Genomic DNA, 57,671 nt, shown 5'->3' on the forward strand with positions numbered 1-57,671 from the left:
GTCCAGACCGGACCGCCGGACCGTTAAAATCTGGACGAGTACCCGCAGTATCCGAAAAGAACCCGCGAATCGCCAGCAGTGACATTGGAAAACAGCCCAGCAAAACCACCACAAAATGATAATAAAATGGTTGCTGGTGGCCGGCGTCGGGCGTGGAGAACAACCGGATCTGGTAGCGGAAAAATTCTTCAAAAAACCAGAAACCGTTCTTGGCCAGCTCCAGACCAAACCAGACCGAGGCCACGGCCAGCCCGCAACCAAAGAACAACAAACCGTTCAGAAAGCTGAGAATCGGACGAAACCGCTGAATGGCCCAGTAAACCAGAAAGGTCAGGCCGACCAGCAAACCGCCCACGGGTCCTTTGGTCAATACCGCCAACCCGACGAACAGCCCCGAAAAAGCTGCCAGCCGGGTGGCTTTGGGCGTGCCGTATGCCGAAACCGCCTGGGCGATGAACCAGACGCTCAGGAAGATGAAAAGGTTGAAGGTCGGATCGATAATACCGGATTTGAAATACAGATGGGGCGTTAAGGAACCGAAATAGGCCAGCGCCCACAGCAGACCAAACCGCTCATCGACACTCTTTTTCCCCACGAAATAGAGAACCAGCAGCGTGACAATGCCAGCCACCGCATTGGGAAACCGGGCGGCAAACTCGTTGATGCCGAATGCCTTCATGGCCAGCACCTGCAGCCAGAAAAACAGGGGCGGTTTTTCCCAAAACGGCTGAAAGTTGATCTGAACCCGGGTATAGTTGCCCGTCACGATCATTTCCCGCGCCGACTCGGCAAAATTGATCTCATCCCAGTCGAAGAGGTGAACGCGGCCCAGAAACGGGAAATAGAACAACGCTCCGGCCAGAACCAGCAATACGGGAATAAAACGGGACGGAATTCGGGGCATAGCGTTGGGATTGATTTCGCAAAAGTACAGAAACTAGCCGTTCCGTCGCGTGCTTGCGTGTATCTTTGCGCCATCATTCTAAAAGGCTTTCCATGGCAACTCCAATTCGTATCGGTGTAATCAATGTGTCTGACCGGGCTAGTGCGGGCATTTACGAAGACATTCCCGGCAAAGCCGTAGTAAGTTTGTTGACAAAATACCTGAGTTGTGACTGGGAGCCGGTGTATCGGGTCATTCCCGACGAACAACCCCAACTGGAAGCCACGATGATCGAACTCGCCGATGTGGAAGGCTGCTGTCTGGTGGTGACCACGGGCGGCACCGGCCCGGCCTTGCGTGATGTGACACCGGAAGCAACCGAAGCGGTTTGTCAGAAAATGATGCCGGGATTTGGTGAGCTGATGCGGCAGGAAAGTCTGAAATACGTGCCGACGGCCATTCTGTCCCGCCAGACCGCCGGGATTCGCAACCAGACGCTGATGCTGAATTTGCCCGGAAAACCGACGGCGATCGAGCAATGTCTATCAGTAGTTTTTCCGGCCATTCCGTATTGCATCGATTTGATTGGCGGCCCGTTTCTGACGACCAATCCGGACGTTATGAAGGTGTTTCGGCCCAAATCGGCCTGATTAGCTCAATCGGACGTCTTTCATGGTCCGCCCGTCCAACTGCCCTTCGATCCAGTCCATGCCCCGGCTTAGCAAGGCCTGGGTAAAGCGGACGCGGTTGTCGAAGTCGTCGTTGGTGGTTTCGCCTTCATTCATAAAATCGCGGATGAGCCGGGCGTTGTCGTTAACCTGCAGGTTCATCACAATTTCGTCACTGGCCGTGCGGTATTCGGCAAAGGCGGGCAAGTCGGCGTCGAAATGCTGGTAAAACAAGTGACCGCGGGCCGTCCGGACGGCGCACAGAATGCCGCTGCTCCGGCTGGTCGAGGGCGAAAGACTGCCTTCCAAACCGCGTTTCATCACAATGACGGCATCAAAACCGGCCATGAGTGCCAGTTCGGCCATTTTCATCTGGAAGGGAACCTGAAAAACCGGCGTTACCAGAATCCGGGCACTGCACGGGTTCATGATTTTTTCGAGCGTTGCTAAAAACGGTCGTTTGAGCATGAGCCGACGGCGGTCGACCCAACGGTTCAAGGCAGGGGAAAGGGCCTTCTGGTCCAGCACCCAGCCGAACGGTTCCGGTGGCGTGTTGATTTCGTGGTTGCTTTGCAACATCTGACACCCCAGATAGAGATACAGATCGTGGGCATTGAGGGTATATTTCGGCCCCGGTGTTCGGCCAACGACCGACAACGCACCGTAGCCGCGTTGTTCGAAAAAATGGGCCAGCAGCGGAGTAATCAGGTACGTATGCTCCACGCCATCGAACGGTTCGGCCAGTTGAACCAGCGGACGGTCGACACAGCTCAGTTGCCGAAAACCGGGCGTGATGGTTTCCATGGCGGCATCATAGAAGCCCTTGTATTCGTCGTTGGATTCGATGCGGATGCGCAAAATGTTGATAGCCATGCCTTTGAACGTTTCACAATCGTCGTCCAAAAACAGAAAGTTTCCCAACTGATGGGCTTCGCTGGAGCGGAGAATATGGCCTTTCAGAAGTTTGGTGGCAATGGGAAAGAGGTTTGTGGGCAAATCAGGACATACTTTATTGATAAAAAAGGTCGGATTCAAAAAAGCCCCTTTCCCGAAAATCTGCTCCAGTGACCGTTCTTCCGGCATCGGTCCTTTCGCCAGCAGAGCCCCCAGAAAAGCACCCTTTTGCAACGGATCGGCGTGGCCCGACACCAACTCCTGTCGGCATTCTTCCATTAAAGCAGGGGGTAGGGGTCGGCGGCCCAACTTGCCGAAACCAATGTGCTGAATACCCCGGCCTAAGGCTGTAGTGGTTGGATCAGCAATGGATGGCGTTTGAAGCATAATAATGGAGAACCTTGGATTTCAAGCTGAAATTACGAAAAGGGATACATTTTGTTGATAACTGAGATTATTTTTAAACTGAATTTTTGATAAATACCAAATAATTATTGATATAAACCCATTTAGGCAACGTATTTTTTGGAAAATAGGCTATTTTGCCAAATGGAAAAGCTGGATGTACAGGGCATTTCAAAAACCCGGATAGGCAGGTATATACGTAAAAGGAAAGCAATCGAACTATTTACCGATTGGATGTGATTATTTTAAGACTATTTTTGTATGTGCAATTTTTTCTTAAAACCGCAACCGCCGATCGTGCCAGCTTTGTGGATTTTGGTCCCAGTGGCGGCTCAGGAGCCAGAAAACGAAAATGGAGGAAACCGTGCCGATCAGCGAGCCAACGTAGACGTCTTCCACAAAATGTTGAAAGAGGTATACCCGAGAATAGGCGGTGATGACCGCCAGCATGGCAAAAAACCAGCCCCGGTTTTTGCGATCGTCGAGCAGGGCCAGGAGGCAAAAAACCGCAAAAGCCGTGGTCGAGTGGCCCGACGGAAAACTGTTGTAGCTGTGAATGTCCAGGCCATCGATGATCCGGTATTGCCAGGGCGAATGTTCGAAATATTTCAGCGGGCGCAACGAATCCGAGAAAACGAGCTGCTTCAATAGGCGGGTAATCAGCGTCGACAGCAGGAACGAGGCCGCTCCCATCAGGGCAAACCGGAACGACCGGAATAAGAGAATGATGATGACCAGAACGGAGAAGGCGCCATCGCCCAGATACGTTACATTCTGAAAAAACAGATCGGCCAGGGGCGTGTGGTGGCCATTCACCCATTGCATGAGCTCAGTCTTGTTATAAACTAGCATCAACACACTGACCGTTGCCAGGCACAGGAAGTAGACGATGAAAAAAGAACGATTTCTGGATACAATTTCCATAAATAGCGGTATTAACGGGCAGAAATAGGGGAACGGTGTGAAAAAAAATGAATTAGAAAGTATCTTGATGCGGTTTTACACTCGGCGTTATATGAGTCCTGTTTCATTGCCTGGTTTTGTTTCCATACTGCCCACGACAGTCGCCTATCGCCGGATTGGCTGGCTTTTTACGGTTGCCTGGGGGGCTTTTATTGTTTTTCGCCGTTTGCTGCGCGAAGGCATGTGGGCCGACGGCCTCACCTACGCGGCCCTTTCCCGCAATATGGCCCTTGGAAAAGGGGCATTCTGGTCACCGGTTTTTGCCAGTTCGTTCTGGCTGCCCTTCAACCAGACGGAAACGTTTTACGAGCATCCTCCCCTGTTGTTTTATATCCAGTCCTGGTTTTTCAGGCTCCTTGGCGATACCTACGTCACCGAACGCGTCTATTGTTTCGTCGTGCTTCTTCTGATCCTTCTTCTGATGGTTCAGTTATGGCGGCAACTCGTTCCGACCGACCATCCATTGTACCGCTGGGAGTGGTTACCGGTTTTTCTGCTGTTTACGTTTCCGCTCACAGAGTGGACCTATGCGCAAAATTACCTGGACGTAACAATGAGCCTGTTCTGTCTGCTGACCGTCAAATATACGATTGAAGGCTGGCAAAATCCCAAAAAATGGTTTCTAATGGCCTTGCTGGCGGTTTTGGCCTTGCTGGCAGCTTTTCTGACCAAAGGCCCGGTAAGTCTGCACGTGCTGGCGGTTCCGGGGTTATACGGCCTGTTGGGCTGCCCAACCCCGCAGTTCGCGAAGGCGACCCGCTGGACGCTTCTGCTGATCGGCGGTTTTACACTGCTGCTGTCGCTTCTGTTGCTATATGAACCGGCCCGGATTTTCCTGCATACCTACTTTAACCAGCAGGTGTGGGCAGCCCTGAACGGAAAACGCGAAGTCTATGGCGATACCTCAGGCTCATTGGGTCGAACATTCATTGTGAAGGTGTTGCTGACCAACCTGGCCCCCGCGCTGGGGCTTCTGGCGGTTTTGTGGCTTCTAAACCGGTTTTGGTTGAAATCACGGGAAGCGATTCGTCCGCTTTCGGGAATGATCCGGTTTTATATGGCCCTGGGGCTGGCTTCTACGCTACCCATTATGGCTACCACCAAACAGATCGAATATTACATCGTTCCCGCACTTCCGTATATGGCACTGGGATTAGGCGCCTGGATAGGGCCACAACTGGTAAAACTCACGTTTCGGTTGACAAAAACCAGTTTGCGGATCTTCCTGGCGCTGGGATGGATAGCCTGCCTCGGCTCCGGACTCTACGGAATCAGCATTGCCGGAACGCCCTACCACAGCCACCGGGCCATTCTGGCCGATGTTCACACCATCGGATCGGTCGTCCCTTCGAACACCAGGCTGGGGGTTTGCCCGGAAATGATGGCCAGTGTCTTGCTCCATTCGTACCTGCAACGCTACCACCGCCTGGAAATGACGACGCTGGCGAAAAAACCGGCCTATTTCCTGGCTGATGCGACGTGCCGTGACGCCCAGCAGCAGCAATTGACCGCAGCCGGCTACCAACCCATTGCGGTTTCGATGAAAAGTTACGTCCTCTACCGCCGGTCGGCCCCACCCGTCTCAACAAAGAGACTGTAAATTGATAGTTAGTCTTTTAGGATTCAGAAATAGTTCGTAACTTTGCGGACTATTTTGAGACGATAGTGAAGGAGTTGCAAAAATACACCATCCCCATTAGCAGTCTTGAAGACAAATCGTACGAGTTTGACTTTGAATCCGGCGATGCGTTTTTCGAGGCCATGGATCAGGAACTGATTCAGAGCGGGTCATTCAAGACGCATCTGGTTCTGACCAAGTCGTCGTCGATGATTCACTTGAATTTCCATATCCAGGGAACGGTGGGGCTCATCTGTGACCGCAGCCTGGATCCGTTCGACGAGCCGATTGATATTGAGGAACAATTGTTTCTGAAATTTTCGGATCGCGTGGAGGAACTGACCGACGAAATCGAACTGATTCTGTGGGAGACGCAGCAAATTAACATTGCGCGTTACCTTTTCGATTTTATCGTGCTGTCGTTGCCGATGAAAAAACTGCACCCCCGGTTCCGGCAGGAAGAAAACGACGAGGATGAGGAGCAGGAAGGCAGGGTGGTATACCGGTCGGACGCTCCGGGGCCCGATGACGAAACCCCTGAGCCGCCCGTTGACCCCCGTTGGGAAGCATTGCGAAAACTGAATAATAATTAATACAATTTGTTATCACTCCAGCAACCGTTCCGGTGGTGGGAGAATGGCAAGACTTACTGACAATTGACAAGATACAATTATGGCACATCCCAAACGCAGACATTCAACCACCCGGCGGGACAAGCGTAGAACGCACGATAAACTGACCCCGAAGGCACTCTCTTTCGATGCGACGACGGGCGAGATTCACATTCGTCACAAAGCGCACGTATTCGAAGGCAACCTGTATTACAAAGGCAAGGTGATGATTGAAAATTACGCACCAACCGCCTGACATTCTAGCCCCCAACCCCACGCAGGGGCTTTTTTCAGCGTATCGAAAACCTCTTTTGCGGGGTTGGGGGTAAAAAGTATTTCACAGGAATCTGCACCGGATGAACGTGAAATACTTTTTTATTGCCGGGCAACTACTATTTTTACACGTTCGTTTACCAATTCAGCGCACCCAAACCTGGTTCAATGAGAATCGCAGTCGACGCTATGGGTGGCGATTTCGCTCCGGACGCAATTGTGGAAGGAGTCGTGATGGCCGCTAAAGAATTACCGAGTGACGTTACCATCGTATTGGTGGGCAAGCAACGGGTAATTGAAGACCTTCTTCAAAAATATAATTACGCAGGTTCCAGCGTGGAAATTGTCCATGCAGAAGATGTGGTTGAAATGGGAGAGCACCCCACCAAGGCACTCTCGCAAAAACCCAATTCCAGCATCGGAGTTGGGTTTAAACTTTTACGTGACAAGTTGGTCGACGCCTTTTGCAGTGCGGGCAATACCGGTGCCATGCACGTGGGAGCCCTGTTCAGCATCAAAGCGATCGAAGGGGTTATGCGCCCCGCCATTGCCGGTTTTGTTCCCCAGCTTAGTGGCGGTTTTGCCGTTATTGTCGATATTGGTGCCAATGCCGACTGCAAACCGGAAATGCTGCTGCAATTTGGCGAAATTGGCTCCATCTACGCCCAGTACACGTTCGGGATCGATAAACCCCGCGTGGCATTGATGAACATCGGCGAGGAAGAGCAAAAAGGATCGCTGATTGCCCAGGCCGCCTATCAGTTGCTGAAAGACAGCCGGAAAATCAATTTTGTCGGTAATATGGAAGGGGGCGATTTTTTCCGCGACAAAGCGGATGTGATCGTAACGGACGGTTTTACGGGCAACATCCTGTTCAAAATGGGCGAGTCGATTTACGAAATGACCAAAGAACTGGGCCTGAGCCACGAGTTTACGGACAAAACCAACTATGAATCGGTGGGTGGCAGCCCGATTGTGGGTGTTAATGGAAATGTCATTATTGCCCACGGGATCTCGTCGCCGTTGGCCATTAAAAATATGCTTAGTCTGGCAAAAAAGCAGGTAGAATCCAACGCTTATACGAAAATCGCACAGGCTTTAAGTTGAAATAAGACCAAAGAGTAAAGACATGAGACAAAAGACATCAGCAACCTTGCGACCGATCGACTCTCTTGTTCCCTGTCTCTATTCTCTTGTCTGTAAAATTGATTGCACCCCCGAGTATGAACAGTAAAGCGGCAATTACGGGCGTATACGGCTATGTACCGGACTACATCCTGACCAACGCGGAGTTGGAGAAAATGGTGGATACCAGTGACGAATGGATCACCAGCCGCACCGGTATCAAAGAACGGCATATCTTGAAAGGTGAAGGCCTGGGCACGTCGCACATGGCGGCAAAGGCCGTGGAAGGCTTACTGGCCAAAACCGGTACAGAACCGGCAGACATTGAACTGCTGATCTGTGCCACCACCACACCGGATTACGTTTTTCCGTCGACGGCCAACCTGATTTGTGACATGACCGGCATCCGGGCCGTCGGGAGCTTCGATATTCAGGCCGCCTGTTCGGGGTTCCTGTATGCGCTAACGATTGGTTCTCAGTTCATCGAAACCGGAAAATACAAGAAAGTGATCGTGGTCGGCGCCGATAAAATGTCGGCCATCGTCGACTATACCGATCGAACCACCTGCGTGTTGTTTGGCGACGGTGCTGGTGCGGTTTTGCTGGAACCCACAACGGAAGACAACGGCATCATCGACTCCATCATTCGCTCCGACGGTTCCGGCCAGAATCATCTGGTTCAGAAAGCCGGTGGAAGCCGTTACCCGCCTACGCATGAGACAATCGATAAACGCTGGCACTACGTCTATCAGGACGGTCCGTCGGTGTTTAAGTTTGCGGTCAAGAATATGGCCGATGTCTCCGCCGAAATTATGGAGCGCAACCATTTGAAAGGCAGCGATGTCGCCTGGCTCGTACCACATCAGGCCAATAAACGCATTATTGAAGCCACCGCAAACCGCATGGGCCTGGGCATGGACCGGGTCATGCTCAATATTCATAAATACGGCAATACCACCGCAGCAACCATCCCGCTCTGCCTGTTCGACTACGAGTCACAGTTGAAAAAAGGCGATAACCTGATTCTGGCCGCTTTTGGTGGCGGGTTTACCTGGGGAGCGATATATCTAAAGTGGGCACTCTGATTGTCTGAACCCGGATTACACGGATTAACTGTGATTTAAAAATCGCGTAATCAGTCAAATTAGCATAGTCCGGTTCAGGTTAATCAGATTAATCAGTATAATCATAGTTCAAAACCATGGCAACGACCGCAGACATTCGGAACGGACTCGTTATTCAATTTAACCACGACCTGTTTCAGATTACTGAATTCCAACATGTTAAGCCCGGCAAAGGCGGGGCTTTCGTCCGTACAAAACTGAAAAGTTTAACATCGGGTAAAGTTCTCGACAACACGTTCAACGCCGGTGTAACGATTTATCCGGTGCGGGTAGAACGCCGGAAGTTTCAGTTCCTGTACAAAGACGAAGCTGGCTACAATTTCATGGACAATGAAACCTTCGATCAGATCAATCTGACGGATAAAATTGTAGAGGGCGCTGATTTGATGAAAGAAGGGCAGGAAGTTGAAATTCTGATCAACGCCGAAACCGATACGCCGTTGACATGCGAATTACCGCCTTTTGTGGAATTGGAAGTGACCTATTCAGAACCGGGAATCCGGGGCGATACGGCTAACAGCGCCAAAAAGAAAGTAGATGTATCGACCGGTGCTACCATCATGGTACCGCTGTTTATCGAACAGGGTGATAAAATCCGGGTCGATACCCGTACCCGCGATTACGTAGAACGAGTTAAATAAAAAGAATGATGAATGATGAACGATGAACGATGAATGGTTTCCAGTCTTTTCATTCATCGCTCATCGTTCATCATTCATCATTTAGAAAAACATGGACACGAAAGACATTCAGAACCTTATTGATTTCATCGCCCAGTCGGGACTGGATGAAGTTAGTATTGAAACCAACGAACTGAAGCTGAACGTAAAACGCTACGGTCAGACACCGGTTTCTTCGGTACCGCCGGTTGCACAACCAGCTCCGCAACAACCGGCCCCGGCCGCTCCATCGGCGGTTTCGACACCTGCGCCCACGCCGGCCCCCAAAGCAGAAACGAGCAACTACCTGACCATCAAATCGCCCATGATCGGCACCTTCTACCGGTCGGCGGGTCCTGAGGCTGCATCGTTTGTAGAAATAGGCGACGAGGTGAAACCGGGAAAAACGGTTTGTATCATCGAAGCCATGAAGCTCTTCAACGAAATCGAGTCCGAAGTGGCGGGCCGGATTGTCAAAGTCCTGGTCGAAAACGCTACGCCGGTCGAATATGATCAACCGTTGTTCCTAGTCGAACCTATTTAATGAGCGAATGAGTGAATGGGTGACTGAGTGAATAAAAACGGGGCTTGCTTAATTTTTATTCACTCAGTCACCCCTTCACCCATTCACAATTCTAAAAAATTGTGTTCAAGAAAATCCTAATCGCCAATCGGGGCGAAATTGCGTTGCGGATCATCCGGACGTGCCGCGAGATGGGCATCAAGACGGTAGCGGTTTATTCGACCGCCGACCGCGACAGCCTGCATGTGCGGTTTGCCGACGAGGCCGTTTGCATCGGTCCTCCGCCGAGCCGCCAATCCTATCTGAATATTCCCAGTATTATTTCTGCCGCTGAAGTGACCAGTGCCGATGCCATTCATCCGGGCTACGGTTTTCTGTCTGAAAATGCGGAATTTTCGCAGATCTGCGCCGATTACGGTATCAAGTTCATTGGAGCAACGGCCGAGCAAATCAACGCAATGGGCGATAAGGCGACAGCCAAAGCCACGATGAGAGCCGCCGGTGTCCCGGTTATTCCAGGTTCGGAAGGGCTGCTGGAATCGGTGGAAGAAGGCAAACTGCTGGCGGCCGGAATCGGTTATCCGGTCATTGTGAAAGCAACGGCCGGGGGCGGTGGCCGCGGGATGCGGATCATCAAAAGCGAGCTGGAATTCGAAAAAGCCTGGCTCGACGCCAAGATGGAATCCGGTGCAGCCTTTGGCAACGACGGTCTGTATCTGGAGAAATTCGTGGAAGAACCACGTCACATTGAAATCCAGATTGTTGGAGATCAATACGGTAAAGTCTGCCACCTCTCGGAACGCGATTGTTCCATTCAGCGCCGACACCAGAAGCTGGTCGAAGAAACGCCTTCGCCGGTGGTCAGCTCCGAACTGCGGGAGCGGATGGGGGAAGCCGCCATCAAAGGCGCGTCGGCCATCGGGTATGAAGGTGCCGGAACCGTTGAGTTTCTGGTCGACAAACACGGTGATTTCTACTTTATGGAGATGAACACCCGGATTCAGGTGGAACACCCCATAACGGAAGAAGTGACTGATTTTGACCTGATTAAGGAGCAAATTAAAGTTGCTGCCGGAACGCCGATTTCCGGAAAAAATTATACTCCGAAAATCTACGCGATGGAATGCCGCATCAACGCGGAAGATCCTGCCAACGGTTTTCGGCCTTCACCGGGCAAGATCACGAACCTGCACTTTCCGGGTGGACACGGGATTCGGATCGATAGCCACGTTTACAGTGGCTACACCATTCCGCCGAACTACGACTCAATGATTGCCAAGCTGATCGTGTCAGGCCAATCGCGCGAGGAGGTCATTACCCGCATGAAGCGGGCGTTGCAGGAAGTGGTGATCGAAGGCATCAAAACCACCATTCCGTTCCACATCAAGCTGATGGACGACCCCAAGTTCCGGTCGGGTCAGTTTACGACTTCGTTTTTGGAAGGATTTGATTTTAGTACATTATAACGACCCTCGGACTCAGAACCGTAGGGATGTAAAGCCGGAAGTTGGAGACAACTTCCGGCTTTTTTATGACATTCCACAGGGGCCATTTTGACAAATAACGCCTGTCACCCCCCGGCCTCTCTTTGGAGAAGCGAACTTTGAACAGGATTTGTTTCACAACAGCGGTGAGCGGATTCGCGGGCGTTGTATGAAATGATTCGGAATCCGTATATTTAGGTTAAATGCAGCTACTTTATCCGATGAGAAAAGCACTACTGATTGTATGCAGCCTGGTTTCGCTATCCGCCTGGGCACAGTCTGACGACGAAAAAGGCGTTAGAGCCGCCATCACCCAGCTATTCGACGGGATGCGGAAGGCCGACACAACGCTCTTCAAAGCGGTTTTTGCGCCCACAGCGTCGCTTCAAAGTATTGCGAAAAACAAAGAGGGAGCGGTCAGTGTACGGAGTGAATCGATTCCCAACTTTATTGCGTCGGTTGGCAAGCAGAAACCGGGGGCACTCGACGAGCGGCTTTCGGCCTATGACGTCAGGATCGACGCCGAACTGGCCATCGCCTGGACGCCGTATGTTTTCTACTTCAACGGCCAGAAAAGCCACTGTGGCGTCAATGTTTTTACGCTGGTGAAGCTGAATGGCGGCTGGAAGATTCAGGCCATTATCGATACCCGGCGACGGGAAGGCTGTCCGGATTGGTAAAGAGAATGATAAATAATAAATGAGTAATGCTAAATGTAAAAGTGGTTAGGCGCTTCTGAAACACTTTTGTATTTAATATTTATCATTTTACATTTAAAATTACTTTTCTTTCCCCCACTTCGGTAGCCGTTTCTCCAAAAAAGCCGCCATCCCTTCTTTGGCATCGGCGGTTTGCTGAAGCTGCTGAAATTGCTCGTGCAGAAATGCCTGTTGCTGATCTTGAGGAATATTTTTTAGCTGTTGATAAGCCCGTAAACCAAACTGCATTGCCGTTGGGGAATACTGTTTCAATTCGTTCACTACTTTTTGAACGGTTTCGTCCAGTTGGGCCATCGAAACGACTTCCGTTACCAGTCCGACCGACTGTGCTTCGGTTGCCGACAGCGTCCGGGCGCGGAGACACAGGTCAAGTGCCGTTCGGGCGGGCATGATGTCGAGCAAAACCGCCATGACCTGAAACGGAAACAGACCGCGTTTCACTTCCGGTAAGCTAAACGCAGCGGTATCGACGGCCACAACATGCGTGCAACCACCCACCAGCAGAAAACCGCCCGCATACACCGCTCCCTGCACCCTGGCGATACACGGTTTATGCAGGCCCGCCAGCAACTCTCCCAGCCGCACCGGGCCGGAGGGGGGAGGAACGGTTTGCGCGTTTGGCTCGCTGGACGACAGGCTTTTCAGATCCATGCCAGCACAGAATACATCGCCCGTAGCCGCCAGCACCACCAGCCAAACGTTTTTTTCGTAGTGAGCATAAGCCAGTGCAAAGGCCAGCTCGTTCAGCAGCGTGGGGTTCAGCGCATTTTTCTTTTCAGGGCGGTTGAGCGTCAGGGTCAGCACATGATCGTCCAGACACGTCAGCAAATGCTGAAATGAATGGGCTGAAAAACCGGCGGTTTGCTCGGGCGTGTAAAGCATTGTGTACCAATCGTAAAAGATTGTGAATAGTTGCCGGTTGTAATACTACAAAATTGCCTTCGCCATTTCAAAATAAATGACCAACTGCTGGTATCATCCGAGCCTTCCTTTCTTCTTTCCCCACTCATACACGGTCGGAATTTTAAGGAACTGACCGACAAGCCTATACACTCGGTGCATGCTCGGGAATGGCAATTCGTAGCTCCCGGAATACCTGATCCCGAACATCGACATCGGCCAGCAGCACGGCAACCGGCCAGGATACGTTGAGTTTCTGGCAAAATAGTAAAGCTTCGTTGCCTTTCATGGCAGAATTGGCTACCACGGTGTAGGTATGGCCAGGAATCATAGCGGCCAGGTGTTTGCCGGAGATGATAAGCATAGGAAAACAAATGTATGGCAGAACAAAATACCCCGGCTCCATCGAAACCGGGGTGATTCAACTTTCTGTTAACTTAGATTGTGTTCTCAAAGGTAACATTATTTTTACTGGCATCATACCTTTGTATTAGTTTTATAATATATTTGTGTTATAATAGTTGGTGGTAAGGCTTAATCTGTATTGTTGTTGCAATACAGGCGTCTTTCTAAGAAGTGGGTCGGTGACTTGATCGGCTAACCATGTTTATCCGGCGGGAAACAACTTCTAAAAACCTGGGGATTCACTCTGTAAACGGTGTAAATCATGTATTTCTTCATTGAAAATCTTCCTCATCTCAACAATCGCTACCAGTTCCATTTGATGAAAAATAGCCGGGAATCCATCCTGAGCAGCGAATTGTTCGATACGAAAGTCGATTGCCAACTAGCCGTGAGTGCCGCCCGGCGGGCCGGAAGTGAAATAGCCAATTATCCTTTGTGGGAGTTGGTGGGTAACATCCGTTTCAACCTGTTTTATGGCAACGATAACCTTTTAATTGGTACAATCAGGTATAAGTCAATTGAGGAGCGCAACCAAGCGTTACAGGAAGTCGTAGACACGATTGCCCAAGTCCAGATTCGTGATCAGGCTCCAGCGATGTCACTGGCAGCGTGAATTTGAATCCACCGACCGGGTCTGAATCCTGGTATGGAGCAAAAGGAATTGTAGCGGAGCGATCCTGTGGAGGTTAGAACAATTGCTTCCAGGTTCCCTTGATGCGGTTGTATTTTAAGGTGCTGGGGAGGGCTTTCCACCAATACCGGTTCATTTCAACGGCAAAGGAAGGCTGCATGTAGCAATTGATGGCGCAGCCTTCGCAACCCGGCAGCCGACCTTCCAGTGCAATCAGTTTCTGCACTTCATCAGAGCGATAGAGATCATACAGCTTGCCGTCGATGGGCAGGTCTTTCAGGCCGAGGTGGTAGCAGGGAAGTACCAATTTGTTTTCGGGGGAAATCACCAGGGTGGTGCTGCCGGCCAGACAAATCGGATCGTCGACATGGTTGCCGCCATCGCGCCGGAGTTGAATGAAGGCGTCGTTGAGATACACGTTTTTCTGTTTGCCCCACCACGTCATTTCCTGCAAGGTCTTCTCCGAAAAACCGCCCCCGGTTTCAACGTCGTTGTATTCAAAAACCGGATTCAAAATCAGAACCAGGTCATTGGGTAGGCAAATTTCTTCGTGCAGTTGTTTGATCTGGTGAACGTTGTGTTCAAAAACCGTGAACAGAATATCCGGCCGTTCGCCTAGTTGTTTCGCGATGGCGATGGAGTCCATCACTTTATCGAAACACTTCACGCCCCGCGATTTGTCGTGTTCTTCCGCAATCGGCGAATCCAGCGAAAAATGCAGCATATCGACCAGACCGTGCAGCCGTTCGGCGTATTTGGGGTAGAGCAGCCCATTGGTCGTAATGGTGGTAATGAGCCCGATGTTTTTGGCTTCGCGGAGCAGGTCGTCCAGTTGGCGGTGCAACAGGGGTTCACCCCCCGTAAAATCGATAACCCGGACGCCCAGCCGCTTCAAATCCCGCAGGTTGTCGCGCACGTTCTCCAGCGTCACGTAGGGCGAGGGACGCTCCCAAATGTCGCAGAAACTACAGGTCGCATTGCAGCGATAGGTGATGTAGTAATTGCAGAGAACGGGATGGGAGACCAGGCGCATAAGTTACTGCAACATTTTAAACAACCCCGTCAGCTTGTCTTTCAGATCTTTCCGATCGACAATGAAATCCAGAAAACCGTGATCCAGTACGAACTCGGCACTCTGGAACCCTTCGGGCAGGTTTTTACCGATGGTTTCGCGAATGACGCGTGGCCCGGCAAAGCCGATCAAAGCCCCCGGCTCGGCAATGTTGAAATCGCCCAGCATCGCAAAGGACGCCGTCACACCGCCGGTGGTTGGGTCGGTCAGCAGGGAAACATACGGTATTTTCTCGTTCGATAATAGCGCCAGTTTCGCCGAGGTTTTGGCCATTTGCATCAGCGAATAACCGGCTTCCATCATCCGCGCTCCGCCTGATTTCGAAATCATGACGAACGGCGTCCGGGTTTTGATCGAATGGTCGATGGCCCGGGCAATTTTTTCGCCCACCACCGATCCCATCGAACCGCCGATGAAATTAAAGTCCATACAGGCCACCGTAACCTCCAGTTCGTTCATCTGCCCGTAGGCCGACCGAACGGCATCTTTGAGCTGCGTTTTGTTGATGGTCGCTTTCACGCGTTCCGGATACGGCTTCGTGTCGACAAACTTCAGCGGATCACCCGAGGTCATGTTCGCATCCAGTTCCGTAAATACACCGTCGTCGAACAGGATGGAAAAATAGGCATCCGAACCGATTTTTTCGTGGTAGTTGCAGTGTACGCAGGTATAGGCGTTGATCTTGTGTTCCCGCGAATGCATAATTTTCTTGCAATTCGGGCATTGGTACCACAAGCCGTCCGGCGCTTCGCGCTTCTCTTCGGTTGGCGTGTTGATACCTTTTTCTTTACGGATAAACCACGACATAGGGGGTCAGTCTCCAGTTAACAGTTCGCAATCAATAACTTTGCTTTTCAGGCAGGGGGCAAAGATAGTAAGAAAACGGCAGGGCTGCTCATAGATCAAGGTAGTACTTTCGCCGGACGGGGTCAAACCGTTCGATGGCATACCGTAAAGCCGTCCGCGGAAACCGCCCCGCATGGTCGTGCAGGAACTCTTCGAGCGCATCCGGATTTTTCTTTCCTACTTCCCGCAGCATCCAGCCAACGGCTTTGTGAATGAGATCGTGCCGGTGACTAAGCAACAGTTCGGCAATCTGAAAAGTGTCCTGAAACTGGTTTTTACGAATAAAAGCCAGCGTAGACACCATCGCAATTCGCTGCGACCACAGGTGGTTTTCCTGCGCCAGTTCGTATAAAACGCTGCGGTCTTTGTTCAGCAGGTAGTTGCCAACGATTCCGGGACAGCTCGTGTCCACCAGGTCCCAGTTGTTGACAAAGTTTTTATTCCGGAGGTAGTAATCGAAAATCAGTCGCCGGTTTTCTTCGCCGGGCCGTTTGACCTGGTTGGTCCAGATGATGAGGCCCGTCAGACGGCATTCGTGAAACGGGTCCCGCACGAGCTTTTCCGTCTCCTCTGGCGGCAGCAGCCGGTAGGTTTGGGCAATGATGCGCTGTTGTGGAACCGACAAGCCCAGAAATTCATCGCCTTCGCCGTACTGGCCCGGCCCGGTTTTAAAAAATCGTTTGAAAAAGACGGCTTTTTCGGGAACCGCCAGCGCCAATAGCTCAGCCTTAACGTTCTGGTGAGTCATTTTTGTACTTGAACTAAAACCCGAACGGGTTGTTATTGCTCCAACTGAGTGTCTATTCAGCAGAACGAAAACAAGGATATGAATACAAATCCTACCGAACCGGTACGTGAAAATCCCATCATCATCATCGTCGGAACCAATCGGAAAGACTCCATGTCGCGCCATATTGCCGATTATTACCACCTCATTTTGCAACAAATGGGTAAACCGAGTGATATTCTGGATTTAAGTGGACTTCCCCCCGATTTTATGACGACGGCCTTGTACGAAAATACGGGAAAAAATCCTGAATTCAACCGGTATAAGGAAGTGGTCGAACAGGCGAAGAAAATGGTGTTTATCGTCCCGGAGTACAACAATTCGTATCCCGGTGTCCTGAAAGCCTTTATCGACGGAATGAGTTATCCCAGCGGTTTATCAAACAAGAAAGTTGCACTGGTGGGGCTATCCGCCAATCACCAGGGTGGAGCCCTGGCTCTCAGCCATTTGAATGATATTTTTAGCTATCTGGGGACGAATACACTGGCGCTGCGCGTGAAACTGGCGCAGATCCGGAATTACTGGAAAGAAGGCGCTCTGCACAATGAGCTTTATAACCTGCTCCTGCAACAACAGGCGCAGCAATTAATTGATTTTTGATTGAGCGAGTTAGTGATTGGCGGCCCCGCCAATCACTAACTCGCTCAATCACGCAATGACAACTCAATCATTCAGTCGGGTACGAATAATATCCCGCTCATCGAGAAGCGGTATTTCGTATAAATTCACTTTCTGGCGGGCAAAAGCCGGCGTTTCCAATTCCCTTTCCCGCTCCGAATAACGCCCCTGCGAAAATCCTTCGACCATTTTCTGAATCAGCAGCAAGTCATCTTCCCGCTTTTCGTCAATCAGAATGTCGTCGATGCTGGTCAGATGCGGACGGATTACCGGATCGGGTACCGGCGCTACCTCAACGTTATTACCACCCCGGGTCAGGGTGTCTGCTCCCTGGGGTTGGTCCTCCGTTACCAGCTCCGTATCTTCTTCTTCCTCAACGGGTAATTCGTCGGTTATCTCCTCTTTTTTCAGCTCCGGCTCTGGTTGTTTCCAGTTCGTTGGCGGAAAATCCGGTCGTTCGGCGGGCAAATCAAAACCTGCAGCAATCACCGTCACGCGGAGATTTTTGCCCAAAGACTTGTCTTTGATCGTACCGTATTTGAAGAGATGCGCCTGCTTGTCTTTGCCGATTTTTTCTTTGATATAACCGGTAATGATCTGCAATTCCCGCATGGTCGTACGGGCATCCGGACCCGACGCCATCGTGAGCAGAATCCGTTTGGCACCCCGAATGTCGCGGTCGTTGAGCAACGGCGAGTTGAGGGCATCCTGAATGGCGGTCAGTGCGCGGGTTTCGCCTTCGGCATCGGCAGAACCCATCACGGCTTGACCGGCACCTTCCAGTACGCGTTTGACGTCCATGAAGTCGACGTTGATTTCACCCTGAACGGTAATGATTTCCGCGATACTTTTAACGGCATTCGCCAGCACGTCATCGGCCTTGGCAAATGCCTGATCCATCGGAAAATCCTCAAAGATTTCCGCCAGCTTATCGTTGAGAATGACCAGTACGGTGTCGCAGTATTCCTTCAACTCTTCGATACCGCGCATGGCCTGATCAAGCTTCTCGATGCCTTCAAAGTCGAACGGTGCCGTAACGACGGCAATCGTCAGCAAGCCCATTTCCCGGGCAATCTGTGCAATAACCGGTGCGGCCCCGGTTCCGGTTCCACCCCCCATCCCCGCCGTGATGAAAACCATCTTGGTGGGTTCGCCCAGTAACTGCCGGATGTCGTCCGTATTTTCCAAGGCTGCCTGACGGCCCACTTCAGGGTTCGTTCCGGCCCCCAATCCGGAAGTCAGAAGGGCTCCCAATTGGATTTTGGTCTTTACCGGGCTATTGGTCAGCGACTGGCGGTCGGTGTTGCAGACAATAAAATCCACATCCTTCACGCCCATTCGAAACATGTGGTTGACGGCATTGCTGCCACCGCCACCGACGCCTATTACTTTAATGATTGGGTCATCCTCCTCGTCGGGGAATTCAAACCTCATGCCGTACTCCAATGCCTCTGGCATACCTGCTAATGTTTGTTGCTATAAATATATATTTGGTAACGCTGGATAGCCAGTACGTTTTGCCGTCAAAATTGAGTACTTACTGATTGTACCGGTCGTCGGGGCCGAGGTCTTTGCCGATGTCATCGGTCAGAAACTTCCGAACCCAGGTCATAAACCCTCCTCCCCCTTTTTCTTCTCCTTTACCCGTGTCTTTCGTATTCTTCCCGGATGTCTGTCCGTTTGTACCGTGTCCATGACCGTGACCATGTCCGTTCGTGCCGGAACCAATCACCGGATTCAAAACCATGTGCTGCAACGGAATGCGGTCGTCTAACCGTTTGAAACCGGCCCACACCAGACCCACTGCCGTGGCAAAAGCCGGGTCGCTGACCAGGTCCGCCTTGACATTATGTTCCAGTTGATCCGGAAAACCAATCCGGACGTCGAGACCTGTAACGCGCTCAAAAATCCGCTCGATGCCTGAGATCGAAGCCGTTCCGCCGGTCAGCACCACACCGCCTACCAGTTTGTCGCGGTAGCCGGAGCGGATGATTTCGGCCTGTACCATCGCTGCGATTTCTTTCAGACGGGCCTCAATGACGAGAGCCACGTTTTTCAGCAGAATATCTTTGGGGGGCCGACCGCTCAGGTTCGGAACCGCCACGACTTCATTCAGTCGGAAATCCGTGGGATCGGCACTGCCAAACTTCGTCTTCAGCAGTTCAGCCTGCGTTGGCAACACCCGGCACCCGACTTCCAGGTCGGCCGTCAGGCTATTTCCCGCGTAGGGAACCACGGCGACATGCCGCAGCACATTTTTGTGATAAATCGCAATTTCAGTCGTTCCACCGCCAATATCGACCAGGGCGACACCGGCGTGTTTTTCCTCATCGGTTAAAACCGCCAAAGCCGACGCGAGGGGCGCCAGCAGGAATTTGTCGTTTTCCAGCGGTTCTTTCTGGGGTGATACCGAACGGGCGCGCTGAATACATTTCCGGGTGTAGGAAGCGGAACTCGTTTGGGCGGTAATGACTTGAAAATCAGCTTCCAGCTTAACTCCGATACGCCCAACGGGGTAGTCGATGTTCGATTCGCTGTCGACCGTGAAATCCATTGGCAGGACGTGGACGATTTCCGCACCGGCCGGCAGAACCGAACGGTACATATCGCCCACCAGGTGGTCGATGTCGTCGGCCACCACCTCGTCCCCGGGCGACGTGCGCGTAATGCTGCCGTGTTGTCGGCGGGCGGTTACGTTTTGCCCGGAAAAACTGACATTCACGACGTGAATATCGATGTTGGCTTGTCCGGCGGCTTCCTCAACCGCCCGGTTGATAGCTTCGACGGTTTGCCCAATATTGACGACGGAGCCTTTGGTGACTCCTTTGGAAATGGCTTTTCCCACGCCCAGGACATCCAGGCGAGCGTGATCGTTACTGCGGATAAGGCGACCGGCCACGGCGCACACTTTGGTGCTGCCGATGTCCAGTCCAACTATAATTTCTTCCTGCTTAGGTATCATTCGCACACAATCTGGTTACGGTACTGCACACTAACCCTCCGGTATCGTTCCCACCCTTTCAGGGGCAGAATATGCTTGTAAAACAATTTAATCTTTTCAAATTTAGACTCCAGTTCGACGGGTTGCCCGATTTCGATCAAACAGTCGCCCACCTGCGGAATCAGCGTAACCTCGCGATTTCTGTCGACTACCACCTGGGCCACCTGCGCTTTCCAGAACGGGTCTTTTTCAATCTGCTTCAGTAACTCAATCAACGGTTGGTTTTGCTCCGTCGTCAACGATTTCCGTTCGCTGAAATACGAACCGGACACCAGAACAACCCGTGCCGTATAATTCATGGACAGTGGAAACCAGCGCCCTTCTTCGGTCAAATAATAACCGGCATACGCTGATTTGTCCTCATCGCCATCCGGAACCAGCCGCGCCAACGGCCGTTGCTGCTTGATATCAGCGATCAGAATGCCTTTCAGGTCCCGATACAACTGACAACTTTTTATCAACCCATTCTGTTTCAGCCGTCTTTCCAAAAGCTTCAAATCCAGGTCGGCATAGTCATCGCCCAGGAGTGGATCGGCGCCTTCGTTGGTCAGCGTTTTCAGTACATCGTTCCGGTTTAAAAACCGGTGGCCATCAACTTCGTCCATCCGGATGTCGATGCCTTCACACTGGCGGTGGTTTTGGCGGTGTTCGGTAAAAGCAATTAGCCCCACCAAAATAGCCAAACCGGCTACGGTCAGAATGAAAGTTCTATTTAAGGGAAAAATAGAAAACATCCGTGTTTATTAACTTTAAAAGAGATGAATTTTTATTGATTGGTCTCAAATAGGTTTCGCAACACCGGAATCATCTGATCGATATCGCCTGCGCCGATGGTGGCCACCAATTCCGGCGGTTCGTTTCGCAGCAGATCGGGCAGGTCCGCTTTGGTGCATTGAACTTTATTTTCAGACAAAATCGATTTAAAAATCAGGTCGGCACTCACCCCCTCGATGGGTAACTCACGAGCGGGGTAAATATCGAGCAAAATAACCCGATCGGCCAGCGAAAGGCTCTTTGCAAACTCATCGGCAAAATCACGGGTCCGGCTAAAGAGGTGCGGCTGAAAAATGGCCGTTACCTTCCGCTCCGGATACAACGCTTTCAATGACGATAAAAAGGCAAATACTTCGGCGGGGTGATGGGCATAATCATCGATAAATATAACGTTTTTTGATTTGAGTATGTACTCGAAGCGACGTTTTACCCCCTTATAATTTCCGAGTGCCTGCCGGATCTGTTCTGGTGCGACACCCACCTGCAAAGCGGCAGCCGCAGCAGCGACGGCATTCTCGACGTTATGAAAACCGGGCATCTGCAGAGCTATATTTTCGATAACGCCCTGAGGATAAACGATGTCGAAAACGAAGCAGGCGTTTTCGATGCGCAAATTCTTACTGTAGAACGAGCCTTCGTCTAACGCGTACTCATAAACGGTCGCCGGGGTGCGGTCGGCCAATGCCAGCCCCCGTTTCATGAACAGGGTTCCATCCGGTTTAATCTGGCCGACAAAAGCACTGAATGAATCCAGAACCGCGTTGTGGTCGCCATAAATATCCAGGTGGTCGGCGTCGGTCGAGGTGACGATAGCCACCTGCGGAAACAGGGTCAGAAACGACCGGTCAAATTCATCGGCTTCCACCACGCAAATGACCTTCGACAGATCGTCGGTGGGTTCGTTCAGCAGAAAATTGGTGCCGTAATTTTGGGTAATGCCGCCCAGAAAAGCCGCACAGTTGACGCCCGAATCTTTCAGAATATGGGCCACCATCGACGAAGTGGTCGTTTTGCCGTGGGTGCCGGCAATGGCCACGGTGGTCATCCGCCCGGCCAGCAAACCCAGCACCTGCGACCGTTTCTGCAACGTAAAACCGTGTTCGGTCAGGTAAATGTATTCCAGATGGGTTTTGGGTACGGCAGGCGTGTAAATGACCAGGGTTTCGTCCCGGTTTTCCCGAAAATGCGCCGGAATCTGTTCGACATCTTCCTCAAAGTGAATGGCCATGCCTTCCTGTTGCAGGGCGTTGGTCAGGGTTGTGGCGGTGCGGTCATATCCCGCTACTTCATACCCGTTGACCAGAAACCACCGCGCCAGGGCACTCATGCCAATACCGCCAATTCCCAGAAAATAAACGTAACGGATGTTATTCATTTTTAATGGTCTACGATGGTTTTGATGGTTAAATGGCTATGATGGTTTGAATGGTTAAAAATGGTTTTGATGGTTAAATATGGTTGGATGGTTTTTAGACCTGTAACCATTTAACCATGCAGCCATTTAAACGAGTCAAACCATTTCCAACCATCTATTTTATCAATTTTAAAACTTCTTCCGCAATTTCCCGCGCGGCTTTGGGCCGGGCCAGTTCGCGAATGTGTTGACTGAGCTTTTGCTGCTGCCCGGGGGCGGCCAAAAGCCGCAGGGCCGCCGAAACCAGGTCGGTGGGGGCTGCGCGGTCGTTGACCAGCAAAGCTGCCTGTCGATTCACCAGACTCATCGCATTCTTGGTCTGGTGGTCTTCCGAAGCTGCCGGAAACGGCACCAGAATCGCCGGTTTTTCGACCAGACAAAGCTCGGAAACCGACAAGGCTCCCGCCCGCGACACCACCACGTCGGCGGCTGCGTAAGCCAGATCCATTTCGTAAATAAAATCAAACGCTTTGACCCGGCTGGCCCCGGCATCGGCGATGGCTTTGCGGGCGCGTTCGATGAACAGCGGCCCGGTTTGCCAGACAACCTGATGGCCGGAATCGACCAGCAGCCGAAGGTCTTTTTCGATGCTTTCGTTGATGGTCCGTGCTCCCTGACTGCCCCCGATGATCAGCAACGTTTTGCGATCGGGTTCCAGCTTAAAAAAAGCCAAGCCTTCCGGGCGTTTCCCTTTGGCCTGCATAATGTCGGTCCGGACGGGATTACCCGTCAGCTTGATTTTTTGAACGGGAAAAAACGCTTCCATGCCGGGATAAGCCACGCAGATGGTTTTAGCCCCGCGCGACAACAGCTTGTTGGTTAACCCGGCGTATGAATTCTGCTCCTGAATCAGTGTCGGAATGCCCTTCAGCGAAGCCGCCAGCAAAACCGGGCCACTAGCGTAGCCACCCACGCCCACGGCCACATCCGGCCCGAAGTCGCGGACAACCTGTTGTGCCTTCAGAAAACTTCGCCCCAGTTTGAACGGGAAAGCCAGATTCTCCAGCGTCAGCTTCCGTTTAATGCCGACCACCGGCAAGCCGATGATCCGGTAGCCTGCCCGCGGCACTTTTTCCATTTCCATCTTTCCTTCCGCTCCCACGAACAAAATCTCGGTGGCTGGATCGATGGTTTTCAGCTCATTGGCAATGGCAATCGCCGGGTAAATGTGTCCGCCGGTTCCTCCACCGCTGATGATGATGCGTTTTGGCATAGTGGGTTGACTCCGAATTGAAATTCCGAAATGTTAAAAACCGTTCGGAATCAGTTGGTTTACGTTATATTTTACTTTCGTCGGCTTCTCCCCGGCTCACACTGATGATAATGCCAATGGCCGTACCGGTGAAGAGCAGTGAGGTGCCGCCCATGCTGAGCAGCGGCAACGGCTGGCCCGTTACGGGAACCAATCCGACCGAAACCGCCATGTTGATCATCGCCTGAATCACAATACTGAATGTTAGACCAGCCGACAGCAAACCGCCATACGCCCGGTTGGCCTTTCGAATGGCCCGCATCCCGCGCCAGAGCAGGTAGAGATAGGCCGCGATGATAACAATGCCGCCGATCAGCCCGTATTCTTCCACGATCATGGCAAAAATAAAGTCGGAATAGGAGTGGGGCAGGAAATTCCGCTGATGGCTGTTCCCCGGTCCCTGTCCGTAAATGCCGCCGTGTGCCAGCGCGATGTACGATTGTTCAACCTGAAATTCGGGCGGTCGCCTTCCGTTGAAGGTCTCCCAATAATTGGTCAGACGACTGCCCGATGTTTTAGCCCGCTGCCCGATCAAAAGAGCAAAGCTACCCATGATCATGCAAACCACCACCATGATGAGCAAATACTTGCTGGGTACGCGTCCGATGAACATCAGCAGAAAGCAGGTGGCGGCCAGCAAAGCCGCTGTCGATGCGTTACTCAAAACGATACAGGCACAAATAATCCCGATCCAGCCAATCATGTTGACCAAAACGCTGGGATCATACTGTTCTTTTTTGATGTGCTGCCGTTTGGCCAGCATGGCGGCCAGATTGGAGATCAAGGCCAGTTTGGCCAAATCCGAGGGCTGAAAGGTCTGGTTAATCAACGGAATGGTGATCCAGCGCGAGGCTTCGTTCAGGTTGGTTCCTTTGAAATAAGCCCAGAGCAGGAGGGGGACCGACAGCCACATGCCAAACCGCGACAGCCGGGCGTAGTAGATGTAGTTGAACCGGTGAGCCACCCACATGCAGGCCAGCCCCAGCACCACCAGCGCGCCGTGTTTGAAGAGGTAATGTTCCGTTGATTGCAGTTTCTGATAGGCCATCGTCCCCGTGGCACTATACACCACCGCAACGCTCATAATCGATAGAAAAAGCACGACCCCCCAAATGTGGTAGTCGCCCTTGATGTTGCTTTTCAACCAGTCTGTTGGAGAGATCGTCATAGTTTGAGTGAAGAGTTAAAAGTTAAGAGTGAAGAGTTAAAATGGCTGACGCATACATTAACTCTTCACTCTTAACTCATCATTCATAATTCTTTTAACGGCTTCTTTGAACTGATTGCCCCGGTCTTCGTAATTACGGAACAGATCGAAACTGGCGCAGGCGGGGGATAACAAAACCGTATCCCCCGGATTGGCCAGCTCCAGTCCTTTGGCAACGGCTTCGTTGACGTCCTGCGTCTCGAACAAGGTCGGAACGCGGTCCGCAAAATAGCTCACCAGTTTCCGGTTATCTTTTCCCAGACAAATTAACGCTTTTACTTTTTCCCGAACCAACGGCTCAAGCTGGTCGTAGTCATTTCCTTTGTCCAACCCGCCCGCAATCCACACCACCGGTGTTGGTATGCTTTCCAAAGCGTAGTAAACCGAATCGACGTTCGTTGCTTTGGAGTCGTTGATGAACCGCACGCCCTTGAGTTCGCCCGCCGGTTCGAGCCGGTGGGCGGCATTTTGGAATGTCAGCAATCCTTCCCGCAGTGCGTCCGGTTTGACGCCGACCGCCAGAGCCGCCAGCGTTGCCGCCAGCATGTTGATGGCGTTATGCTTGCCTTTCAATGGCAGATCAACCAGTGGAATCTCAAGGGAGTGAGAACCGTTGTCGATTACCAGCAAACCGTCTTTCAGATAAGCCCCCGGTTTGGGCGCATCGACCAGCGACACGGGCAACAGCCAGGGCACCGGTTTTTTTACCGGCAGGGCTTCGCTGATCACCGGACTTTCCTGGTAGTAGATAAACGTGTCGTCGGGGGTCATGTTTTGCAAAATACGGAATTTCGAGTCCACGTATTTCGAAAACTGGTACTCGTAGCGGTCGAGGTGATCGGGCGTGATGTTGAGCAGGATGGCGACATTCATTCGGGCCTGAATCATATCGTCCAACTGGAAACTGCTCAGTTCTAGAACGTAATAGTCAAACGAATGGTCGAGAACCTGTTGCGCGAAACTGTCACCGATGTTCCCCGCCAGACCGACGTTGAAGCCGGCGGTTTTCAGCAGATGATAGGTCAGAAGCGTCGTGGTGGTTTTTCCGTTGCTGCCCGTAATGCCGATCAGTTGGGCCTTCGTGTAGCGCGAAGCCAGTTCGATTTCCGAGATAATCGGGATTTTCTTTTCCCGGAGTTTCTGAATAATGGGTGCTTTTTCGGGAATGCCGGGGCTTTTCACCACTTCGTCGGCCTGAAAAATAGTTTCTTCGGTATGTTGTCCTTCTTCAAACGGGATGCCCTCTTGCTGGAGAATCTGGCGATAAGACTCCTGTAAGAGACTTTTGTCCGACAAAAAAACCGTGTATCCTTTTGCTTTTGCCAGCAAAGCCGCTCCCACACCACTTTCTCCTCCGCCCAAAACAACCATCAATTCCCTAATACCTTTCATAGATTCATGTGCAAACCGGAGACAAAAATAGAGGTTTCACCGTAGTCTGTTCGCCCCTTCACCAATCTTTTTGTTTCTAAAAAAGAAACCCCGCTCTGGAGCGGGGTCGATGGAGTGGGTACAGTGGAAAGGTTACTCTTTCTTTTCCTGCGACCTAAAACGGTTGGCCGCCTTAACAATGAGAAACACCACCCAGGCAATGATTAAGAACTGAATGACAATGTTGAGGAAATTACCGTACCGAATGGCGACTTCCGGTGTTTCACCGACGGCTTCCTTCAGAACAATTTTCAAATTACTGAAATCGACACCGCCCGTCAATAGACCCAGGATCGGGTTGATAATATCTTCAACCAGAGAGGTGGTTATTTTTCCGAAAGCCGCACCAATAATGACACCCACGGCCAAATCCAGTACGTTGCCCTGAGCAATGAAGGTTTTAAATTCTTTCAGCATGGATTGAGTGGTTAAGTTGATTGGCAGGAAGTTATGAAATGTAACCGTTTTGTCAAATTTATTTACAAAAAAAGAAAACCGGTCTTATTTCGCCTGTCTGGCAACTTATGCGTCTGTTTTCTTTTCTTCCACCCACACCCGCATTTCTTCCAAAGTCATGGCGCCATACTGGGTTGCCAGGGCCACATCGGCCGCATCCCGGCCATAGGCGACCACGATTCGATTGCCACGGGGTTCTTTCTGGGTGGCGTCGAATGTGTACCAACGACCATCGATGAACGCTTCGAACCAGGCGTGCAGATCCATGGGCTCCAGCAGGTGCAGATAGCCTACCACCATGCGGGCCGGAATGTTGATGCTGCGGCAGAGCGAAATGCCCAGGTGCGCAAAATCCCGGCAGACGCCAATGCGTTTTTCGGCCGTTTCAACGGCCGACGTGCTGGCATCGCTGGTGCCATACTGGTACGTCACGCGGGTCTGAATCCAGTTCCGGATCGCTTCAACCTGGTCGTAGCCGGGGAGGGCGGTTTCCGTAATTTCGGCCGCCAGGGCTCCCAGCCGGTCCGACTGGCAGTAGCGGCTGGGCAGTAAAAACTGCAGGGTGTCGTCGGGCAAATCCTGCACGGGTACAAAGGGCGCGCCGGGAGCCGTATCGATTTCGTCGGCGGTTTCGACCACCAGCGATATTTGGATCTTAAACTTGCCCTGCGGGGCCATCAGTCGCTGGCACAGATTGCCGTACGGGTCGGTGTATTCGATAACCGGAATGCTCGGTTCGATCTGGTATTCTTCGGAAATTACCCACTGCCCGGCACCGGAACGGGGGCGTAACATAAGCACAACAGGTGCTGGAGCCGGAACTTCGTAGAGGAGTTCACAGCCGGCGAAAAGTTTCATAAATTGTCAGGATGCGAGCGTCGGTTTTAAATTGCTCAAGCTTTCCTAACCTCAATTTCTGTGAAATTGTTCTTCGTTTTTGAGGAGTAAACAAATTATTTTCTGTACGGTTGAACGTAAAAAAGACCCCGCTCTGAAACCGGGGTCGTTTTTGCGTTGGAGGACGGTCAATCCGTTAAATCTTCACGGAATATTTCTGCTGATAGGTCTTTGTTTTGAACTGATCGAAAGGCTCTTTGCTGTAATGATCGCCCCCGATAAAGGTGATGATCTGATGAAATTCCGGGGCTTTTATATACCCGGGGATGGGTTGAATCGGCTGAAATTTCTCGTTCAGAAACACGACAGTCGGGTAGCTTAACTGGTTGCGCAACAACGCAGCCGCCAGTTGATGATAGCCCCGGCCACCCTGCGCAACGTATACAAACTTATCGGTTCCCAGCACGATGTCGGCCTTCTGTTCGGCGTTTAACTTAACGGCATAGTAGTTTTTGTTGATGTAATCGACAACAGAAGGGTTGGTGAAGGTTTCGCGATCCATGACTTTGCACCAGCCGCACCAATCGGTATACACGTCGATGAAAACCTTTTTCGGCGTTTTCTGATTCAGCGCAAAGGCTTCCTCAATCGTCAGCCACTTGATTTTGGCCTCTGCTTTGGCGGCTTCCGGACGGGGCCGAAACGAAACCAGTGTCACTGCAACAAGCAGCATGGTTACAATAACGGTGAATGATTTATTCATAAGTCTGATGATTTAGGCAAAACCGCTTCCGGGTTGCTGTACCGAATTAGATAACGAAAGATACCTGCGAAACCGTGTGACACAAGGCGAAGTTCGTGCTCCTTGTTTTGACTTCAAAAAGGAGGAAGAGTAACATGTTTTCGCTAAAAAACTATGGAAATGTATCGATTCCGTCATTCAAAATGGATTTTGGTCATCGTGTAAGTCCTTGATCGATCCAAAACCGATGACATCCCGGAATACCGGGTTATCGCGGAGTTCGGTGGCACGCATCAGCTTATCGCTCCCGAACTTCGCTTTCACTTCATAAACCGTTTTCCGAAGGGTATTTTTGCGGGTATTGTCTTCGAATAAGCTAAAGGGAACCAGTTGGGCGGGGATGAAGCGAAATACACTGACGCTCATGCTCCGAATCGAGTGGTTCAAAATTGGTTCACACTGGTTAAGTTTCTGAAACCGCTCGAAGCGTTGCCGAATCAGGTGGTAGAGTTCCATACTGTCCTGCTTCGGTTCGGGCAGCCGGACTTCATCGCTGTAGTTTCGGCCGTCATGATACCGGCAATAGAACGTCACGATCTGGCAGAAAACATCCTGGCGCACCATCCGGCGCTCGAGCGTCAGGCAAAGCGACTGGAGCAACTCATCCAGTTGTTCTTCGGATCGTCGCTGGGCCGTCGAAATGGTTCGCATGGCTTGCATGCTTTTGTAGGCGCTGGTTTCCAGATCCACTTCGCCCCCGAAGTTCAGCCGCAAATGCCAGTGCCAGCCGATGACGCTTTGACAAACCGCCCGCAGCCGTTCGGGCGACGCATACCGCAGATTCAGGGGCGTCAGAATGCCCTTGTCTTCGAGCCGTTTCGCCATTCGGGTTCCAATACCGGGCAAATCCGTCAGTTTCAGATTTCGTAAAACGTCGTCGATGGTTTCGGGCGTGATCATCACCAGACCGTCGGGCTTCTGGAGATCGGAGCCTAATTTGGCCAGAAACGCATTGGGTGCAATCCCGATGGAGCAGCGTAAATAATCGCCGACCTTCTCGCGAATGTCCCGTTTGATCTGCTGAGCCACTTCCCGCACGTCCTTGTACATCAACTGGCAGCGCGTGAGATCGACCACCGCTTCGTCGATGCTTTTCGGCAGCACATCGGGCGTAAACTGGCGGAGCACATCGATGATGGCAACGTGAAATTCACGGTAGCGCTTGGAATTTGTTTCAACCGGAACCAGGTCCGGGCAAATCTTTACGGCTTCGTCCAGCCGCATCCCGAGCCTGATTCCCAGTCGTTTGGCTTCGATGGAGGGCGCAATCACACAGCCCTGTTTTCCGGTATAGACGCACACCGCAATCGGGCGGTCGCGCAGGTAATAATTCACCTGTTGCTCGCAACTGGCAAAAAAACTGTTCATATCGACGAACAGAACCGTCGGTTTTGTGTATTCTCCCAGCCGCTTCATCCTGTTTTTTAGCTATCGTATAATATTATTCTGGTAGTTTTCATCGGATTTGTTGTTTTATTTAGTAAATTTGATCACAATATATAATACTTATATTATAAAAGTCAACAACTATATTATGTTTAACGAACCCGGAAAATCTTTTGAGGAGGGTTTAGAGCCGATTCAGGAGCGGTTGCGGCAAGTATTTGACGCGCTGGAAATCAGTATCTACCAGGCTGCCAAAGACCTGGGTGAGAACTCATCGAAGTTTTATAACATCCTGAACGGCCGCGCTAAACCATCGTATGATACCATCATGCGGTTGTTGGAGCAATATCCGCAGGTACGGGCCGACTTTCTGTTGCGGGGGCAAAAACCCGTATTGGACGAGCCGGAGCAGAACGGAAAAATTATTGAACTGGAGGTACGGTACACCGATCTTCCTTTTGTGCCGACGCGTTTCTATGCCAGCTTCATCGAGACCTACATTGAAGGAATCAGTATGGCACAGATGGAAACGTACCGCGTTCCGGTTCATCTGGTAGGCAATCACAAGGACCCGGTTGTTATCGAAGTCTCGGGCAACAGCATGACGCCACAACTGGCAAACGGAGCGAAAGTACTGGCGATTCTGGTGGACCCGAACAATTGGGAATACCAGTCCGGCGGCATCTTTGCGGTAATTTACCGCGATTTTTTCGTCGTTAAACGCATCAAAGACAATGAATTACTGACTAAACAGCGGCTCACGCTGCATTCTGATAACCCAAACGGTGGCAGTGTTACGGTTCCGTTGAAAGACATTCGCGGCATCTGGAAAATCGTGCGGGTCATCGACTCGCCGGTGGAGTAAGCTGTAGGAGATGACACATTTTCGTTTTAAGAGGCACCCCTGTCAGGTTTTCAAAACCCGACAGGGGTTTTTGTTTAACTTGCGAAAGGATTTAACCGCTTCTATTCGATGAACCTCAACGGAAAGGCCAAAGAACAAATGAGCTACGACGCCATCGTCATCGGCTCGGGAATCAGCGGGGGCTGGGCCGCCAAAGAACTGTGTGAAAAAGGGCTGAAAACCCTGGTGCTGGAACGGGGCCGGATGGTGAAACACATCACGGATTATCCGACTGCTATGGCCAATCCGTGGGACCTGCCCCACCGCAACCGGATGCCCGACACGTTTGAAGTGGCCAATCCCGTAGCCACCAAATGTTACGCGCTGGACGAGGCCACGCAGCAGTATTTCGTGAAAGATGCCGAGCATCCCTACATTCAGGAAAAACCGTTCGACTGGATTCGCGGCTACCAGGTGGGCGGAAAATCGCTGATCTGGGCGCGACAAACCCAGCGGTGGAGCGACTATGAATTTGTCGCCCCGGCCCGCGACGGTTTCGCCGTCGACTGGCCCATCCGCTACGCCGACCTTGCCCCCTGGTATAGCCGGGTCGAGAAGTTTGTCGGCATCAGTGGCAACAAAGACGGCATTGACAGTTTGCCCGACGGCGAGTTCCTGCCGCCTTTTGAACTGAACTGCGTCGAAAAGCACATCCAGACGGCGGTTAAAACCAACTACGCTGACCGGCACGTGATCATTGGTCGCTGCGCCCACCTGACCAAACCGCAGCCCATTCATTTGCAGCAGGGCAGAGGGCAATGCCAGGCACGGCATCTGTGCTACCGGGGCTGTCCGTTTGGCGGGTATTTCAGTTCAAACTCCGCGACCTTGCCGTGGGCGGCCAAAACCGGTAATCTGACGATTCGGCCCGACTCCGTCGTTCACTCCATCATTTACGATGAACAGAAAGGCAAGGCAACGGGGGTGCGGGTGATCGACGCCCATACGAAGCAAACGACCGAGTATTTTGCCAAAATTATTTTTGTCAATGCGGCCTGTCTGAATTCCAACCTGGTTTTATTGAATTCGACTTCAAAACGCTTTCCGAATGGCCTGGGCAACGACAACGGGTTACTGGGTCGTTATGTGGCCTTCCATAATTACCGGGGGAGCCTGACGGCTTCGTTCGAGGGTTATAAGGACCATTATTTCTACGGACGTCGTCCCACCACGGCTTTTATGCCTTCGTTCCGGAACGTGAAAAAGCAGGAAACGGACTTTCAGCGGGGCTACATGGTGGCCTTCAGCGCCAGCCGCGCCGGTTGGGGACGTGGCAACGGACAGGAAGGATTCGGGGCGGAATTTAAAGAAAGTCTGCTGACACCGGGCGACTGGAGCGTGTACATGATGATGCAGGCCGAAACCGTTCCGAAATACGAAAATCACGTTCGACTCAGTGCCGATCAGAAAGATCCCTGGGGCATTCCGCAACTGATTACGTCGGTGGGTTACGACGACAATGATGTAAAAATTCTGAAAGACTTTCTGGTGCAGGGGGCCGAGATGCTCGACAAATCAGGTTGTAAGAACATCGCGTCTCATGACGATAACCGCAATCCCGGTCTGGACATTCACGAAATGGGCGGTGTCAGGATGGGCAAAGATCCCAAAACGTCGCTCCTCAACAAGTGGAATCAGTTTCATAACGTCAAAAACGTTTTCGTCACCGATGGCGCCTGCATGACGTCGGTCGGCAACCAGAACCCGTCCATTACGTTTATGGCGCTAACGGCACGAGCGGCCAATTACGCGGCTGCGGAATTGAAGAAAGGGAAGCTGTAAACTTAATGATGAATGATGAATGATGAACGATGAATGCGTCAGCCCCATTCATCGTTCATCATTCATAACTCATCATTAAGTTCAATACCGGATTGTCCAATACGGGTTTTCCTGGGCTTTGGTGCTGGTCTGGATATGGTCTTTGATCAATTTATCGTAGTCGGCGGTTTTGATTTTCTTACCTTTGATTTTTTTGGTAGCGGTTAATTCTTTCGAGACGTCCCGCATCTCAATCTTGCTGGCAGTAATGACCGCGTCACCGTCATTGAGATCCAGTTCCAGAATCAGTCCCGGTAGGCCGAAATACTGCTCGGGTCCCGCCGAAACCGGAATGTCCTGGGCAAACCACGCGACGACTTTCTGTTGCTTGATGGGGTCTTCGGTTTCGGCCTTCATGCAGATATGACCCGCAATGTCTTTCAACTGGTTCAGAATCTTCCATTGGGGCGTTTTCAGGGAATCGTCGATGAGGTAGGTTCTCCCCAGCATTTCGATCACGTCCGACTTGGTTTCCTGTTTGAAATCACGGCGAATGATGTAATCGCTGTTTCGGTAGGACCACTGACCGTTTTCGCTCCGCCAGTATTCACTTTCGTTCGTATACAGACTTTGATCTTCGTTGAAATACAGCACCATTTGGGTGGGGCGGCTGCTGTAGTTTTTGTTTGTAGCCTTCATGCGTTCTTTCTGATCCAGGCTCAGAAACGTCATCCGGGACATGATTTTAACGTAATCCTGCGTGCGGTCATACGTAACGACACCTTCCATTTTTTGGGCCATTGACGGGGCACCGATCGTTACGAGAAGAAGAATCAGAAGCTTTTTCATTATCATTTCCAGTTCCTGCTGATTAATAAATGTAGTTATTTTGACGCATTTGCGACTTCAGGCCCCGTAGGTTATACGAAAAAGAGAGCATGAAATACCGCGCCAGGGTTTGAACCCGCTCGGTTTGCACGTAATTCTGATAAGCCTGTTGCGTAATGCCCCGGTTTTTGTTGAAAACGTCATAGGCCGTCAGCCGCACCTCCGCTTTATTGTCTTTCAGGAAGAGTTTATAAACGGCCAGGTTCAAAATTGGCAACTCCTGTCTGAAGTCAAACTTGGGATTTTTGTAAATCTGATAGCTCATCCGCCCGTTGAAGAAAATTCCCTTTGGCAACTGGACGTTCATGTTACCGCCGTAATTGTAATTATAAATGGTCAGGTTTTGCGCCGTATTAACGGAATACTTCGTATCCGTGATGCTAAAGTTAAACGTTGGATAAAACGTGAATTTTTCGCTCGGCGTCAAATCCAGGCTCATGTAGGCGTTGTAATTGTTGTTGTTGGTTTGGTTCGGTACGCCATTGATGAACGTGGGGAATTTGTTGAGGTTGGTGTAAAAATTCGTATTCAACACCGCTTTTGTCTTTTTTATCGGGAAACTAAAATAAACGCTTCCACCCTTGCTCGTTCCTCCGCTGATGTTCTCCGGACGGGTTGTCGTTACCAGTAATTCATTAACCGTCTGATTATAAACGATTTGGTTGATGTTGTACCCGTAGTTGACATTGACGAACACGTTGACAAAACTACCGGGATTGAAGACGCCAAACCCGCCACTGACCCGGTGCGTCAGCGAGGGTAATAAATCGGGATTCCCTTCCCGAATGAAGCGGGGATTGCTGTTGTCGACAACCGGTTGCAAATCACTGGTTTGTGGCTGGTTGACATTGACGTTGTAACCGGCATTGAACCGTTTGTTCTTCTTGTTGTAGTTTACGCTGATGTTGGGAACAACCGAGAAATAATTGCGGTCGACTTTTGTAAAATTAGAGGCTCCCTGATTCGAGGCAAATTGCCCGGCCTGATGAAACCACATTCCCGCCAAACCGCCCGACACATTAAATCCTTTGTCGGAATAACGGATCAGAGAGCCAATCCGGTTGTAGGTAAAATCGTTGGTGTAATACCGACTCAGGGTTTCATTCCGAACGGAAATCTGGTCACCGACATCGAAAACGTCGCGGTCGACCTTGTCGTTGCGTCGGCTGAAGTTATAAAACGTTTCCCAGAACGTTGTTTTTGATAACGGTTCGGTAAAATCCAGGCTGGACTTGATTTCGGTTCGTAAACTGCTGGTGACGTTGTCCTGGTTGATGCTAAAGATCGTCGGCCCGGTGGCGGTGGTGTCATTAAAATAGGTGTTGGTCGAGCGTTGCTGGGCCGAACCATCGGTATCGTTCACGTTATAGGCCAGGCTGGCGGCAAAGTTGCGCCCTTTCTTCCGGAAGGTGTGCCGGTAAATCGCCGTTGTCGCAAGCTGAAAACCGTTGAACTGGTTGTAGTTGGCGAAATTAGTCTGGCTGGTGCGCGTTTCCTGATTGGGTCCTTCAAAAAAGTTCTGATCGCTAAACAGAGCGGTGTTGCCATTGTTGGCGCGCAGATTGCCGATGATGACCAGTGTATTGAGCGAATCGATTTTTTGCTCGAACCGGGCACTGCCCCGGTGATTGCGGGTCAGGCTGCCCTGGCTCTTGTGGTCCGTATTCAAAAATGAACTGTTGGGCAGAAAGGTTTCTTTTTCCAGATCGGAGTTGAGCGTCAGACCACTCTGGTTGTAGAAATAGTTGGAGCTAAGTTTGGTCTTCTTGGTATCGTAATTGTAGTTCGCTCCTCCGGCATAGTTGCGGGAAAAACCCCGGCTGTTGCTGCCCCCGCCCGTGATCGGAACCCCGATGCCATCGTCGCCCCCAAAGAAGTAGACCCCTCCGCTGTAGAACCCGAAATCGCCCTGATCTTCCCAGTTAAAGGATTGACTTCCCCGAAAATCCTGGTAATCATCGAACGATAAGCCGGTCTGGTTGATGTTGTTACCGAGACCAATCACCGACATTTGCTCTTTGGTATTGAAGCGGTTGTAGTTCCCCCGGAGCTGAAACCGGTCTTTGGTTCCGACGCCCGCTGTTACTTTTCCAAAACCGCCTTTGCGGTGGCTTTCTTTCAGTTCCAGGTTAACGGCCTTTTCCCGTTTCCCGTCGTCGATACCGGTCGTCTTGGCGGCTTCTGTTTTATCATTAAACACCTGCACCTTCGAAATGGCATCGGCGGGAAGGTTTTTGGTGGCTAATTTGGGGTCTGAGCCGAAGAACGTTTTTCCATCCACGGTGACTTTCGTGACGTTTTCGCCCTGGGCTTTGATATTTCCTTCCTGATCGACCTGCATCCCCGGCAGTTTGCGGAGCAATTCTTCGACCGTCGACCCGGGCGGCACTTTGAACGAAGCGGCATTGTACTCGATCGTATCGCCCCGAATGCTCAGCGGTGCTTTGGCGGCTTTAATGACCACTTCCAGCAATTCTTTCTGAATGGGTTTGATGGGCAAGGCGCCCAGGTCGGTCACTTCGCTGTTGTCGGGATTCACTTCCACCTGCAAGGGCAAAAAACCGACGTACGATACTTTCAGAATGTACGAAGCCCGCTTTACATTCCGGAATTCAAACGCCCCTTTGTCGTTGGTTCGGCCGAAATTGACCAGTGCGGAGTCTTTCGGGGTCAGAAGCATCACCGTTGCTCCGGGCATAACGGCTTTGGACGTATCGGTGATGGAACCCCGGATGGTGATCCGGTTCGACTGTTGGGCAAAAGCCGCCTGGCAGCATACCGTTAGTAACAGCAGCAGGAAAAGTTTTTTCATGGGGAATAGGAAACGATTGACGAATAAGGATCGGCAAGTTGGAAAGAATTAACATCCGTTGCTGAAAGTTAACAAATTTTAATAGTTGCAACTACGGATGTAGTTAAAAAAATATTTTTATGGAAATAACGCCGGGTTAGCAAACGGGCGGAGCAACGCTGAAAAACAAGGGAAAGACATTGATTCACAGCAGACTGTTGCATGAATCAACAGAAAAACGGAGAAAGTATATTTTGTTATATGTTCCTTATCAAATTAATTCATCGACCCGCACCAGCCGGTATTTTTTCTGCTGTAAATACGTAAGAAGTTCGTCCAGGTGCGCATACAGTTTATCGGTTCGGGCGGGGTGTGTTCCAACGTGGAGCAAGAGAATAAAACCGTTCAGGCCGGCCGGATGCCGCTGCTCCTGCGCATAGATGGATTCTAAAATGGCCCGGCTGCTGCGGTAATTTTTCAGATCGGGCGTCGTATAATCGGCGTGGCTGAGGGTTCCGGGCGTATACGAGATGAGTTGGAAACCCGCGGTTTTGGTCCAGGTGGCAATCGTGTCGTTATACCATTCGTAGGGCGGCAGGAAAAAACGGGCGTCTTGTTTTCGAATACCGTAGGATTGCATGGCTGCGTAATTCTGCTCCAGATCATTGCGAAACTGCGTTTGGGTTACCAGCAGGCTGTCGCGCTTTGTCCAGTCGCAATACAGCAAATGGGCGTCGGAATGAGCACCGAGGTAATGACCGTCTTTTTTCAGGCTGCGGATCAGAGGTTGAAAAACCGGATTGCGATAAAAGCGGCCCGTCAGGAAAAACGATGCCGCAACCCGGTGGTGCGCTAGTTTCTGCCGGATTGGTTCACCGCCATCGGCGTATTCATCACCCGTAAACACGATCGCCAGCCGCCGGGCGATTGTGTCGCCCCGAATGATGGCCCCCCGGTGCCGCGAAATATATTTTTCGGGGTTTGTGTCGTTGCGTGCAACGTCGGCGACCCGGACTGCATCTTTTACCCAATTATCGATCCCAGGAGCGATAGTCCAATACAGTAAACACAACCAAACGATCAGCATAGCGGGACACCATTACTTCCAAAAACACCGTATCATGAATTTGATGAACTCTTGGGCTACCCGGACCCCTATGGCCACTCCATTGACCAATTACACCGTTGAAATGGAACACACCGGTTTATCCGGGTGGATCAGCTACCGTGAATCCATGCTGACGTTGCGGTTTTCGTACGAACGCATGTTGACCTCCATCTACGTTTTCGTACCAGGCAACGAACAATGGCCTGCCTATTGCCGGAGCGCGGGCGCCAAAATCGCCACCCCGCGCCGAACCGAAATCATTCAGCGCATTGCCACCGAACTGCGCAACCAGCAGGCCCCATCGATGGTGCAAATTAATGATTTTGGAATAGAAGTGGTGTTTTGAAAGAAGCGAAACCCTGGCTGAATCAATTACACTTTTTGAAATCGAACTCTTCACTGGTAGGGTCGAGCCAGTCAACTTCTTCGGGTTGCCAAACCCGGTTTGCGTTTTCTATGCGGAATGAGTCCACATTCTTGTTCAGTCGGTAACTAAAGAGCTCTTTAATCCGGACTTTGAACCGGGTGCGTTCCGGATTAATCTCTTCAATAACTACCCGGACGGCCATTTTAGCACTGGTGCCCGGCACTTCTTTTCCATTTTGGTCAAGTTTGACACTGCTGGTGGTCCAGCACAAACTTTCTCCAATCACCCATTCTTTGGCTAATTCCAGCCTGCGGGTGCGTTCAATCTGTTTCTTGCTTAACCACTCGTCCGCACTGGTAATGAGAATGCCCGTTGCATTGGCCAATCCGGAAATGATTTGGCCGGCATATCCGTCGGCGTCCGGGATCTTACCGCGTTTTTCTATGAGTTCAGTTTGCAGGTTCCGTCCCGTTTCCACGACCTTGTTGTAAGCTTCAAGCGTATTGGCTTCATAATACTGAGCCCGTAAATTTTGGACCTGAATGATTTCAGATTTTACCTGCCGAACGGCCTGACTATGCTCACCCCGAGCGAAATATTTAATGTAGGTTTCCCAGGAATCATTGGAGCCAGTCGTCACTCTTTTATACGCCAGTACCTCTCCTTTTTGGAGTACTTCATTTTTATACCGACCGTTCGGGAAGTGGTCGAGGTAGTATTGCCAGGAATCATACTTTACGAAATTCTGGTAAGCGGTTTCTTCCCGCGCTATTTCGGCTTGTCGGGCTCTTTCTTCCGCTTCCCGACGCTCCCGTTCGGCTTTCTCTTTGATTTGCTGCTCCGTTTGGTCGTAGTCTTTAACTTGTTTGTGGGGAATAAGCAACAGCCGTCCGCCCGGATCACGCTCCCTCACTACATAATTGCCATAGGCCGACACCCATTTGTCTTCCTCACTGGTTTGGTAGGTGCGTGACCGAACGCTTTTCTTTCGAAAAAAGGAAAAGGGGATATAACCGGGTACCATCAGCCCCAATCCGGCACCTACGGCCGCGGTGGTACCCACCGGATAGGGTGCGCCCGTATTTTTATTCGAATAAAATTGCGGATCTGCATTTTGACGTATGGCAAAAAAAGTGCCCATAGCCAATGGTCCCACGATGAAAGGCCAGGCCTTGCTCCAAACCGTCCGTTTCGATTGCCAGGACGGGGTCACCCGTATGGCTCCATCATGTAGCCTCTCCGTGCTGAGTGCGACCGGTTTATGCGATACACAGGCGTTACCCAGCAGGGCAATTACAAGACAGAGCAAGCAGATGCGTTTCATAATTAACTGGAAGAAATCGTGGGAATCGACAGGATGTTGCGGAAGAAAACCGCCGGTTTATTTTGTCGAATGTACTTGATAGCCAGAAGTGAATTATCGGTAACTTTACCAATGAGGGAGATGCCTATACAGAGTCGCCGATTCTCTCAGTGGGATTTTCTGATTAGAATGACAAACTCACTTTCTTTTGATTTAATACGTAAAGCCAACCAGGTCAATCCATGTCTTTTCTTTCCCTTCGGCATACGACGGCGCGGCTCATTGGCCTTTTGCTGATTCTTGGATTGACGCTGGTGGCAGGCAGGGCGCAGCAGCCCCACTACCTGAAACTCCAGTCGCACAAACTGCTCTATGCGGATACGGTGTATCGGGAGGCTGTTGCGAAGAAAGATTCGTTGTTGCTGGCTGAAGCGTATTACCTGTATGGAAAAACCTATGAAGCCTCCGGCGATCTTCTAACCGCTCACCGCTGGTTTCTCAAATCATTAAAAATCACAGAACCCCGTGGCGACTCCTTTGATTTGGTCAGATTGTACGTTCGGTTAAGCGGCACTCAGGAAAACCGCCAGGATAGGCTCTCGTATGCGTACCGGGCACTGGAGATGGCCGGGCGTATTCACTCTGACAAAGCCTTGATCAGAGCGTACGGATGCCTGATGGGCTTTTACATCAATAATGGACCCGATGGAGCTAAACCGCAACCAGACAGTGTGGTGCATTACTATCGGAAAATAAACCAACTTGCTCATAGACTGAAAGATACCGTAACCCGTATTGAAAACCATTTGGCGGTTGGCCGCTTTTGGAGAAGTGTGGGTCAGAATCAGACCGGAACAGACTACCTGAAAAAAGCGCTGGAACTGGCAACGCAGCAGAAAGAGCAGGGAATTCGGATGAGGCTCATGCTGGAACTGGCTTCGGCGTATACCAGTCTGGGTCAGCCTAAGCAGGCATGGTCATTTCTTTCTCAGGCCCAGCATCTACTCAACCAGAGTCCGTTCATCGACCATTTTATCAATTATAGTTTTGAAAGCAACTATCAATTGTATTATCAATCCATTGGCGACTGGAAACGTGCGTATGTGCACAGCGAAAAATTGCGTCAAATGGAACGTAATAATTATACCGTTGATCACGCAGGGGCTATATCCCGCCTGAACATGGAGTATAAAGCCGGGCAAAAAGATGCGCTCCTGAAAGCCCAGCAGAAAGAACTGGCGTTGCGTTCGGAAACCCTGTTCTTTCAGAAACGTCTGAACTGGGCCATCTCGGCCCTCCTGCTCGTGACGGTTGTCACGAGCATCATTTTTTTTCGGCTCTATCGCAAAAACCAGCGCATCAGCGCCCGGAATGCCGAGTTGGTGAAAGAGCAAAACCACCGGGTGAAGAACAACCTGCAAGTGGTGTCCAGTCTGCTCAACCTGCAATCCAAACAGCTTGTTGACGAAACTGCCCGAAAAGCTGTGGAAGAAAGTCAGATGCGGGTGCAGGCAATGGCCCTGCTGCATCGCCGGCTTTACGATGGCGAGGGGCTGGTGACCGTCAATCTGCCTGATTTTATTCCTGAACTGGTCGAGAGTGTCATCCGCACCTTTGGGTATTCCGGGATTCAGACGCTATACGACCTGGAAGTGTTTGAGTTACCGGCCGCCCATGCCTTGTCGTTGGGGTTGATTGTGAACGAATTAACCACCAACGCCTGTAAATATGCGTTCCCGGATCATCCTGACCCGGTCTTCCGGGTGATGAGTCGGCGGCAGGGGAACGCGCTGCTGCTGACCGTTACTGATAATGGACCGGGGCTACCGCTTTCGCAAACCGGTACGGTTATTTTTAGGGAAAGTAAGACATTCGGAATGCATCTTATTCAGATCCAGGTCGATCAGTTATACGGCTCCTGTCAGTTTCATTCGGAAAAAGGCACCCGGTTTGAGATGCAGTTTAAAATTTGAACGTACCATGGAATCTTTAACCATCCTGATTATTGAAGATGATTTGTTGACGGCTCATGACATCAAAGGAGCGTTGGAGAGTGCCGGGCACCGGGTGCCGACGATCGCCCGGAATTACCAGGAAGCGATGGCCGCTGTCCGGCGACAACCCCCGGATATGGCGCTGGTTGATATTCATCTGGAACGATCCACGGCTGACGGAATTACGACGGCGAGGGATATGCTGGCCATGCATTGGATGCCCATTATCTACCTGACCGCCAATTCAGAAACGCCGACGTTTCAACGGGCCAAAGAAACCGAACCGATTGCCTATCTGATCAAACCCTTTCACCAAAATGAAATTGTTTTTCAGATCGAACTGGCCTATACGAATCGTTCATTGAGCCATCGGTCCAGCCACGCAGCGGCTGCCGAAACGTTGTTTCTACCGATCAATAAGGGGTATGAAAAAGTATTACTCCAGGAGGTTCTCTATCTGCTGGCCGAGGGAGCCTACGTCAAGGTTTTTATGGTGAATGAAGAAAAACCGCATCTGTTGTCCATGAACCTTGGTTATCTGGCTCAGTATTTCCCCATCTCCTACTTCTACCGGTTGTCACGCTCACTATTGATCAATCTGAACCACATTGAACGTCTGGAACGGAACCAGTTGTTTATGCGCAACCAGAGCACGCCCATTTCTGTTCCGGAAAGCAACCGGACCGATCTGCTAAAAAAGTTGGGGGTGATTCGGACCCGATAAAAAGGGACGAAAACCGCTTACCGTCTCCGTTTCTTCTTTTTCCCCGACGAACGTTTGGCCGGGGCCTTTTTTCGTCCGGACGACTTTTTACGAACCGTCTTTTTCCGGGATGAGGTCTTCTTTTTAACCACTTTCGTTTTTGCCGGAGCAGCAACCGTGGCTACCGCTGTTGTTTCGCCCTGTTTGGCAGCCAGCAGGTAAATTAGCGAAGCCGTGCCGTCCATCGTCGGTTCGTTCGTGCTGTAGTCGCCGTAATCGTCGTGATAAACGACCAGATCGCTTTGAAACTCCGCATATTCATCCGGCTCTTTCAGCTCGATCCCGATCAGATTTTTGTAAATCCGGCCATACACCGGCCCGTCAACCAGCCCGCCATCGATGGGGTAGTTTTTGAGGTGGGTAAAGGCCGAGTGCGGATCAGCGGGCGTATCCGCGCCGGCCGGTAAACCGTACACAAAACTGGTCCCCCACGGATTGCAGCCAAACAGCCAGTCGAAACACGCCTGCTCAAGTGGCAGATAGCGGGTATCGCCGGTTAGTTTACGGTACCAGTAACACTGAATGGCGAAAGACGTCGTCAGGTTGTTGCTGCACCAGATGAACGGAATGCCCCGGTAAAATGCGTTGCTCTGCGCCTTCTGCCAGACCTTTTCAATCCCGTCCCGGTAAAAACCGACCATGTGTTGCCGACGGGTATCGACAACCCGCTTGGCGACTTCAAAATGGCCGATGTTAATAAACGGATACCACTGGTAATGCCGGGCCGTATCGGCTCCCAGCCAGGGCGTTACCGGTTCGATCAAACCGTAGGCGTAGGCGCTATTGAGGTAGTCGGCGGCTTTGTAGCCCTGCACCCGGGCGGCATTGTACATCTCGGCAGCCGCCAGCTCCATGTCATCGACGTAGTTATCTTCTTCGTAAAAATAGGGTGCCCGACCCGGCGCTGTCTGGCAAACACCCGGTTTTTGCAGGCCCAGCATGTAGGCACTTTGCGCCCGTTCCCACAATTTGTCGGCATAATCCAGATCACGTTTGCGCAACACCTGGTAACCCAGCGCAAACGCGCTGCTGAATTTGCCCGCTGTGGAAGCAACGCCCGTTGCGCGGTTTTTGTGTTTGAAAAGCCCCTGCGGTTTTCCGGTCGCAAAATACACGGGCCGCTCATAACCCTTTCCATATGCTGAATCCTGTTTGGGAATGCGCAATCCGGAATGGTCCCGGTCGTCGGCCAGTTGGTTGAACATCCAGTCGTCTTTGGGGTGCATTTTCAGCAGCCAGTCCAGGCCCCAGCGGGCTTCGTCCAGCACATCGGCCTGGTTGTTACTTCCTTCCAGCCCGTTGGCCAGGTGATGATCACCAAAAACTTTCGGAAAATCGCGAAAAGCGGCCAGCAGATGGTAGGTGGCGTTGGCAGAAGTCGTAACGTATTGCAGGTAGTCCGAAGCATCGTGCCAGCCGCCCGAAACATCGATGTGCGTGCTGTCGGGCATGGGACCATACATTGTGTAGCCGTCGTGGGTATGGCAGGAATCTTTCAGGAAAGGATTGTAACCGCTGCGCTGCTGGCGCATATACCGCAGGCAAAAATCAGCCGCCCCGTCGTATACGTCGTCTGCAATCCGAAATTCCGGCGATTGGGTGGTTCCGGTTTTGAGGTAGTAGGTACCCGGTTTGCGAACGCCGGAAAAATCCAGACGGTGGGTTTGCACAAAAGGACCGTACGCACCAAAGTCTTTCCCGACCGGATTTTCATAAACGACTTTTCCGGTTTGGGCATCAATGACCTGAAAGGGCTGTACAACGGCTTCCGCCGTTTTTCCGACCCAGATGGCTACTTTCGTACCGGCGGGCCGGTAGCCCAGGGAGTTGATTCGGATCCAGGCCTGTTCGTCAACGGTGGATTTGAAAGCAAAAAGCCAAACAATAAAACCAATCAGCAAAAATAATTTCCTCATCGATAGGCAAGTTACAACTTTTACCGGTTGCGGAGGAAACTCCCGTTAAATGAAATAAACCCATTCCCGACTTTGGTTAAAAATCGTCAGGAATGGGTTCACGGATGGATATAGTATAAAGAAAAACTACCAATACGATTAGTAGCGCCGTTCGAGCATTTCGAGAATACGCAGCCACGGCATGCCGCTGCGTATAAATTGATCCAGCGGAATCTCCGAAAGGAGATTAAACCGCTTTTCCAGACTCTCCTCAATAGGTTGATCTTTTTTAGATGAATGCTGACGATATAATTCATCGCCCATCATGCTGGATAAGAGGTAATAGCGATTGTATTGCATACGATTACTTAATCTTTTCGGTGACACAAAGGTAGACTACAAAACGCCTTTCTCCAACCCGTTAAAACAGTTTATTCGAACCAACCTGCTCCTAATCAGGGGAAAACGAATGGTTTAACCGACTTGGAATGAACTCGTCCCACCGGATAAAATGGTGGGATATACTTAATAGACGCAACTTAGTCTCAAAAGTCACTTTTCGATTTTTTTTTGTTAGTATGTGGTCAGGATTCCACCCCCCGAATAGCTCCGCAAACTGCCGTCATACATCGCATCGGCAGAGACCGGCCCCAGCGCAAAACGACCTTTGGACACCACCCGGGCGAGGTAGTAAAATGTTTGAACGGTTGTTCCGGCGGAGGTGAAAAAATGAATCCGGTCGTCGCGCACATCGAAGTGTTCCGGCGTCGAAGCCCCTTTGATCCAGGGCATTTCACGGGGTTCGGTCAGGCGCGGATTTTCGATCTCAAAACCGGCGGGCAGCATGTCCGTCACCACCACATTGTTGACCGCAATTCCGTTGTCGCTCGCCAGTGAAATCCGAACCACCACCAGATCATTTTGCTTGAACGACGACATCGGCGAACCGTCGCGGTCCAGAAATTCCCGCCGAACCCGCAAACCGGCATCTTCTTCGGTGTAGTTTCCCGTCGCACTCAATCCTTCGGTTTGGGCAAACCAGTAGAGACGACCAGTGCCCTGAGCCGCCAGCTTCAGTTTCCGGTTGGCAATACCGGTCGTCAGATTCAGCGTTTTGCCGGTAAACTGCCCCACGGTTTTGCCATCTGCCGACAGCGTGGCGGTGGCCGTCGAGGTAGCGGTTTTTTTGGCAATTTTGCCCAGCGCCAGTACGGCAAAAACCGACTCCTGCGTGTTCAGGTACGCACTCGTATTCAGCGCCTGTGAAAGTTGCCGGGCCAGCGTCGGAATCTGCAAATTGTCCGGATCGATTTCCAGCAAGGTGTTCAGCACCAGCGCCAGATTCCGAATCGGCGAGGCATAGCTGCCGCCCGATTGCCGCTGATTAATCGTATTGGTGAATTTTTTGGGTAACAAGGCATTATAACTCCGCGTATCGCCGGTGAGGTAAAACGCAGCCGCCAGCAAATACCGGCTATCCGGTGTCAGTGAATTTTCGTTCGGCCGCAGGGCTGCGGTTTTGTAATAATTCATCGCCGGACGGTTGGGTTGGCCACCCAGTGCCAGCGCGTATAACCCGTACAGATTCTGCCGACTCACCACTTTATGAACCGTGTTGCCGGTTTCATCACGAACAACTTCATCCTCCAGCGCGGGGCTGCTCGTGCGGACATTCAACCGATCCAGTGCTTTGCTGTATACCGACGGACTCACTTCAAAACCGGCGCGTCGGGCTTCAGTCAGGAAATGAACCGCGTAAGCCGACGCCCAGCCGTCTTCTGTCGGCAAACCGGGCCACATACTAAAACCGCCGTCGGCCAGTTGCATCGATTCCACGCGCCGGATGGCTTCCTGAACCGTGTAGTTCGGATTCAGATCACTGTCGCCCGAACGGACGAAATACGTTCCCGGTTTACCCATCGTTTTGAGCACTTCGGCAAAATACAACTGCGGAAACGCTTTCGAGATCGTCTGTTCCATGCACCCGTACGGATAGCCGAGCAGATACGACAACTCCTTGCTCAATTGAATCATCGGCGACCGGCTGACGGTCAACTGACTCCGCACCGTACCGGGAATGTATGAATTGGTCAGATCGATGGTTTGGGATTGATTGGCGGCCACGACACCTGATTGGGCGGTTTTCAGCAAAGACGTCACCGGCCGGACGGTGAGGTCGAGACTTTCGCTGAATGTTTCGTTCAGGCCTTTCACCAAAACCGTCATATTTCCCGTTCCGATGGCGGTTTTTGCTTTCACGGCGAAGGTCGCGCGGGCTTCCTGCCCCGGCCCGATGGTGAGTTGCTGCGTGGTCGCACCGTTGGCCAGTAAAGCCCCGCTCAGTTTGAGCGAAGCCGTCACGGTAGCCGGTTTTTTGGTGGTATTGCTGATCGTCACGGGCAGGCTCAGCTCGTCGTCCGGACTCAAAAAACGGGACGCGCCGGTGCTGATGACGAGCGGATCGGCCACTTTCATGTTCTTCGTCGCCGAACCGAACGACTTGCCTTTGTAGGCGACGGCCATAACCCGCAAATCGCCCGAAAACTGCGGAATCGCGATATCGAAACTGGCTTCTCCGCTGCCGTTGGCTTTCAAAACGCCACTCCACAAAGCCACCAGTTTAACGCGTCCGTTGCTCAATGGATTGATGCGTTTGCCCAGATTGTAGCCGTCACCACCAAACGACGAACGGCCGGAAAGGGCTAATTCGGGAAACAGGAAGGCATACAGATCGTGGCTGTTGACCTCCAGAGCGCGTTTCTGGTAAAAATAACCGTGGATGTCGGGCGTCTGAAAGTTCTTCAGTTGCAGAATTCCCTCATCGACGACGGCCACCGTCAGTTCAGCATTCGGACTGGTTTTGACCGAAATGTGCTGTTTTGTTTTGGAACGGGATTGGGTCACCGCCGTAATTTCCACCGGCAATTTCGTCTCCGGGTCTTCTACCGAAATCGGCGCAAAACCGTGGGCCACCATGAGTGGCAGATTGGACCCATCGACGGGCCGGATAAGCGTAGCCGTCACGTAAACCGTTGGCAGATGTTCATTGGACAAACTAAAGGTCAGTTCGGCGGATTTCTGGTCGGTTTCCAGCACATGCGTTTCCAGGACTTTGTTGCGTTCCAGCGTCACCAGCAGTTTTCCGGCAAACGGCGTTTTGAACAGCACTTTCGCTTTGTCGCCCACCTGATACTTTTCCTTGTCGAACTCCATCAAAACCTGCCCCTCGGTGCTGACTTCGAACGACGAACTTTGGGTCGTACCAAAACCGTAGGCATAATACGAAACCGCCGTGTAAGCCGCAGCCACCTCGCCGGATTTGCCCGTTCGCCGGATGCGCACTTCGTATTCGCCCGAAACCGTCGGCACATAACTGAATTTCGCCCGACCGTCGCCGAACGTCAGGTTATTGGTGTAAACGACCTTCTCGCGTTTTTTCGAGACATACCGCAACTGGTCGTACTGTTTTTCAACGACCGTCTGGTAGTCGAAGCGCACCACCTCAGCCTGCGCCGTGGCTCCTTTTTGTAAATTGCCGTTTCGATCCACGGCTACCACATCGACGGGCAGCGGAGCGTTGGTGCCGACGTAAGAATCCGCCAGCCGAATGCCGTAAAAGGTTTCCTGTGTAAACACATCCAGTTGCTTCAGGCGATTGACCGGGCGGCTGTTTTCGTCAAAAACCGTGACGAACAGTTTGCCTTCCAGCACACCGATGTCGCGGTAACTGGTTGAAATCGGAAACCGTTCAACGGCCTGGCCGTTGGCGTCGGTAACGCCCTGGCGCAGATTTTTTTCAAACGAGGTGTTGCTTTCGATGGCAAACGTGTAGTCCGGGAATTGTTTGGCCGTAAACGCCCGCTGCTTCAGTTGCAGGTCCATTTCGTAGGTTCGGCCGGTGGCGGGCGGACCAAAAAGGTTCGTCGCGGTGGCGGTCATCGTGACGGTTTCGCCGGTTTTGTAGGCGTCGCGTTCGGTGCGGGCTTCCACCCGGATGCGGTCGGGAATAAATTCCTCGATGCTGATGTTCCGCGACGCCAGCAACACGTCGTTGGCGTTGTAAATCTCGGTGACGTACGTGCCCGTGACGGCCGCCGGATCAATCGGAACATCAGTGGACACGGCGCCCTGCTCGTTGGTCGATTGGCGCAGCACCCGGTATTCTTTGCCATTGGGCGACAGCACTTTAATCTTCAGCGGAATCTCGCCGACGCTCTCCCAAACCGGGTTGCGGATGATGGTGTTGAAGTGAATTGTTTCGCCGGGGCGGTAAATGTTGCGGTCGCCGTAGACAAAGGCATCAAAACCGGTCGGGTTGTCGCGCTTGCCTTCCACCTCGAAGCGCGATGTTTCGACTTTCGCGTCCTGCAACAGCAGGTAATTGAAATCATCTTCGGTTTTGGACAGCACCATCGCCAGTTTGGAACCGGGGTTTTTCTCCGTTATTTTTTCAAAATGCGCGACACCTTTGCCGTTGGTTTGCACCGTGGCAATGACCTGGTTGTTGCTGCTGATCAGCGTGATATCGACGTTCGCCAGCGGCTCGGCGGTTTTGATGGAGTTGGCAAACACCCAGACTTCGTCGTTGCCCTGTTTGGTGATCAGGCCAATGTCCGACACCGAAATCAGTTTGGTCGCGCTGATGAACGCATCGTCTTTCGAACTGACCGTAACGAGGTAAATACCCCGGGGCGGATTCGGACTGGATGCGGTTTGGTCGGGGAGGGACAGGTTCAGGGCCGAAACGCCTTTGGCTTTGGGTAAATTGGTCGTTTCGACGGTTTTCTGAACGATGATGTCGCTGTAATTCTGTTGTTCATCGTCGTAATAATAGTGCGTTCCCAGCGGTTTCCACTCGCCGTCGATTTCGCCACTTTCTTCGTAGCGACCCGAGCGCAGGTAGTGCAGAATGTTATTCTCGTACACCTTTGCAATCTTCACGTCCACCTTCGGCACGTTGACGATGTTGACACCCACGTTTTTCGCGCCTTTCGACGAAAGATAAACCGCCCGCTTGTTGACGAAGGAAATACCGGCGGGCATTTTCCCAAAAAACACGTCTTTTGAAACCGCTTCGACCAGTCGTGCGCCCAGAACGCCTTTTAGCTGATCGGTGAGCGTCAGCACGTACGTTTCGGTTTCGTTGAAATTGCCTCGGATGATAAAACCGTTCTCGGTGAGTTCGGCGCGGCTTTCGGCTTCCGGTGTCAGGGTATAATAGCTGCTCAACTGGCTGGCCTGCAATTCCTGCGTCGTGATGACCCGGATAACGCCTTCGTTGTTTTCAAACCCGGTTTTTACATCCACCACCTCCAGGCTGTATTGCGAGGGCAGCGCGGTCGTTTGTTCAAACGCTTCTTTGGTGCTGAATGCCGTATTCGGTACTTTCAGGCCTTGTCCGACCTGAATTTTCAACGGGGTTTCGCTGCGGGAAGCGGGGGCGTTGGCGAGCGTAACCGGGATGGTTTCGTTCAGCGACGTTTGCAGAACCTGCGTCGTCAGCGGTTTTTCCGCTTCGGCTTCAATTTTCAGTAAACCGGCCAGTTCGGTTCCGCTGACCGGGTAATTGAAATTCAGTTTCGCTTTGGCAACCGGTCGGCCGTTCTCGCCCCGTGTCCACCAGAATTCGGTGTCGGCGAGCTGGAGATACGGCGTATGGAAGGCGATGGTTTCATTATCGAGCGAGAGTTGCGCGTCTTTCTGCTGACGAACCAGGGAATTGTCCAGTTCGGCCTTGTATTCCGTGGCCGGTTTGAACGCAACCGCTGGCGAAAACACCAGTTCGTTGGGGGCAGTCCACTTAAAATTGCCCGCAACCGCCGGTTCAAAAACCACGTATTGCGTCGAATCCCATTCGTTGAGCCGACCTTCCGGCACGAGGTCTTTGCTGAACGTAAAGACCAGATTTTGGTTCCGGCCCACTTCGTCTTCAAAGTTTTGGTTGATCAGCCGGACGGAATTACTGAGGTGGGAACAAGTGCTTAAAAAAAACAGGACGCTAAGGGCCGTTAACGAACGCAGGTACGTCTTCATGGTTTGGAATTGTTACGGAGAAGAACAGCGAAAGGTCTTAAAAATAGTTGGCATTTTGCAACACAAATGAATAAATGGCGGTTTCAGGCTGGTAATCACCGCTATATCACAGATGGCAGGAAGAGAAATCCAGATCGGTTCTACGGAATGAGGGGCCACACAATCGGTCTCGCCAGTCCGCAAAAACATAAAGTACGCACAAGCCGTTTTGCCGACTCACCCTTATTTCAACGGAGTCATGCAAGATCCCCGACACGACGAAGACGGCCATATCCAGAATCTCGCTGGAGCAGAAGCCCTCGAAAAATTGAAAGACCTCGCCGAAGGCATGTGTATGTTTACGACCTTCACTGACAGCCGACCGGCCCCCAGCCGCCCGATGGCGTTGCAGGGAGTAGACGATGACGGCGCCCTGTATTTTCTCAGCGCGGCTTCTTCAAATAAAAATAAGGAACTGGCCGCCGACCCGGCGGTGCAGCTTTTCTTCTGCAAGGAAGGCCCTTCCGAATACCTCAGTTTGTACGGCACGGCTACCGTTTCGCAAGACCGTCAAAAAATTGAAGAATACTGGACAACCTTCGCAAAAGTCTGGTTTCAGGGCGGCAAAGACGATCCGGATCTGACGGTGATTCGTGTACAGCCCGAAAGCTGCCGCTACTGGGATACGAAAAACAACCGCGCGGTGTCGTTTATCAAGATGGCGGCTTCGCTGGTGACCGGCAAAACGATGGACGACGGCGTGGAAGGCGAGTTGAAGGTCTGATTCATTTGCTAAAAGCAAATCAACAATAAAGCCGACCGCGAATCCGCAGTCGGCTTATACAGTTTTGGTTTTTAGTTGTGAAGTTAATTGGTCGGTCTAGCGGTTTTTCGTAAACCGCTAGACCTGAGTTTCTTAGAAAATGTACTTATTCTCCGCAATCATCGCATCGGCAATCCGGCGACGGGTGTCTTTCAGGTTCAGCGGTTCAATTTTGGTGAACCGTTTCAGGCCCATCAGCATCACGCGGAGTTCATCGCCCTCGGCAAACGACGAGATGGCGGCTCGACCCGCGTTGTTGATTTTCTCGACCGCTTCGTGCAGATACACCAGCGCGAGGTCTTTCTGCAACGCGACTGACGATTCGCCCTTGATACCCGTTAGTTTTTCAACCCGCAGCAAAACCGATTCGGCCACGTAGAGTTCAATGACCATATCGGCGAGATTCATCAGGATTTCCTGCTCGTCCGACAGTTTCATCATGAGCTTCTGAACAGCCGCACCGGCCACCATCAGGATGGCTTTTTTCAGGTTCCGCAGCACTTTTTTCTCGGCCGCAAACAGCACTTCTTCTTCGTCGGCGCTGAAATCCGGAATCGACATAATTTCTTTCGAAACCGCCATCGCCGGGCCCATCAGATCGAGTTCGCCTTTCATGGTTCGCTTCAGGATCATGTCGACGGTCAGCATCCGGTTGATTTCGTTCGTGCCTTCAAAAATCCGGTTGATCCGGGCGTCGCGGTAGGCGCGGTCCATCGGCGCGTCGGCCGAATACCCCATGCCACCGTAGACCTGAACGCCTTCATCGACCACGTAATCCAGTGCCTCGGAACCGTGGACTTTCATCATGGCGCATTCGATGGCGAACTGCTCCAGGGCTTTCAGTTTGGCTTCCGAATCACCCAGGCCGTTGGCTTTCAGCGTTTCGATCAGGTCGTCGATGTTCTGACCGGCGCGGTAACAGGCGGTTTCACAGGCATATACTTTCACCGCCATTTCGGCCAGCTTGTGCTTGATTGCGCCAAAACTCGAAATCAGTGTGTTGAACTGCTTGCGTTCGTTGGCATACCGGATGGCGTTGTTGATCACTTCTTTCGAACCACCGACGGCAGCCACGCCCAGTTTAATCCGGCCAATGTTGAGAATATTGACGGCAATTTTAAAACCGTTGCCCCGCGTCGACAGCAGATTTTCGACCGGTACCTTGCAGTCATTGAAGAAAATCTGGCGGGTGTCGGAGCCTTTGATGCCCATTTTGTGCTCCGGTTCGTTCATGGTAATGCCGCCAAAATCCTTTTCGATAATGAATGCACTCAGGTTTTTATCCTCATCGATTTTGGCGAAAACGATAAACAGATCGGCAAAACCGCCGTTCGTGATCCACATTTTCTGGCCGTCGATGACGTAGTGTTTGCCATCTTCGGTCAATTTGGCTTTTGTTTTGCCGGAATTAGCGTCCGAACCCGAATCCGGCTCGGTCAGGCAGTAGGCGGCTTTCCATTCGCCGGTTGCCAGTTTGGGCAGGTATTTCGATTTCTGGTCGTCGTTGCCGTAGTATACAATCGGCAGGGTTCCGATACCGGTGTGCGCCGACAGCGCCACGGAGAACGAATGCCCGGCACCGGTTACTTCCGTTACCAGCATCGACGTGTTGAAATTCATGCCAAAACCGCCGTATTCTTCCGGGACCGACGTGCCGAGCAAGCCCAGTTCGCCGGCTTTGTCCATCAGTGAAGCAATCAGATCCGGCGATTTGGCCTGGTCGATTTCGTCCAGACGAGTCCAGATTTCGCGCTCCAGAAACTCGCGGCAAGTCGCGGCAATCATTTGTTGTTCTTCCGAGAACTCCTCTGGAATGAACACCTGCGACGCATTGGTTTCTTTGATCAGAAACTCTCCGCCTTTCAGCGATGCTTTATGGTCCGTTGCAATCATGATGTGTAGGTCGAATAGGGGTTTATAGGTTGGTATGCAGGCATACCGTTACCATGCAAAAGTAAAAAAAGTAGAAATAGTATGCAAGCATACGGGTTTAATTTGGCGTTGGTTCTTCGTAGGGAGTGTATCCTCGGTTTGTTAATGAAATGGGTCATTTGGTAGCTATAAAGTATAAAATTAATCTCATTTTTGCTTGTACACGTATGATTTAACTGTATATTTCGTCTATTATTGGGTACGACTATTGCGTAGGTATGATCCAGGAAAATAAATTCAGACCAGCGGTATTGCGGAACGGCCTGAATCCGTCGTTCATCAGGCGGCTGTTTGGATTAATTTTAGGCCTTCTGTTTCAGGGTGGAGCCGTTCATGCTCAGGGCGTTCCCCGGATTGATAACCGACTTGAATTTGCCGGTGTAACGATTCTGTTGACCCCGGCCACGCAGCATTCTGTTCAACAGGAAGCGGAATTGTTGTATGTCAATCGGGCATTGGTGACGGCCCGATTGGAACGAATGAACGCCTTCTTTCCGATTATCCGGCCTCTTCTGGCTCAATATTCCCTATCCGACGATTTTTTATTTCTGGCTCTTCATCATCCGGTATCGGTTTCCGATGAGGCTTCTTCCGGTTTTTGGGCTTTGGACAAGACGGTCCTGCACGATCTTCGAACTGACGTTTTTGTGGATGAACGGCGGCATCCCATCCGGTCGACGCGGGCCGTTTTGACCCGGTTAAAACAACTGTATACCCGAAAGCCGAACTGGGTATCGGTCATTCACCGGTACGATCAACTATTGCGGGGAGACTCGACCCAGCTTTTGGCCCGGGACCCCGTAGATGGGAAAACTTACGCTCTCAATGACCCGCAGGATGTGTTTTTAATCAGGTTGCTGGCTTCTAAAATGGTTCTGGAACGCGCCTTGTCGGTTTATCATCCCCAGAAACAAACGGTTTTGTTTCCGTATGAAGAAACCAGAGGAAAAACGCTGGCGCAAATTGCGGAAACGTGTCGGGTTAGCGAAAACCTGGTTAGCTCATACAATACCTGGCTGCAAGCCCCCCGCATACCGGAAAATGAGGATTATACGGTTTATGTCCCGACAACGCCGGAACAGTATGCCGGGTTGAAACAGCAAACCGGTTCGTCGGGCGAGCGTCAGGCGGCTCTCCAGGATGCTGGTTTCCCGGTATTACAAAAAAGTACGGCGGAACCCGGTAAACGGGGTGGGATATTCTACCAGATTAACGGAAAAAAAGGAATTCAGGCGCAGTTGTTCGACAACCGGATCACGCTGGCTTACGAGGGCAACGTGAAGGTAAAAAAGTTTCAGCGGTATAACGATCTGCGAAGCGACCGGCCGATTGTTGCGGGGGAAATCTATTACCTGCGAAAAAAAAGGAAACGGGCCAACGTGCCGTTTCACATTGTCAGACGCGGGCAGTCGCTTTGGTCCATTGCCCAGCAATACGGGATTAAACTCCACAAATTGATTGCGTACAATGGGGTCAATCCCGAGCAGCAACCCGCAGTGAACCGGATTTTATGGTTGCAGAAAAAGCGCCCCGCCAACCTGCCGGTGGAATATTACCGGGCACCCGCCGAATCGCCTTTGACGCCTAAAACCGAACCCGTCCTGGCCGTTACCAAACCGGACTCAGCCAATCAGAAATCCGGCGTTTTGAAACCGGAGCCGACTGAGCAGCCCGAAAGGGTGGCGCTTGCCGAAGAGCCTTTGACCACCGTTCCAAGCCGAAGCACCTTGTCGACGCTGGATAGTATGATTGCGGCACTGAACGAACCGGAAGCCCCGCAATTCCGCTCGGGGGCGACCAAAACCATTCAGCCTGTTCGGGCAACGGAGAAAGCGGTTCCGGCGAGGGAAACCGAAGAAGAGCCGGAAGAGGTGAGTGGTCCGCTGATTATGCACGTGGCGGAAAAAAATGATACGTATGCGACGGTGGCCCGGAAATACAACGTGACGGTTTCCCAATTGTATCTCTGGAATAATTTGTCGGCCCAAAAACCGCTCCGGCCCGGTCAGGCGTTGTTAATCGATCAATCGAAGTCGCCCACGACAACCGGTTTAGTTCCGCTGGCCGCTAAACCTGCCAAACCCGCAATGGCTCGACCGCCTGTGGCAAAACCGGCAGCGTCGGCTGCTGTACCTGTCAATTCAACGGGTGAACTGATTCATGTGGTGAAACCCGGCGAAAATATGTACCGGATAGGCTTGCGTTACAACGTAAAACCGGAGCAGGTTCGCCAATGGAATAATTTACCGGATCTGACGGTCGTTGTGGGGGCACGATTGGTCATCCGGAAAAAATAAAAGGGGCCGAAGCCCCTTGTTTTTAGATTCAATTCGTGTTTAAAGCCGCTCAAAAATCCCGGCAACGCCCTGCCCTCCGCCGACGCAGGCCGAAACCATGCCGTACTTCTGGTTCTGACGCTCCATTTCATTCAATAACTGAACGGATAAACGCGCGCCGGTTGATCCGAGGGCGTGACCGAGTGCGATAGCCCCGCCGTTCGGGTTGATTTTGCTGCGATCCAGTCCGAGTTCCTGAATAACCGCCAGCGATTGGGCCGCAAAGGCTTCATTCAGTTCAATTTGATCAATATCATCCTGTTTCAACCCGGCTTTTTTCAGGGCTAACGGAATGGCGTTCACCGGCCCGATGCCCATAATCCGGGGTTCGACGCCCGCGGCAGCATAAGAAACCATCCGGGCTTTCGGTTTCAACCCTAATTCGTTGACCAGCTTTTCGGACATCACGATGACAAACGCGGCTCCGTCGGAAGTCTGCGACGAATTGCCCGCCGTCACCGATCCACCAGCCGCAAAAACCGGTTTCAGCTTGTTCAGGGCTTCAAAACTCGTATCGGCGCGTGGGCCTTCGTCTTTGCCAACGGTCCATTCGCGGGTTTTCTTCTTGCCCGAATCGGCATCGAAATACGTTTCTTTCACCGCAATCGGCACAATTTCACCGTCGAACTTCCCGGCTGCCTGAGCCGCCAATGCTTTCTGGTGTGATTCGTAGGCAAACTGATCCTGGTCTTCGCGGCCAATTTTAAATTGTTCGGCCACCTGCTCGGCGGTTAGTCCCATGCCGATGTAATAATCCGGGTGTTTCTGCGCGATTTCAAAGTTCAGGGCGGTTTTCCAACCCATCACCGGCACCAGCGACATCGACTCGGTGCCACCCGCAATGATGCAGTCGGCCAGTCCGGCGTGGATTTTGGCGGATGCGATGGCGATGGCTTCCAGTCCCGATCCGCAATACCGGTTGATGGTCATCCCCGGCACACTGTTGGGTAGCGACAGCAGGGCAATATACCGGGCAATCTGCATGCCCTGCTCGGCTTCCGGCACGGCATTGCCAACGATCAGGTCTTCGACGCGGGCGGGGTCAAAATTCGGAACCTGTGCGAGCAAGTGTTTGATGACTTCAGCCGCCAGGTCGTCGGGGCGGGTGAGCCGCAATCCGCCCCGGGGAGCTTTCCCGACGGCGGTTCTATAGCCAGCTACGATGTATGCGTCCATTTTTTTATTGAGATGAAAGAGATTAGACAAGAGACAAGAGAAACTCTCACATTTGAGAAACAAGCTAGCTTTCAAACTTCTTGTGCAGTGAGAATATCATTTTCTGTATCTCGTGTAGTTTTCTGGTTATTTCTTGAACAATAGTTTCTGTCAGGAAATTTAGACGATTTGCCACGATTAGTTGTGTTTCTAATTCGTAGGATGAAGCCAGTGAGATAGATAAGAAACGAGCGAATTCCTTATTACTGCCCCGTCCAGATCCTTCCGCGATATTGGAAGGAATGGAAACTGCCGAGCGTTTAATTTGTGAAGACAAACCGAATTTCTCATCATTTGGAAACAGGGGAGTCAACTGGTAAATAGCTGTCACAAAATCTACCGATAACTGCCATACTTTTAAATTTCTGAAATTGTGGGTTTCCATTTTTTAAATATGAGGTTATGATGAAAGATCTTTACTCTCTTGTCTCACATCTCGCATCTATGTAATCAATTCCTAGGCGGCTTCCCCCCATTCAATAACCCCTGAATCCGCTCCAGCGTCTTTTTCTCACCAGTTAGCGAAAGAAAAGCTTCCCGTTCCAGATCGATTAAATACTGTTCACTGACGTTTTGTGGCGAACTCAGATCACCACCGCAAATGACGTAGGCCAGCTTTTCGGCAATCTTCTGATCGTGGTCAGAAATGTAGCGGCCCATGCGCATGGCGGTAATTCCGGCTTTGAACAACGCAATACCGGTTTTTCCCTGCACTTTGATGTCCTTGCGCGGTTTGGGTTGCGTGTAGCCGTTTTCGGCCAGTTCGATGGCGACCTGCTTGGCCTCGGCAATCAGGCGGCTGCGGTTCAGCACGATTTGCGCCGAGGGCAGCAGGTAATTCATTTCGCGGGCTTCCTGCGCCGAGGTCGAGACCTTGGCGGTGGCGATGTTCATGAACATACTTTGCAGAATGTTCAGTTCGGGATCGCCGGTTTGGTAGAGATCGCTGGCGCGGGCGGCCATTTCCTTGGTGCCACCCCCCGCCGGAATCAGGCCGACGCCCACTTCCACCAGACCCATGTACAATTCGGAATGGGCCACCACGCGATCGACGTGCAGGTTCAGTTCGCAGCCCCCGCCGAGGGCCAGCGAATGCGGAGCACCCACCACCGGAATGGACGAATACCGCGCCCGCATCATCGTCTGCTGGAACTGCGCAATCATGAGGTTGATCTCGTCAAATTCCTGCTCGATGGCAAACATGAACAGCGTCGCCAGATTGGCTCCCGCCGAATAGGCCTCCGACGAGTCATTGCCGATCACCAGGCCGCGAAAATCCTTTTCCGCCAGACTGATGGCTTTGTGGATGCCTTCGATCACTTCGGCACCCATCGTATTCATTTTGCTGCGAAATTCCAGGTTCAGAATCCCGTCGCCCAGGTCGTAAATGACCGAACCGGCGTTTTTCCAAACCACATTGTTCGACAAACTTTCCAGCAAAATAAACTGCTCCGTCCCCGGAATGGCTTTGTAGCTTTTCGTCGGAATGTCGTAGTATTTCCGAACACCGTCTTCTACTTTATAAAAACTGTCAAAACCGGCGTCGAGCAGATCGTATACCCACTGCGCCGGTTTAGCCCCCTGCGATTCAATCAGGTCAATTCCCTTGCGAATGCCGATGGCATCCCAGGTTTCGAACAGGCCCAGTTGCCAGCCAAAACCGGCGGTGATGGCGGCATCGATCCGGTAGAGTTCATCGGCGATTTCGGGAATGCGGAGACTGGCGTACCGGAACTGGTCGGCAAAGGTTTTGCGGTAGAACTCACCGGCGTTGTCCTGACCGGCCAGGAGAACCGAAAACCGCTTTTTGA

49 protein-coding genes (2 of these 49 cut by a window edge) are annotated in these 57,671 nt (G+C 51.7%); 19 read left to right on the forward strand and 30 right to left on the reverse strand.

Annotated features, from left to right (window positions below):
• On the reverse strand, positions 1-904 hold the 5' portion of the coding sequence (locus FH871_RS18720; protein ID WP_138992935.1) for a glycosyltransferase family 39 protein. It extends 803 nt beyond the left edge of the window; only the first 904 of its 1,707 coding nucleotides appear in the window; it begins with the start codon at positions 902-904; its stop codon lies off the left edge, out of view.
• Positions 905-996: 92 nt separating this feature from the next.
• Here FH871_RS18720 and mog point away from each other — a divergent pair, with 92 nt between their 5' ends.
• Positions 997-1,533, forward strand: coding sequence for a molybdopterin adenylyltransferase (mog, locus tag FH871_RS18725; RefSeq protein ID WP_138992936.1), 537 nt, complete (start codon positions 997-999; stop codon positions 1,531-1,533).
• Here the strand turns inward: mog and FH871_RS18730 are convergent, their stop codons facing one another.
• On the reverse strand, positions 1,534-2,832 hold the full coding sequence (locus tag FH871_RS18730) for an anthranilate phosphoribosyltransferase (RefSeq protein ID WP_138992937.1): 1,299 nt from the start codon (positions 2,830-2,832) through the stop codon (positions 1,534-1,536).
• 294 nt (positions 2,833-3,126) lie between these two features.
• Positions 3,127-3,675, reverse strand: a complete 549-nt coding sequence (locus FH871_RS18735) for a phosphatase PAP2 family protein (RefSeq protein WP_229317384.1) — start codon at positions 3,673-3,675, stop codon at positions 3,127-3,129.
• 190 nt (positions 3,676-3,865) lie between these two features.
• Between FH871_RS18735 and FH871_RS18740 the strand changes: the two genes are divergently transcribed.
• The 9 genes from FH871_RS18740 (at position 3,866) to FH871_RS18780 (ending at position 11,910) form a co-directional block, all read left to right on the forward strand.
• Entirely contained in the window at positions 3,866-5,413 is a 1,548-nt protein-coding gene (locus tag FH871_RS18740; RefSeq protein WP_171062886.1) for a glycosyltransferase family 39 protein, read from the forward strand.
• A gap of 65 nt (positions 5,414-5,478) precedes the next feature.
• Positions 5,479-6,024 (forward strand): DUF177 domain-containing protein, encoded by a 546-nt coding sequence (locus FH871_RS18745; protein ID WP_138992940.1) that lies wholly within the window; start codon positions 5,479-5,481, stop codon positions 6,022-6,024.
• A 79-nt stretch (positions 6,025-6,103) separates the two neighbouring features.
• Positions 6,104-6,298: a 50S ribosomal protein L32 gene (rpmF, locus tag FH871_RS18750; protein ID WP_114407505.1), complete on the forward strand. Its 195-nt coding sequence runs from the start codon at positions 6,104-6,106 to the stop codon at positions 6,296-6,298.
• Positions 6,299-6,483: 185 nt separating this feature from the next.
• The gene (plsX, locus tag FH871_RS18755; protein ID WP_138992941.1) at positions 6,484-7,422 is read left to right on the forward strand and encodes a phosphate acyltransferase PlsX; all 939 of its coding nucleotides are present in this window, start codon (positions 6,484-6,486) and stop codon (positions 7,420-7,422) included.
• 116 nt (positions 7,423-7,538) lie between these two features.
• Complete coding sequence (locus tag FH871_RS18760) at positions 7,539-8,525, forward strand: beta-ketoacyl-ACP synthase III (RefSeq protein WP_138992942.1); 987 nt, start codon at positions 7,539-7,541, stop codon at positions 8,523-8,525.
• A 116-nt stretch (positions 8,526-8,641) separates the two neighbouring features.
• On the forward strand, positions 8,642-9,205 hold the full coding sequence (gene efp, locus FH871_RS18765) for an elongation factor P (protein WP_114407503.1): 564 nt from the start codon (positions 8,642-8,644) through the stop codon (positions 9,203-9,205).
• Between the two features lie 91 nt (positions 9,206-9,296).
• Positions 9,297-9,767, forward strand: a complete 471-nt coding sequence (accB, locus tag FH871_RS18770) for an acetyl-CoA carboxylase biotin carboxyl carrier protein (protein ID WP_138992943.1) — start codon at positions 9,297-9,299, stop codon at positions 9,765-9,767.
• A gap of 101 nt (positions 9,768-9,868) precedes the next feature.
• Positions 9,869-11,212: an acetyl-CoA carboxylase biotin carboxylase subunit gene (accC, locus tag FH871_RS18775; RefSeq protein ID WP_138992944.1), complete on the forward strand. Its 1,344-nt coding sequence runs from the start codon at positions 9,869-9,871 to the stop codon at positions 11,210-11,212.
• A gap of 239 nt (positions 11,213-11,451) precedes the next feature.
• Positions 11,452-11,910, forward strand: coding sequence for a nuclear transport factor 2 family protein (locus tag FH871_RS18780; protein WP_138992945.1), 459 nt, complete (start codon positions 11,452-11,454; stop codon positions 11,908-11,910).
• 99 nt (positions 11,911-12,009) lie between these two features.
• On the opposite strand, the gene FH871_RS18785 is transcribed toward FH871_RS18780, so the two are convergent.
• Both FH871_RS18785 and FH871_RS18790 read right to left on the reverse strand, forming a co-directional pair.
• The gene (locus FH871_RS18785) at positions 12,010-12,831 is read right to left on the reverse strand and encodes an enoyl-CoA hydratase-related protein (RefSeq protein WP_138992946.1); all 822 of its coding nucleotides are present in this window, start codon (positions 12,829-12,831) and stop codon (positions 12,010-12,012) included.
• 163 nt (positions 12,832-12,994) lie between these two features.
• The gene (locus tag FH871_RS18790) at positions 12,995-13,213 is read right to left on the reverse strand and encodes a hypothetical protein (protein WP_138992947.1); all 219 of its coding nucleotides are present in this window, start codon (positions 13,211-13,213) and stop codon (positions 12,995-12,997) included.
• Positions 13,214-13,516: 303 nt separating this feature from the next.
• On the opposite strand from FH871_RS18790, the gene FH871_RS18795 reads away from it, so the two are divergent.
• Positions 13,517-13,867: a hypothetical protein gene (locus tag FH871_RS18795; RefSeq protein ID WP_138992948.1), complete on the forward strand. Its 351-nt coding sequence runs from the start codon at positions 13,517-13,519 to the stop codon at positions 13,865-13,867.
• A 73-nt stretch (positions 13,868-13,940) separates the two neighbouring features.
• On the opposite strand, the gene FH871_RS18800 is transcribed toward FH871_RS18795, so the two are convergent.
• From FH871_RS18800 to FH871_RS18810, 3 genes are all read right to left on the reverse strand, one after another.
• On the reverse strand, positions 13,941-14,918 hold the full coding sequence (locus FH871_RS18800; RefSeq protein WP_138992949.1) for a radical SAM protein: 978 nt from the start codon (positions 14,916-14,918) through the stop codon (positions 13,941-13,943).
• Positions 14,919-14,921: 3 nt separating this feature from the next.
• Positions 14,922-15,764, reverse strand: coding sequence for an acetyl-CoA carboxylase, carboxyltransferase subunit beta (accD, locus tag FH871_RS18805; protein WP_138992950.1), 843 nt, complete (start codon positions 15,762-15,764; stop codon positions 14,922-14,924).
• An 88-nt stretch (positions 15,765-15,852) separates the two neighbouring features.
• A complete protein-coding gene (locus tag FH871_RS18810; RefSeq protein ID WP_138992951.1) occupies positions 15,853-16,551 on the reverse strand; it encodes a DNA alkylation repair protein in 699 nt (232 codons plus the stop codon).
• Positions 16,552-16,629: 78 nt separating this feature from the next.
• On the opposite strand from FH871_RS18810, the gene FH871_RS18815 reads away from it, so the two are divergent.
• Positions 16,630-17,190, forward strand: a complete 561-nt coding sequence (locus FH871_RS18815; protein WP_138992952.1) for an NADPH-dependent FMN reductase — start codon at positions 16,630-16,632, stop codon at positions 17,188-17,190.
• Positions 17,191-17,253: 63 nt separating this feature from the next.
• Here FH871_RS18815 and ftsZ read toward each other — a convergent pair whose 3' ends face one another.
• The 11 genes from ftsZ to FH871_RS18870 form a co-directional block, all read right to left on the reverse strand.
• Entirely contained in the window at positions 17,254-18,666 is a 1,413-nt protein-coding gene (ftsZ, locus tag FH871_RS18820; protein ID WP_138992953.1) for a cell division protein FtsZ, read from the reverse strand.
• A gap of 79 nt (positions 18,667-18,745) precedes the next feature.
• The gene (gene ftsA / locus FH871_RS18825) at positions 18,746-20,170 is read right to left on the reverse strand and encodes a cell division protein FtsA (protein WP_138992954.1); all 1,425 of its coding nucleotides are present in this window, start codon (positions 20,168-20,170) and stop codon (positions 18,746-18,748) included.
• On the reverse strand, positions 20,167-20,943 hold the full coding sequence (locus tag FH871_RS18830) for a cell division protein FtsQ/DivIB (RefSeq protein WP_138992955.1): 777 nt from the start codon (positions 20,941-20,943) through the stop codon (positions 20,167-20,169). Before FH871_RS18830 ends, ftsA begins: the two co-directional genes overlap by 4 nt.
• A gap of 32 nt (positions 20,944-20,975) precedes the next feature.
• Positions 20,976-22,358, reverse strand: a complete 1,383-nt coding sequence (gene murC, locus FH871_RS18835) for a UDP-N-acetylmuramate--L-alanine ligase (RefSeq protein ID WP_138992956.1) — start codon at positions 22,356-22,358, stop codon at positions 20,976-20,978.
• Positions 22,359-22,512: 154 nt separating this feature from the next.
• Positions 22,513-23,610, reverse strand: a complete 1,098-nt coding sequence (gene murG, locus FH871_RS18840) for an undecaprenyldiphospho-muramoylpentapeptide beta-N-acetylglucosaminyltransferase (protein ID WP_138992957.1) — start codon at positions 23,608-23,610, stop codon at positions 22,513-22,515.
• 64 nt (positions 23,611-23,674) lie between these two features.
• Positions 23,675-24,817 carry an FtsW/RodA/SpoVE family cell cycle protein gene (locus FH871_RS18845; protein ID WP_171062887.1) on the reverse strand — a complete coding sequence of 381 codons (1,143 nt, stop codon included), beginning with the start codon at positions 24,815-24,817 and terminating at the stop codon, positions 23,675-23,677.
• A gap of 57 nt (positions 24,818-24,874) precedes the next feature.
• Positions 24,875-26,248: a UDP-N-acetylmuramoyl-L-alanine--D-glutamate ligase gene (gene murD / locus FH871_RS18850; protein ID WP_138992958.1), complete on the reverse strand. Its 1,374-nt coding sequence runs from the start codon at positions 26,246-26,248 to the stop codon at positions 24,875-24,877.
• A 132-nt stretch (positions 26,249-26,380) separates the two neighbouring features.
• On the reverse strand, positions 26,381-26,704 hold the full coding sequence (gene mscL, locus FH871_RS18855; protein WP_138992959.1) for a large-conductance mechanosensitive channel protein MscL: 324 nt from the start codon (positions 26,702-26,704) through the stop codon (positions 26,381-26,383).
• Between the two features lie 105 nt (positions 26,705-26,809).
• Entirely contained in the window at positions 26,810-27,601 is a 792-nt protein-coding gene (locus FH871_RS18860) for a transglutaminase family protein (RefSeq protein WP_138992960.1), read from the reverse strand.
• Positions 27,602-27,776: 175 nt separating this feature from the next.
• The gene (locus tag FH871_RS18865) at positions 27,777-28,343 is read right to left on the reverse strand and encodes a DUF255 domain-containing protein (protein WP_229317386.1); all 567 of its coding nucleotides are present in this window, start codon (positions 28,341-28,343) and stop codon (positions 27,777-27,779) included.
• A 177-nt stretch (positions 28,344-28,520) separates the two neighbouring features.
• Positions 28,521-29,798 carry a DNA polymerase IV gene (locus FH871_RS18870; protein WP_138992961.1) on the reverse strand — a complete coding sequence of 426 codons (1,278 nt, stop codon included), beginning with the start codon at positions 29,796-29,798 and terminating at the stop codon, positions 28,521-28,523.
• A gap of 118 nt (positions 29,799-29,916) precedes the next feature.
• Between FH871_RS18870 and FH871_RS18875 the strand changes: the two genes are divergently transcribed.
• Both FH871_RS18875 and FH871_RS18880 read left to right on the forward strand, forming a co-directional pair.
• Positions 29,917-30,633 (forward strand): LexA family transcriptional regulator, encoded by a 717-nt coding sequence (locus FH871_RS18875; protein ID WP_114407483.1) that lies wholly within the window; start codon positions 29,917-29,919, stop codon positions 30,631-30,633.
• 108 nt (positions 30,634-30,741) lie between these two features.
• Positions 30,742-32,454 carry a GMC oxidoreductase gene (locus tag FH871_RS18880; RefSeq protein WP_138992962.1) on the forward strand — a complete coding sequence of 571 codons (1,713 nt, stop codon included), beginning with the start codon at positions 30,742-30,744 and terminating at the stop codon, positions 32,452-32,454.
• An 81-nt stretch (positions 32,455-32,535) separates the two neighbouring features.
• On the opposite strand, the gene FH871_RS18885 is transcribed toward FH871_RS18880, so the two are convergent.
• The 3 genes from FH871_RS18885 to FH871_RS18895 form a co-directional block, all read right to left on the reverse strand.
• Positions 32,536-33,282, reverse strand: a complete 747-nt coding sequence (locus FH871_RS18885) for a GLPGLI family protein (RefSeq protein ID WP_138992963.1) — start codon at positions 33,280-33,282, stop codon at positions 32,536-32,538.
• Between the two features lie 22 nt (positions 33,283-33,304).
• Entirely contained in the window at positions 33,305-36,133 is a 2,829-nt protein-coding gene (locus tag FH871_RS18890; RefSeq protein ID WP_138992964.1) for an outer membrane beta-barrel family protein, read from the reverse strand.
• 250 nt (positions 36,134-36,383) lie between these two features.
• On the reverse strand, positions 36,384-37,199 hold the full coding sequence (locus FH871_RS18895; RefSeq protein WP_138992965.1) for a polysaccharide deacetylase family protein: 816 nt from the start codon (positions 37,197-37,199) through the stop codon (positions 36,384-36,386).
• A gap of 70 nt (positions 37,200-37,269) precedes the next feature.
• Between FH871_RS18895 and FH871_RS18900 the strand changes: the two genes are divergently transcribed.
• Complete coding sequence (locus tag FH871_RS18900) at positions 37,270-37,566, forward strand: hypothetical protein (RefSeq protein ID WP_138992966.1); 297 nt, start codon at positions 37,270-37,272, stop codon at positions 37,564-37,566.
• Between the two features lie 22 nt (positions 37,567-37,588).
• Here the strand turns inward: FH871_RS18900 and FH871_RS18905 are convergent, their stop codons facing one another.
• A complete protein-coding gene (locus FH871_RS18905) occupies positions 37,589-38,911 on the reverse strand; it encodes a hypothetical protein (RefSeq protein WP_138992967.1) in 1,323 nt (440 codons plus the stop codon).
• A 221-nt stretch (positions 38,912-39,132) separates the two neighbouring features.
• Here FH871_RS18905 and FH871_RS18910 point away from each other — a divergent pair, with 221 nt between their 5' ends.
• Together FH871_RS18910 and FH871_RS18915 are read left to right on the forward strand one after the other, a co-directional pair.
• Positions 39,133-40,863 carry a sensor histidine kinase gene (locus tag FH871_RS18910; protein WP_138992968.1) on the forward strand — a complete coding sequence of 577 codons (1,731 nt, stop codon included), beginning with the start codon at positions 39,133-39,135 and terminating at the stop codon, positions 40,861-40,863.
• 7 nt (positions 40,864-40,870) lie between these two features.
• Positions 40,871-41,608 carry a response regulator gene (locus tag FH871_RS18915; protein WP_138992969.1) on the forward strand — a complete coding sequence of 246 codons (738 nt, stop codon included), beginning with the start codon at positions 40,871-40,873 and terminating at the stop codon, positions 41,606-41,608.
• Between the two features lie 17 nt (positions 41,609-41,625).
• Here the strand turns inward: FH871_RS18915 and FH871_RS18920 are convergent, their stop codons facing one another.
• From FH871_RS18920 to FH871_RS18930, 3 genes are all read right to left on the reverse strand, one after another.
• Positions 41,626-43,563: a glycoside hydrolase family 9 protein gene (locus FH871_RS18920; RefSeq protein ID WP_138992970.1), complete on the reverse strand. Its 1,938-nt coding sequence runs from the start codon at positions 43,561-43,563 to the stop codon at positions 41,626-41,628.
• A 138-nt stretch (positions 43,564-43,701) separates the two neighbouring features.
• Positions 43,702-43,902 carry a hypothetical protein gene (locus FH871_RS18925; protein WP_114407472.1) on the reverse strand — a complete coding sequence of 67 codons (201 nt, stop codon included), beginning with the start codon at positions 43,900-43,902 and terminating at the stop codon, positions 43,702-43,704.
• A 213-nt stretch (positions 43,903-44,115) separates the two neighbouring features.
• Positions 44,116-49,575, reverse strand: a complete 5,460-nt coding sequence (locus FH871_RS18930) for an alpha-2-macroglobulin (protein WP_138992971.1) — start codon at positions 49,573-49,575, stop codon at positions 44,116-44,118.
• A 238-nt stretch (positions 49,576-49,813) separates the two neighbouring features.
• Here FH871_RS18930 and FH871_RS18935 point away from each other — a divergent pair, with 238 nt between their 5' ends.
• A complete protein-coding gene (locus FH871_RS18935) occupies positions 49,814-50,338 on the forward strand; it encodes a pyridoxamine 5'-phosphate oxidase family protein (protein WP_138992972.1) in 525 nt (174 codons plus the stop codon).
• A 132-nt stretch (positions 50,339-50,470) separates the two neighbouring features.
• Here FH871_RS18935 and FH871_RS18940 read toward each other — a convergent pair whose 3' ends face one another.
• Positions 50,471-52,270 carry an acyl-CoA dehydrogenase family protein gene (locus FH871_RS18940; protein WP_138992973.1) on the reverse strand — a complete coding sequence of 600 codons (1,800 nt, stop codon included), beginning with the start codon at positions 52,268-52,270 and terminating at the stop codon, positions 50,471-50,473.
• Positions 52,271-52,527: 257 nt separating this feature from the next.
• Between FH871_RS18940 and FH871_RS18945 the strand changes: the two genes are divergently transcribed.
• Positions 52,528-54,606 carry a LysM peptidoglycan-binding domain-containing protein gene (locus FH871_RS18945; RefSeq protein ID WP_138992974.1) on the forward strand — a complete coding sequence of 693 codons (2,079 nt, stop codon included), beginning with the start codon at positions 52,528-52,530 and terminating at the stop codon, positions 54,604-54,606.
• A 39-nt stretch (positions 54,607-54,645) separates the two neighbouring features.
• Here the strand turns inward: FH871_RS18945 and FH871_RS18950 are convergent, their stop codons facing one another.
• The 3 genes from FH871_RS18950 to FH871_RS18960 all read right to left on the reverse strand — a co-directional run.
• Positions 54,646-55,821 (reverse strand): acetyl-CoA C-acyltransferase, encoded by a 1,176-nt coding sequence (locus FH871_RS18950; protein ID WP_138992975.1) that lies wholly within the window; start codon positions 55,819-55,821, stop codon positions 54,646-54,648.
• A gap of 64 nt (positions 55,822-55,885) precedes the next feature.
• Positions 55,886-56,245: a four helix bundle protein gene (locus FH871_RS18955; protein ID WP_138992976.1), complete on the reverse strand. Its 360-nt coding sequence runs from the start codon at positions 56,243-56,245 to the stop codon at positions 55,886-55,888.
• 65 nt (positions 56,246-56,310) lie between these two features.
• Positions 56,311-57,671 carry the 3' portion of a 3-hydroxyacyl-CoA dehydrogenase/enoyl-CoA hydratase family protein gene (locus FH871_RS18960; protein ID WP_138992977.1) on the reverse strand. 1,093 nt of this gene lie beyond the right edge of the window, so the window shows 1,361 of its 2,454 coding nt (coding positions 1,094-2,454); its start codon lies off the right edge, out of view; the stop codon is at positions 56,311-56,313.

It is taken from the genome of Larkinella sp. C7 (assembly GCF_006149005.1).
Classification (GTDB): Bacteria; Bacteroidota; Bacteroidia; order Cytophagales; family Spirosomataceae; genus Larkinella.

Bases quoted from the DNA above. Each gene is read 5' to 3' on its own strand.
- ftsZ (WP_138992953.1), bottom strand. From the start codon at position 18,666: ATGCCAGAGGCATTGGAGTACGGCATGAGGTTTGAATTCCCCGACGAG.
- FH871_RS18860 (WP_138992960.1), bottom strand. From the start codon at position 27,601: ATGAAACTTTTCGCCGGCTGTGAACTCCTCTACGAAGTTCCGGCTCCA.
- FH871_RS18925 (WP_114407472.1), bottom strand. From the start codon at position 43,902: ATGCAATACAATCGCTATTACCTCTTATCCAGCATGATGGGCGATGAA.
- FH871_RS18730 (WP_138992937.1), bottom strand. From the start codon at position 2,832: ATGCTTCAAACGCCATCCATTGCTGATCCAACCACTACAGCCTTAGGC.
- FH871_RS18785 (WP_138992946.1), bottom strand. From the start codon at position 12,831: ATGCTTTACACGCCCGAGCAAACCGCCGGTTTTTCAGCCCATTCATTT.
- accD (WP_138992950.1), bottom strand. From the start codon at position 15,764: ATGTCGTGGTTTATCCGTAAAGAAAAAGGTATCAACACGCCAACCGAA.
- FH871_RS18915 (WP_138992969.1), top strand. From the start codon at position 40,871: ATGGAATCTTTAACCATCCTGATTATTGAAGATGATTTGTTGACGGCT.
- FH871_RS18950 (WP_138992975.1), bottom strand. From the start codon at position 55,821: ATGGACGCATACATCGTAGCTGGCTATAGAACCGCCGTCGGGAAAGCT.
- rpmF (WP_114407505.1), top strand. From the start codon at position 6,104: ATGGCACATCCCAAACGCAGACATTCAACCACCCGGCGGGACAAGCGT.
- FH871_RS18815 (WP_138992952.1), top strand. From the start codon at position 16,630: ATGAATACAAATCCTACCGAACCGGTACGTGAAAATCCCATCATCATC.
- FH871_RS18795 (WP_138992948.1), top strand. From the start codon at position 13,517: ATGTATTTCTTCATTGAAAATCTTCCTCATCTCAACAATCGCTACCAG.
- FH871_RS18900 (WP_138992966.1), top strand. From the start codon at position 37,270: ATGGCCACTCCATTGACCAATTACACCGTTGAAATGGAACACACCGGT.
- mog (WP_138992936.1), top strand. From the start codon at position 997: ATGGCAACTCCAATTCGTATCGGTGTAATCAATGTGTCTGACCGGGCT.
- FH871_RS18940 (WP_138992973.1), bottom strand. From the start codon at position 52,270: ATGATTGCAACGGACCATAAAGCATCGCTGAAAGGCGGAGAGTTTCTG.
- FH871_RS18875 (WP_114407483.1), top strand. From the start codon at position 29,917: ATGTTTAACGAACCCGGAAAATCTTTTGAGGAGGGTTTAGAGCCGATT.
- FH871_RS18735 (WP_229317384.1), bottom strand. From the start codon at position 3,675: ATGCAATGGGTGAATGGCCACCACACGCCCCTGGCCGATCTGTTTTTT.
- FH871_RS18790 (WP_138992947.1), bottom strand. From the start codon at position 13,213: ATGCTTATCATCTCCGGCAAACACCTGGCCGCTATGATTCCTGGCCAT.
- murG (WP_138992957.1), bottom strand. From the start codon at position 23,610: ATGCCAAAACGCATCATCATCAGCGGTGGAGGAACCGGCGGACACATT.
- accB (WP_138992943.1), top strand. From the start codon at position 9,297: ATGGACACGAAAGACATTCAGAACCTTATTGATTTCATCGCCCAGTCG.
- FH871_RS18880 (WP_138992962.1), top strand. From the start codon at position 30,742: ATGAACCTCAACGGAAAGGCCAAAGAACAAATGAGCTACGACGCCATC.
- FH871_RS18890 (WP_138992964.1), bottom strand. From the start codon at position 36,133: ATGAAAAAACTTTTCCTGCTGCTGTTACTAACGGTATGCTGCCAGGCG.
- efp (WP_114407503.1), top strand. From the start codon at position 8,642: ATGGCAACGACCGCAGACATTCGGAACGGACTCGTTATTCAATTTAAC.
- FH871_RS18810 (WP_138992951.1), bottom strand. From the start codon at position 16,551: ATGACTCACCAGAACGTTAAGGCTGAGCTATTGGCGCTGGCGGTTCCC.
- FH871_RS18800 (WP_138992949.1), bottom strand. From the start codon at position 14,918: ATGCGCCTGGTCTCCCATCCCGTTCTCTGCAATTACTACATCACCTAT.
- FH871_RS18920 (WP_138992970.1), bottom strand. From the start codon at position 43,563: ATGAGGAAATTATTTTTGCTGATTGGTTTTATTGTTTGGCTTTTTGCT.
- FH871_RS18830 (WP_138992955.1), bottom strand. From the start codon at position 20,943: ATGTTTTCTATTTTTCCCTTAAATAGAACTTTCATTCTGACCGTAGCC.
- murC (WP_138992956.1), bottom strand. From the start codon at position 22,358: ATGAATAACATCCGTTACGTTTATTTTCTGGGAATTGGCGGTATTGGC.
- FH871_RS18740 (WP_171062886.1), top strand. From the start codon at position 3,866: ATGAGTCCTGTTTCATTGCCTGGTTTTGTTTCCATACTGCCCACGACA.
- FH871_RS18955 (WP_138992976.1), bottom strand. From the start codon at position 56,245: ATGGAAACCCACAATTTCAGAAATTTAAAAGTATGGCAGTTATCGGTA.
- FH871_RS18905 (WP_138992967.1), bottom strand. From the start codon at position 38,911: ATGAAACGCATCTGCTTGCTCTGTCTTGTAATTGCCCTGCTGGGTAAC.
- FH871_RS18760 (WP_138992942.1), top strand. From the start codon at position 7,539: ATGAACAGTAAAGCGGCAATTACGGGCGTATACGGCTATGTACCGGAC.
- ftsA (WP_138992954.1), bottom strand. From the start codon at position 20,170: ATGATACCTAAGCAGGAAGAAATTATAGTTGGACTGGACATCGGCAGC.
- FH871_RS18865 (WP_229317386.1), bottom strand. From the start codon at position 28,343: ATGAATAAATCATTCACCGTTATTGTAACCATGCTGCTTGTTGCAGTG.
- FH871_RS18870 (WP_138992961.1), bottom strand. From the start codon at position 29,798: ATGAAGCGGCTGGGAGAATACACAAAACCGACGGTTCTGTTCGTCGAT.
- FH871_RS18910 (WP_138992968.1), top strand. From the start codon at position 39,133: ATGTCTTTTCTTTCCCTTCGGCATACGACGGCGCGGCTCATTGGCCTT.
- FH871_RS18935 (WP_138992972.1), top strand. From the start codon at position 49,814: ATGCAAGATCCCCGACACGACGAAGACGGCCATATCCAGAATCTCGCT.
- plsX (WP_138992941.1), top strand. From the start codon at position 6,484: ATGAGAATCGCAGTCGACGCTATGGGTGGCGATTTCGCTCCGGACGCA.
- FH871_RS18930 (WP_138992971.1), bottom strand. From the start codon at position 49,575: ATGAAGACGTACCTGCGTTCGTTAACGGCCCTTAGCGTCCTGTTTTTT.
- FH871_RS18780 (WP_138992945.1), top strand. From the start codon at position 11,452: ATGAGAAAAGCACTACTGATTGTATGCAGCCTGGTTTCGCTATCCGCC.
- FH871_RS18845 (WP_171062887.1), bottom strand. From the start codon at position 24,817: ATGACGATCTCTCCAACAGACTGGTTGAAAAGCAACATCAAGGGCGAC.
- murD (WP_138992958.1), bottom strand. From the start codon at position 26,248: ATGAAAGGTATTAGGGAATTGATGGTTGTTTTGGGCGGAGGAGAAAGT.
- FH871_RS18885 (WP_138992963.1), bottom strand. From the start codon at position 33,282: ATGAAAAAGCTTCTGATTCTTCTTCTCGTAACGATCGGTGCCCCGTCA.
- FH871_RS18895 (WP_138992965.1), bottom strand. From the start codon at position 37,199: ATGCTGATCGTTTGGTTGTGTTTACTGTATTGGACTATCGCTCCTGGG.
- mscL (WP_138992959.1), bottom strand. From the start codon at position 26,704: ATGCTGAAAGAATTTAAAACCTTCATTGCTCAGGGCAACGTACTGGAT.
- FH871_RS18945 (WP_138992974.1), top strand. From the start codon at position 52,528: ATGATCCAGGAAAATAAATTCAGACCAGCGGTATTGCGGAACGGCCTG.